The sequence below is a fragment of the Micromonospora humida genome (assembly GCF_016901255.1).
Lineage (GTDB): Bacteria > Actinomycetota > Actinomycetes > Mycobacteriales > Micromonosporaceae > Micromonospora > Micromonospora wenchangensis.
In genome coordinates, this window is the sequence record NZ_JAFEUC010000007.1 from 170106 (window position 1) to 227155 (window position 57050).

Sequence of the window (57050 nt, forward strand, 5' to 3'; positions counted from 1 at the left end):
CGTCACCGCGCCGCCCTGCCGGTTGGCCCCCACCATCAGCCCCGCCCCGCCGAGGGTCAGCTCCGGCGGCTCGACCCCGGGCGTGGCCACCCCGGGCACCGCCAACGGCAACGTGGCGGCCAGGCCGGGCAACTGCGCTCCGTCGAGTCGACGCAGCTCACCACCGGCGTCGGCGACGAGCCGGGACAACCCCTCGGCGGCGTGTTCCAGTGCGACCGGCGTGGTGGCGGCCAGCCGTACCGTCAGGCACGTCGCCGGTGCGGTGTCGCCGACGCGCGGGCCGGCCCCGAGCGCGACGGTGGTGGCGGTCGCCGGCAGGGCCAGCAGTCGGGACACCAACCGGCGACCCGGATCGACCCGGGCGTCCGGCCAGCGGACCAACCGGAAGGTGGCCTGGTGCTGGTCGCCGGTGCACAGCCTCGACCAGTTCTCGCGCACCGGCCGGTCGGGGTCGTGGTGGGCGAGTTCGGCCAGCACCCGCAGCGCGGCGTGCCCGCCCAGCGGACGGGCCGGCAGCGGCCCCACCCGGCGGACGATCCGACGCACCGTGCCTGCCAGCGCCCGGCGCAGGTCCGCGTCGGACCAGCCGGGTGCCCGCAGCACCCGGACGGCGAGCAGGGCCCGCTCCTGACCCGGCACCCGCCCCTCGGTCAACTGCCGGTACGACGTGCCGGCCGCGCCACCGGCCGCCGCCGGGGCCGGCACGGCGTGCAGCAGCACCTGCACCCGCACCGGCGGCTGCTCCGGCCCGGCCGGCGGCAGCAGCGTGCCGGGTGCCGGCAGCGGGTGGGACCGGTCGCCGAGCAGATCGCCCGGGTCGCCCAGGTCGAGCAGGACGGCCAGCCCGGTGGCGTCGTCGACCACCCCCGCCGGCCCGTCGGCCAACTCCACGCCGGCCAGCGCGGCGTCGGGAAGCAGCAGGCCCAGGAGTGCTTCCGGGGCGGTGCCGGCGGGCAGGGCGTGCCGGCGGGTGAGGAACCCGGCGGCGGTGCCCCACCAGTCGAACAGCCACCGCCCGCGCCAGCGCCCCCAGCCGAGACCGGCCAGGACCACCGCACCGACCGCGGCGAGCACCGCCGGCACCGGCCCGCGACCGTACGCGGCCACCGGTAACGCGAGCGCGACCTGCGTGGCGACGACCTGACCGGGGTGTACGGCGGTGCCGGTGCGGGGCCGGGGCGGGCCCTCGGTGGCCCGCCGGAGCGGTCGGTCGGTCGTGCTCGCCGTCACCGCGTCTCCTCCGTGTGCCCACCTACCACCGGCCGTCGGGGTGTCCCGCCGGGAATCTGCGGCCGAGGCCGGAACGCGACGGGATTGTGACCCATCGTAGTGGCCCGCCCGGCCCGGTGGGGGTCCTGCCGTCCGGCGTCGGAGCGGGTTGTCCACAGGGGAGCTGGGCGGGGTAGCACAACGGCGACGGTGCGACTACCGTCAGCGACTGATTTGCCGACCAGGTCCGTCCGGTCCCATGCCGACGGACGGCGCGTCCGTGGTGGACGGCCGGCGGTCGGCCCGACCGGGGAGACGAGGTGACGTCCGGGTGTCCCAGACCCAGGCAGAAGCGGCGGTGATGCACCACACCGCCACCAGGTTCGAGCAGGTGGACCAGTCGTTGCAGGCCATGTTGACCGGCCTGATGGCCGAGCTGGAGGTGTTGCAGCAGGCCTGGCGGGGCGCCGGTGGGCGCTCGTTCGAGCAGGTCAAACAGCAGTGGGGGCGGGACCAGGCCGCGCTGCAACGGGCGCTGCGGGAGACCGCGGCGGCCATCCGCACGGCCGGCCGCCAGTACGACGCCTCGGACACCGAGGCCGCCGGCCGGGTCGCCGGCACCAGTCGCGGCGGCATCCAACTGCCGCTCTAACCAGATCCCCGGGGAGGAACGATCCGATGGACCACGGTGTGCTGGTCGTCAACTTCGCCGCGCTGCACCAGGCGGGCGCGGACATCCAGAAGGCACTGAACACCCTCGACGCGCAGCTCGGCCAGCTCGAACGGGACGCCGCCCCGCTGGTCGCCGGCTGGGACGGCGAAGCCCGCCGGGCGTACGAGCAGCGGCAGGCGCGGTGGCGCTCCGCGTCGCAGGATCTCCAGGCGATGCTGCGGGACATCAAACTCGCCGTGGACGACTCCGCCGCCGACTACCTCGACACGGAGAAGCGCAACACCGGCCTGTTCCAGTGAGCGGGCCGCCCGGCGGATCTCCGGCGGCCCTGGCGGCTCCGCGAGGGTGACGCTGCCGGTGGTTCCCCGGTGGTGACGCCCGGCCGGCCGACGGTCGGGCGTCACCGTCAGGCCGGGCCGGCCGGGCGCCAGCGGCGGCGGACGCCCCGGGGAAGCACCACGGCCAGCAGCACCGCCACCAGCACCGTTCCGCCGATGGCCGCGGCGACCAGCAACGCCCGCTGCCGGGCCGTCGCGCGCCGGTGCCCCTGCGCCAGCGACGCCGGGTCGGCGTGCGGCACCGGCAGGACCGTCGTCGGGCGGGTGACCGGCCGGGGGGCACCACCGGTCTCCACCACCGCCCGGTACGGGTTGAGTACGCCGGCACCGTAACCGCCCTCCCGGCCACCCGGTGCCGGATCGGCGGTGCCGACGATCCGGCGGGTCACCTCGGCGGCGCTCAGGTCCGGCCGGTACTGCCGCAGCAGGGCGGCGGTGCCCGCCACGAACGGGGCGGCGTAACTGGTGCCCTCGGCCCGCCGGTGACCCTGCCCCGGCGCGGCCATCAGCACGTCGCCGCCCGGCGCGACCAGGTCGACGTACGGGCCGATCTGGGAGAACGAGGCGCGTACACCGTCCGGGGTGACCGCGCCGACGCCGAGCACCCCGTCGTACGCCGCCGGGTAGGGCAGCGGGTCCCCGCCGTCGTGCAGGTTTCCGGCGGCGGCCACCACCACCACGTCCCGCCGCAGCGCGTAGTCGATCGCCTCGCGCACGGCCGGATTATCGGCGTACAGGACGACGGAGAGGTTGAGCACGTCGGCGTCGTGGTCCACCGCCCACCGCACCGCCTGGGCGAAACCGGCGGCGCTGACCGTACGCCCCGACTCCCGCCCCGCGACGACCTGCTGTTCGCTCACCCGTACCGGCAGGATGCGGGCGTCGGGTGCGAGCCCCCGGAAAGCCACCCCGGAGCCATCCCGGGCGGCGATGATGCTGGCCACCCCGGTGCCGTGACCGGCGCAGTCCCGGGTGCCGTCGCCGCCCGGGTCGAGGAAGTCCGCGCCGTCGAGGACCCGCCCCCGCAGTTGGGGGTGCCGCCTGTCGACGCCCGAGTCGACCACCGCCACGGTGACGCCGGCACCGGTGGCCAGCGGGGTGAGCCGCTGTGGGGCGTACCGTCGCTGGGGCCACGGGGCGGCGGCGACCGGACGGGCCGGCGCGGGCGACGTGGCGCAGGCGGGGGCGGCGCGGGCCGGGGTGACCGACGCCACGACGGCCGCCGGTGGCACGGCGAGCAGGGCCGCTGCCAGGGTGACGAACGGTCGTCGGCTGCCGGATCGGGACATCGACCGCCTCCGTATCGTGTCGACTCCGCAACGGGATGTTAGCGCCCGGTCTGCTACCAGGTCGCCCGGCCGGTGACCGACTTATCGTGATCTTGTTTTCACCTTGTAGGTTGTACGCGACGCCTGTGGCCTGATCCGGGAGGAGAGGTGGCCGTGACCGACTGGGAGCCGGCTACCGAGGCCGAGACGGCGATGCGGGACGCGCTGCACGCCGGTGACCAGGAGTTCTACTTCCGGATTCTGGCCGGTTCGGAGCTTTTCCTCCCGGTCTCCGGTCAGGCCCTCGCCGGTGCGACGCCGATGGGCTGGGGCACCTGGACCACCGGCGGCCGCACCCACGTGCTGGCCTTCACCTCGGCCGCCGCGATGCACGCCTGCCTCGGGTCCCCCGCCGGCCCCTACCGGCGCAGCCGCTACGCCGATCTGGCCGCCGAGTGGCCCAACCACGAGTGGTGGCTGGCGGTGAACCCCGGGCTGCCGATCGAGGGCTACCTGCCCGCCTGGTTCGTCTCGCAGCTCTCCCGGGGTGACGTCCGGCTGCCCGGCCGCGCGCCGGGCGCGCGCCCCCGGGGGGAGGCCGACCAGACACCGGTGCGGACCACGCCCGGCAGGCCGGCCGACGTCGAGCCGACCGCCGACCTCTCCGCCGGCTGGGCCCAGTCCCGGCCGGCGTCGTCCGCCGCCGCGCCACCCGCCGGGGGTGGTATCCGCCCGGCGACGGGCGCGTCGCTGACCGACGAGCGGGGGCGTCCGGTCACCCCGCCCGGTGGTGGCCCGCCCGGTGGTGGCCCGCGCACCACCACCGCCGGTCCGCCCGAGCAGGGCCGACCCGCCTTCCCCGATCCCCCCGCCGTGCCGGGGACGACCAATGCCGGCTGGCCGGCGGTTCCCCGCCGCCGGTTGCTGGGCGAGGAGTCCGCCGGCCCGGCCAACGGGCGCACCTCGTTCTTCGAGCCGTCCAGCGCCCGTGGTGCCACCCGGTCGCCCCGGGACAATCCGCTGCGCTCGGGTGAGCGGGCGGCCCCACCGACCCGGCCCGGGATGGGCGGTCAACCCTTCCCCCGACGTCGGCCCGCACCCACCCAACCGGGCGAGGACGAAGCCGCCCGCGCGTTCCGGGTGACCGATCCGCCGGCCCGGCCCGGTCCCGGCAACGGGATGCCCCCGGCCGGCCGCTCCCCGGACCCGCTGGCCGAAGAGCCGACCCGGGCCTTCCGGGTGGACCCGTCCGGTGGCGAGCCCACCCGGGCCTTCCACATCGGCCCGGCGGCGGAGGAGGCGACCCGCGTCTTCCGTACGCCACCACCGGCGGCGGAGGCCACCCAGACGTTGCCCCGCCGGCAGCCCACCCCGGACGGGTCCTCCTCCGGGGTGCGCCAGCCCCACCCACCGGTCGACCCGTTCGCCGCCCCACCTACCGGCCCTCCTGCTCCCACCGGGCCGTCTGCTCCGGCCGGGCCGTCTGCTTCGACCGGGCCGTCTGCTTCGACCGGGCCGGCCGCTCCGGCCGGGCCCGCCCGGGGCGAGGCGGAGGAGCTGCCGCCCTCCGTCGCCGAGCCGGTCTCCGCGCCGCCGGTGTCCCGCCGGGGGTTCATGCCCATCGTGATAGAGGGTGTGATCCTGGAGTCCCGCGACCTCCCGGTCGCCCCCGCGCCGGCCCCGTCCGCCGCCCAGGGCCCCCCCGTGCCGCCGGGGGCTTCCGTGCCGCCGGTCGTCCCCCGGCCGGCCGCCGCGCCGTTCGTGCCCCCCGCTGCTCCCGCGCCGCCGCAGGTACCGACGTCGGCACCCGCGCCCGCAGCGCCCCCGGCCGGGGGCCCGGGGGCCGAGGACAACACGGTCAACCTGAACGGGACGGGCGGGCCGTCGAGCGCTCCCGGCCGCCCGGCCGCACCCGGGCCGGTTTCCCCGCCGTCGTCCGCTGCTCCGCCGTCGTCCGCTGCTCTGCCGTCGCCCGCCGGCCCGCCGCCGGGCGCCCGGTCCCGCCCTGCTCCGGGTGACCTGTGGACCCCGTCCGCCGAGCGGGCCGCCGCGAAGGCCCGAGCGGAGGTGGCGGCGGCTCCACCCGACGTGGCAGCCCCGCCGGTGGCGGCGACCCCGCCGGTCAGCGCTCCAACCGTCCTTCCGCCCGCACCGGCACCGTCCGCACCGGCGGCACCGGTCACCGGGCCGGCTGCGGGGCAGGCGTGGACCGCTCCGACAGCCGACGCCGTACCGGCGGGCAGCGCTTCCGCCGGGAGCCCGGCGGCCGGGCCCGTCGCCCCCACCCCGACGGGGGACGCCGCAGGTGCCGTCACCAACGGTGCGCCGGACCGGCCTGCCGCCGGAGCCGCCCCGACGGTCGCCGCGCCGGAAGCGGACGGTGTCGACCCGCGTTCCACCCCGGTCGACCTGTGGACCCCCGCCGCCGAACGGGCCGCGCAGACCTCCCCGGCGGCACCGACCACCGCCGCGCCGACTTCCCCGGCCGTGCCACCCTCCCCGGTCGCGTCGACCGCCCCGGCGGCACCGGCACCGGGTCCGGCCGCTGAGCCGGCCCCGACCGGCAGCACGCCGCCCGGTACCCCGTCGACGTCCGCCGGTGCGGACACCCCGACGACCGCCGACGAGCCGTTCCTGCCGGCCAACGAGGTCGAGGAGAACCTGTTGGACGCGGTCGGCGCGGGCAGCACCGACGGTTTCCTCTCCACCCTGCTGCTGGCTCGGGTGCTGCTTCCGGTCAACCCCGATTCGGCGGTCGGCAGCCGCCCCGGCGAGCCCGGTTTCCAGTGGCGTACCGGGACGACCGACGGTGAGACGTACGTGGTGGTCTACACCTCGCCGGAGCGGCTGGCCGAGCACGACGTGCCGCCGGTCGAGACGATCGAGGTGCGCTTCGTGCAGCTGATCCGGCGGTGGCCGGACCCGAGCTGGGCGTTCGCCGTCAATCCGGGCACCCCGGTCGGGGCCAAGCTCCCCGGTGAGCAGATCGTGGCCCTGGCGAGCTGGGCGGCCGAGGTCGGGCTCGGTGACGAGGCGGACGTGGAGCCGGTGGCCGCCGCCGAGGCACCCGCCGAACGCACCCGGTACGCCCCGCCGGTCACCGACCCGTCCCGTCCGGTGGTGATGCAGAAGGCGGTCGCCCCGAGCCAACTCGCCTACTACCTGGAACGCGGCTACGACCGGGTCTCCGGGTTCGTGCACCGGGCGGGCGAGCTGGCCCACCTGACCACCCCGGCGGAACTGCACGACGCCCTGGGGCTGGGCTACCCCGATTCGCCCTTCGCCCGCGACGCCGAGGCCACGTACGTGCTGCGCTGGCCCGCGTACCGGCCGAGTCTCTACCGCATCCCGTACGGCGGGCAGAACGAGGCGGCGATGCGGGCGATGGAAGGCTGGGTGATCGAGCGTGCGCCGTTCCGGGGCAACGGGTTCGCGCCCGGGGAGAGCAGCGACGTGGTGGCCGAGTTCAAGGTGGACAGCGCCCGGTTGCCGCACGGCGCACAGCTCTGGCGGATCGGCACGGAGGGCACCGAACGGGTGATCGCCATCCTGGACACCGACGCGTTGGTCTGGCGACGGGTGGGCGAGCCGTGACGCGGGACGGTTACGTGGCCCGCTGGCAGGGGCGGGAGTACCAGGTCAGCCCGGACGGCGAGCACGTGCGGATCTACCAGCCGGAACCCGCCGACGGCTTCGAGGAGGTACGCCCCGGCCGGTACGTGCGGGTCGTGCCGGCCGGCGAGGTCGAGGGCCTGGCGTACGTGCGGACCACCTGCACCTGGCAGGGGCAGCCGTTCATCGTGCTCGGCGAGCACGACGGGTGGCTGCGGGTCGAGTACACGGGTGGTCGCTGGCCGGTGGCGCAGGCGATGGGGCTGGAGGTCTTCGACTTCGGCGTCTACCAGGGCTGGGCACCGGCCACCGAGGTCGCCGATCTGCGCGAACAGCGCGTCTGACCGCCGGCCCCCGACCCGGCACCGGGCTCCGGAGGCCCGGCCCCGGCACGTTCGGGACCGTCGGCAGGGGACCGTCGACCGGGCCGGTCGGGTCAGGACTTGGTCCAGCGCAGGATCTCGCCGAGCACCACGTCGTCGGCCTCCACGTGGGGAAAGTGGCCCACCCCGTCGAGCAGCCGCCACTCGTAGGGGGCGCTGACGTACCGGCCGGAGCCCTGCGCGGTGCGCGGCAGGGACGCGACGTCGGCCGCCCCGTGCAGCTGGAGGGTGGGGGTGACCAGGGGTTTCTGCATCAGCCGGACGAACCGGTAGCCGTGCAGCCGCAGCACCGAGCGGAAGGCCCACCGGTAGCCCTCCAGCGCGCAGAAGGCGGCCTGCGGGATGAGCATCGCCTCCCGGCAGCGCTGCGCGTACCCGGCGAAGTCGGGGCCGGCCACCCAGCGGGGGCCGCCCCAACGGCTCAGCATCTGCTGCACCTCGGCGGCGTCGTTGCGGGTGAGCACGTGCTCGTACCGGGGGAGCTGGAACTTCAGCGCCGGGGTGGAGGCGGCGAACTGGCCGCGCGGGTCGGCGAAGATGGCCGCGCGCAACCGCAGCGGATGGGGCGCGCCGAGCACCACCAGCCGGCGGACCAGGGTGGGGTGGAACGAGGCGGCTGTCCAGCCGATCAGCCCGCCCGAGCCGGCGCCGACCACGGTGGCCGACCGCTCCCCGAGGGCGCGGATCAGGCCGGCGACGTCGGCGGCGAGGGTGTAACCGTCGTACCCCCGGGGTGGTTTGTCGCTGGCGCCGTAACCGCGCAGATCCACCGCGACGGCCCGGAAGCCGGCGTCGGCGATGGCGGGGAGCATCGTGTGCCAGGCCCACCAGTGTTCGGGGAAGCCGTGCAGGAAGAGCACCATCGGCCCGGTGCCCGCCTCGACGACGTGGAACCGGCTGCCGTTCGCGCCGACGAACCGGTGCGTCCACGGCCCCTCGGTGAGGACGCAGGACTCGTCGGTGGGCCCGCCACGCTGCTCGGTCATGGGCACAGCCTAGGACCTCGGCGCCTGTCGATCGCCCCGCCGACCCGGCCGGGTGCTCGTACCCGGGGTGGACCGGAGTCCGGCGGGCTGAGCGGACTCAGCGGACGACGCTGATCCGGACGACGCCGACCGGGGTGCCGGGGCCGCAGGCGGCCGGTGGTGCGGCCGGGTCGACGGTGACCACGACGGTGCTGCCGGCGGCGACGGTGCCCAGGCCGGGGCCGTGCAGCGCGTACTCGTGGCCGTCGTCGGTGACCAGGCCGTAGCACGGGCCGTCGCCGCCCCGGGTGATCCGCCCGGCGAGCCGGTCCGGCCGGCGTCGGTCGGTGGGGTGCCGTGGGGGTGCGGCGGGCCGGCGCGGGGCGGGCGGCAGGGCGGCGGAGAGCGGTGCCGGTCGGCCGGCGGGCGGGTTCAACGGGCCGCCGGGCGGGGCCGATGCGCCGCCGGGCGGGGCCGGCGGTCGGATGCCGGCCGGCGGGTCGGTGGTCGGGGTCCGGTGGTCGGCGGGGGTCCGGTCGTGGGTCACGGTCGCCTCCGTTCCCGGCGCACCCGCCACGGGTACGCACAGAGCCAGCCTGCCACGGCAACGCTGCAGCGGCATCCGGCCGGGGCCCCGGACGGGCCGATGCCCGGGCAGGAGTCCTGCCCGGGCATCGGGTACAGCGGGTGGTGCGCTGATCAGCGGATCAGGAGAAGCGGACCTTCAGTGAGGTGCCGTTCTGCTCCACAACCTTGATCTTGGTGCCGGTGGCCGGGAGCTTGACGCCGTGGTTCGGCAGCTCCGGGTACCAGTACTGCTTGGTGTCGTCGAACAGCGGCTGCGCGGCCTGGCCACGGACGTACTGCGGCACGCTGTTGATGTGCAGCGTGAACGAGTCCGCCTTCTTCAGGCTGAACGGCGCGTCGTACACCTGGACGCGGGCCCGCCACGGGGCGCCGGTCAGGTTGTACAGCGGCTCCGGGTGCGCGTCGATGATCATGTTCCGACCCTCGCCCGGGTGGTCGAAGGTGTCGTTGTCGGCCCACCGGAGGTTCCAGTAGGAGATCAGCAGACCCTCCTGGTACGCGTAGTGGTCCACGTAGTCCGGGCGGCTGTTCGCGTAACCGAAGTAGTACGGGCCGGTCTTGAGGTACTGGTCGTACGACACGTACGACCGGTTGCCGGCGATGTAGTAGTTGTCGAACTTGCGGATGTAGGTCTCGGCGACCACGCTGAACCCGTTCAGGGTCCAACCGGCGGCACCGGCCTCCGCACCGTCGGTGAGCACGGTCTGCCCGTCGGCGGTGATGGTGATCGCGTCACCGTAGAAGCCGCCCTCGGAGACGCCACCGTCGGTCTGGTAGCGCAGCCGGAACTGCACCACCTTGCCGGCGGCCGCGTTCATCGGGATGTTGACGTCGACCCACTGGCCGTTGCTGGAGCCGTCCAGGGCGAAGCGCCCGGGGGAGATCTCCTTGAGGGCCTTGCCGTTGGCGGTACCCGGCAGGGTGGCCCAGGTCTGGCCGCCGTCGGTGCTGGCCTCGAAGAAGAGGTAGTCGTAGTCCGCCTCGATCGAGTAACGACCCTTCATGGTGAGCGCGGCGCTGGTCTTCCCGGTGAGGTCGATCGTCCGCGTCATCGTGGTGTTCAGGTCGTCGTCGTTGCCGGAGAAGAACTGCTTCGTCCCCTCGAACGGCTTGCCGTTCTGGAAGCTGTACTCCCGCTGCGGCAGCACGACCACGGCACCCTGCGCCTTGTCGGAGTTGTACTCCTGCGGGCCCAGGTTGAGGGTCTTCTGCTGGCCGGCCACCACGACCTCGTAGTCGAGCCAGCCGAGCTGGAGCTTGTTCCACGCGCCGAGGTCGCCGCCCCGGTCGCCGATGCCCTGGTCGTTCTTGGCACCGAGCCGGCTCTGGGCCATCAGGGTCCAGTGCTCGTTGTTGTTGTCACCGCTGTTGATGACGTTGTAGTCGTCCGGCAGACCGAGGTCGTGACCGTACTCGTGGTAGAAGACGCTCCGGCCACCGTTTTCCGGCTGGATCGTGTAGTCGCCGATCCAGACGCCGGTGTTGCCGATCTGGGTGCCGCCGGCCGGGAAGTTCGCCGGGCCGGTGTTGCCCTGGTCGCTGGCGAAGGCGTACCACCGGTGGCTCCAGATGGCGTCCTCACCCTGGATCGGGTCGCCGTCGGCCTGGTCGCCGCCGGAGTGGACGATCTGGAAGTGGTCGATGTAGCCGTCCGGCTCGTTGAAGTTGCCGTCGCCGTCGAAGTCGTACCGGTCCCACTCGTCCATCGACTTGACGTCGGCGGCGATCTGGGCGTCGGTGCGGCCGGCGGCCTTCTGGTCGGCAACCCACTGGTTGGCGGCGTCCCGGACCAGGGCCCAGGTGTTGTTGCAGACGTTCGAGGCGCAGGGGTAGCCGTTGGAACGGCCGTACCGGGCCTCGTTGTACTTCACCTTGACCCAGTCGGTGACCTCGCCCTCGACGCTGTAGCGACCCGAGGACTGGGCCTCGTAGTACTGCTTCAGCGACTCGTCACCCTGCCCGGTGCCGAAGTACAGCTTCCGGAAGTGGTCGGCGTTGTAGTCGGCCTGCCAGACGGTGGAGTTGTCCACCGCCCGGTTGGGGGCCGGGATCTCGTTGTGCAGCGGCCCGTCGAACCGGGTCGGGCCGGGGACGGCCGGGGCCGTGTCCTGGTCCGGGTAGCTCGGGTGCCGCTCGTTGCCGAACTCCGCGAGGATGACGAAGATCTTGTCGGTCCGCTCGCGGCCGAGCTCGACGTACTGGTCCTGCGTCTGGGCGACGCCCGAGGCCGTCGTCCGGGCGTTCTTGCCCGCAGCCTGGGTCTTGCCGACCTTGACGACCGTGCTGCCGTTGATCTTCTGCGCCTTGGCCTTGCCGGAGAGGACCTCGCTGAGGCCCTCCTGACGCAGCGCCCGCCGCTTGGTTTCGAGCGGGTTGGGCAGATCGTGGTCCGCGTTAGCGGGCTCCGCGACCGACGGGGCCGCCGACGGGAGCTTCGGCGTCGGCGCGGCGCTGGCGGACGTACCCGTCACCAGACCTGTCGCCGTCAGCGAGAGCCCGAGCAGACCCACTGCGACTTTGCGCACGTGGTACCTCCGGTGTGAGGGAACCGGCCCAACGGGGGTACGGGCCGGCATGGACGTCCCACTAGTGGGACCCATGGTGAACATAGACACTGCCGGGACGGGTGGGAAGATGTCCGCGTCGATTTGTTGCAAGATTTTGATGGGAACGCTTTTCACCGTCACACACCGGATGTTCACCAACGGTCATGAGCAGCGCGGACGGCCCGGCGGAGAATCGTAGTGATGTATTTCGATTCCGTTGCCGGGATGCGGGAAACAGTGGGCCGCCGGCTTGTCCGCCGACGGCCCACCGTTCACCGATCAGTCAGTTACTGACCCTTACCACCGCATCGCCGGGCGTACCCGGCGCGTGACTTCAGTACTTCGCCGGAGTGATCCGGACGACCGCGTACGAGTTGTCCGGCGCGGCCGACTCGATCTTGATGGAGACCCCGTTGCGGACCTTCGAGTCCGACGGGTTGCCGGTGCCGAGCACGATCGCCCCACCGCCCAGCGTCACGCCGTAGAACTCGGTGGCCGGCGTGCCGTCCGGGTTCACCACCCGGGTGGTGTACGGCTTGTTGCCCCGCGACGGGACGACCACCGAGGCGTCGTTGTCCCGGGCGTACGGCGAGCCGTCGCGGATCTCGATGCCCGGGTACCAGCCCTTGGCGTCGTTGAAGCCCGACACCGGGTGCTGCCGCGGGAACTTGGTGCAGTACGCGCTGTACGGCTCGTCCGCCGCCTCCAGGCACTCGGTGAACGGGTACGTCGGGTTCAGCGAGAACGCCGCGTTCGCCGACTGCGGCCGGCTCGGCAGGTTGTCCAGCACCGACGGGTCCTTCGCCGCCGCCTCACCGGTACGCCGCAGCGGATCGTAGTGCGAGTCCACGATCAGCAACCCGCCCTTGGCCCCGTAGCTGGGCAGCGCGGTCATCTGCCCGGTGACGTGGTTGACGTCGCCCAGCATCGTGTCCCGGTACCAGACCAGCATGCCCGGCGCGTTGTACGAGATCCGGTCCACCTTCCACGCCTCGTGCGAGTAGATGGTGTCGTAGGCGTACTTCAGGCCCATGTCGAAGCCGTCGAAGTTGCGCCACTCCGCCAGGTAGTACTGCGCCTTGACCTGGGTGCCCGGGTCGATGTGCCAGCCCGCGCCGGTGGTGTCGGTGAAGGTGCCACCGGTCAGCGTCCAGCCGTTCGTGCCGCTCTCCACGTTGTCGCTGAACGTGGTGGCCCCGCCGCCGGTGACCGAGAGGTCGTCGACGAACCAGCCCCGCTCCTGGAACGCCTCGTCGGTGGCGTACCGCAGCCGCACCTGCACGGTCGTCCCGGCGTACGCCGACAGGTCGACCCAGTCGTGCCGCCAACCGGCGGTGCTGCCGGTCAGGCCGTACTTCTTGTTGCCGAAGTCGACCATGCGGCCGTTCGGGTCGGCGTAACCGTCGTTGGTGGAGACCAGTGCGCCGGCCTCGTCGTAGACCTTCTGCTCGGTCCAGGTGGCCCCGCCGTCGGTGGAGACCTCCACGAAGCCGTAGTCCCAGTCGTCCTCGATGACGTAGTTGTTCCACATCCAGAACTTCGCGTCGGCGGCGGCCGGGACGGCCACCTGCCGGCTGAGCTTGACGTCCGCCCACGCCTGGTCGGCGCCGCTGTACCACATGCCGGTGCCGCTGTGCGGCTGGGCGAGGGTGACCACCTTGTCCGGCAGGTCGATCTTGATGCCGTCCTGGGTGCCCACCGGGGTCCGCGAGGTCTGCCCGAGCGTCGCCGTCCGGTTCCGGGTGCCAGGGGCGATGGTCAACGGATCGGCCCAGCCCAGCACCCACTTGTCCCAGATGCCCATGTGGGTGGGCAGGGCCTGGAAGATCTCACCGGTGTGCGAGCCGGACGCCATCAGGTCCCAGAAGTCGACGTCCGAGTCGGCGTTGCCCGAGGTGTCGTAGAGGTCCGGCAGGCCCAGGTCGTGACCGAACTCGTGGGCGAAGACGCCGACCCCGGCGTCCTCCGGCTGCACGATGTAGTTGGACACCTTCAGGTTGGTGCCGGGGATGGTGTAACCGCCGGCGACCGTGGAGGAGTGCGCCCAGACCGCGTACACACCCTGGTCGCCGCCGCCGCGGGACTTGCCCTGACCGGCGTGCACCAGGACCAGGTGGTCGATCACGCCGTCGGGCTCGTTGACGTTGCCGTCACCGTCGCGGTCGCCCTGGTCCTCGATGTCGTAGTCGGCCCACGGGAAGTTGGGGTCGCTCGCGGCCAGCGCGTCGATCGCGTCGGTGGCGAGCCGCCCCGCACCCTGCGGGTTGTCCGGGTGGCCGTTCATCGCCTGCTGCCGGCCGGCGACCCAGGCGCCGGTCTCGTCCTGGAAGCAGCGCGAGGCCGCGTACCAGCCCTCCGAGTGCGGCACGGTGATCCACGGGCTGGCCTGCCCGTCCACCGTGTACGCACCCTTGGACATCTCCAGGTACATGTTGTGCATGGTGCGGCCGGACAGGTCGATACCCTTCTTGCCGTCCGGTCCCTTGAGGTCCTTACGCACCCGCTCGGTGATGCCCTGCTTGGTGTAGAGCATCTTGTCGAAGTGGGCGGGGGAGAAGTCCGGCACCCACATCGAGTTGTTGTCCTCGTGCGGCAGGGTCGCCGGGTTGGGGATGTTGTTGTGCTTCGGTCCGTTCTGGACGGTGCCGGGCACGCAGGTACGGTCCTCGAAGACCGTCTTGGGGACCATCACCCCGGTGAAGTCGTCGTTGGCCTGGTCGTTGAACTCGACCAGCAGGGTGAGCAGCTTGGCCGTCTGGGTGCTCTTGGCCTTCTTGAACGCGCGCGGGCTCTGCCCGGTCCGGATCGCCCGCGCCTCGTTGCGGGCCAGCTCCCGGGCGGCCACCGGGTTGCCGCCGGCGAACTTACGGTCGTACGCGCGGGCCTCGTCCGCCGCCGGGGTGCGGATCCCGTCGGCGCCCCGGACCTCCTTACCCGCGGTGTCCGGCTGCACCTCCGGCTCGGCGTAGTTGAGGTAATGCTCGTCGGCCCCGATCCGGGTCGGTGTGGCCGGCCCGGCAGGTTGGGCCGCCGCACTGCCGGTCACGGTCAGTGACGAGGCGACGAGAGCGAGGGCGGGCAACGCGACGAGGAGCCGTCGACGTGCCCTGGTGGACGGGAGAATGTTCATGCCACTCCGTTTCTCGGGCATGGGAAAGGGATCGCCGGTGAGACCTCTGTCGAACCCAGTCGATATCGCTGAACCTAAATGAGAAGGGTTCTCACCCGGAAGGGGGCGACGGTGCCTCTGCCCGTTCAGCCCGAGTCGGCTCGGCCTACCGACCGATTCGTACCCCTAAAAAGACGGTGGGTGCCGGCCCTCACGGACCGGCACCCACCGTCGGGTACGGCTGTCGTCAGTCCTCGTCGGACTTCCCACCGCTGAGCCCGGAGGAGATCAACTCCATCACCGAGGAGTCCTGGAGCGTCGTCACGTCACCCAGCGACCGGTTCTCCGCCACGTCCCGCAGCAACCGGCGCATGATCTTGCCGGAGCGGGTCTTCGGCAGCTCCGGCACCAGCATGATCTGCCGGGGCTTGGCGATCGGGCCGAGCGTCTTCGCGACGTGGTTGCGCAGCTCGGCGATGAGCTGCTCACCAGCCTCGCCCGCGGTGTCGGCGGTGCCACGCGGGATGGCGAACGCGACGATCGCCTGCCCGGTGGTCGGGTCGGTCGCGCCGACCACCGCCGCCTCGGCCACCGCCGGATGCGACACCAGCGCCGACTCCACCTCGGTGGTGGAGATGTTGTGCCCGGACACCAGCATCACGTCGTCGACCCGGCCGAGCAGCCAGATGTGCCCGTCGTCGTCCTTCTTCGCGCCGTCCCCGGCGAAGTACATCCCCTCGAACCGGGACCAGTACGTCTCGATGAACCGGTTGTCGTCGCCCCAGATGGTGCGCAGCATCGACGGCCACGGCTCGCGCAGCACCAGGTAGCCGCCCCCGCCGTTGGGCACCGACTGGCCCTGGTCGTCCACCACGTCGGCGACGATGCCGGGCAGCGGGGTCATCGCCGAACCCGGCTTGGCCGCGGTCACCCCCGGCAGCGGGGAGATCATGATCGCGCCGGTCTCGGTCTGCCACCAGGTGTCCACGATCGGCAGCTCATCCCGGCCGACGTGCTGGCGGTACCACATCCACGCCTCCGGGTTGATCGGCTCGCCGACGCTGCCCAGCAGGCGCAGCGACGACAGGTCGAAGCCCGCCGGGATGTCCTCGCCCCACTTCATCATGGTGCGGATCAGCGTCGGCGCGGTGTAGAGGATGCTGACCTTGTACCTGTCGACGATCTCCCAGAACCGGCCCTTGTGCGGGGTGTCCGGGGTGCCCTCGTACATCACCTGGGTGGCGCCGTTGGCCAGCGGCCCGTACACGATGTAGGAGTGCCCGGTGACCCAGCCGATGTCGGCGGTGCACCAGTAGACGTCGCTGTCGGGCTTCAGGTCGAACACCGCGTGCGTCGTCCACGCGGCCTGGGTGAGGTAGCCGCCGGTGGTGTGCAGGATGCCCTTCGGGCGGGCGGTGGTGCCGCTGGTGTAGAGGATGAACAGCGGGTGCTCGGCGTCGAACGGCTGCGCGACGTGTTCGGCCGACGCCGTCTCGACGGTCTCGTGCCACCAGTGGTCCTTCGCCGACCAGTCGACCTCCTCGCCGGTGCGCCGGACCACCAGCACGTGCTCGATCGACGGGCAGTTCGCCACCGCCTCGTCCACCGTCGGCTTCAACGCCGACGGCTTGCCCCGCCGGTAGCCGCCGTCGGCGGTGATCACCACCTTGGCGCTGGCATCCTGGATCCGGTTGCTCAACGCGTCGGCGGAGAAGCCGCCGAAGACCACGCTGTGGGTCGCGCCGATCCGGGCGCAGGCCAGCATCGCCACCGCCGCCTCGGGGACCATCGGCAGGTAGATCGCCACCCGGTCACCGGCGACCACCCCCAGGTCGGTCAGCGCGTTCGCCGCCTGACAGGTCAGCCGGTGCAGGTCGGCGTAGGTGAGGGTGCGGGTGTCGCCCGGCTCACCCTCCCAGTGGATCGCCACCTTGTCGCCCCGGCCCGCCTCCACGTGCCGGTCCAGGCAGTTGTACGCCACGTTGAGCTGGCCACCGACGAACCACTTCGCGAACGGCGGGTTCGACCAGTCGAGCACCTCGTCCCACGGCCTGGCCCAGGCCAACCGGCCGGCCTGCCGCTCCCAGAAGGCGAGCCGGTCCGCGCCGGCCTCGTCGTACGCGCCGGCGGTGACGTTGGCCTGGGCGGCGAGTGCGGCCGGCGGCGGGAACTGGCGCGTCTCGTTCAGCAGGTTGGCCAAGGCCTCGCTCATGCGGTGACTCCTTCGTCGGTGACCTGCGTCTCTACCCGGCCGAGGTTAGTCCGGGCCGCGCGGGACCGCGACACCCCCGATGCCGTCCGGCGCGCTCAGCGGCCGTCCCGGCGCGCTCGGCGGCCCACCCCTGCCGCCCTGATCAGGATCGGACCCGACGCCCCGGTGGTGGGTGAGTCCGCCCCGCAGTCACCCGGTCGTTAGCGTGGCGGGGTGACCACCGATCCGCTCGCCCCGCTGCTCGCGCTCGCCGACATCGCCCCCGCCGTCGAGCGGGCCCGCGAGCGGGTCGACCAGGCGATGCGGCACCGCGCGCTGCGCCGCCACGGCGGCCAGGTCGCGGCCGAGGTCGGCCTGCGCAGCGCGGTGGCCAGTGCCGCCCTGGAGGGGTACGACCACGAGCGCGAGGCGGTCCGCGCCGGCACCGTCACCGAACCGGTGCTCCAGGGGGCGCTGCGGGTGGCCGGGGCGCTGCCCGGGTTGACCGAGCTGTGGCCGAAGGCCCCCCGGCAGGCGCTGGCCCGGCTGCACGTGCTCGCCGCCCGGGACGTGGTCGCCGAGGCCGAGCTGGGGCGTCCGGTCGCCGACCCGGTGGTGGCCGCCCGGCTCGACGGGCTGGCCGGGCTGGTCGCCGGCGGGACGACGGTCTCCCCGCTGGTCCTCGCCGCCGTAGTGCACGGCGAACTGCTCAACCTACGGCCCTTCGCCGGCCCGTCCGGGGTGGTGGCCCGCGCCGCCGCCCGGCTGGTGCTGATGTCCCGGGGGTTCGACCCGCGCGGCCTGGTCGCCGTCGACGTGGGCCACCGGGAACGGCAACCCGAGTACGTCGGCGCGGCCGGGGCCTTCGCCACCGGCACCCCCGACGGCCTGCGCTCCTGGCTGCGGCACTACCTGACCGCCGTCGAGGTCGGCGCGGACCAGCTCACCGTCGTCGGCGACGAGATCATCGCCGCCGCCTGACCGGTGCCGTCCGCGTACCCGACCCCGACCGGTGCCGGGTACGCGGTCAGTCCCGGCGGGCGGCCCGGTTCACCCGCGAGCGCAGCGCCCGCCGGGCGACCGGCCCGAGGTCGTCGACGATCTCGATGAGCACGGCGAGCTGGTCGAGCGCCGACATCGCCTGCCGTACGCCCGCCCGGTCCACCCCGTCGTAGAGTTCCAGCCCGACGAACGCGGCGCAGACGGCCCGGGACAGGCCGGGCACGTCCGCGATCTCGGCGAAGGGTGACCCGGCGAGCAGCCGGCGCAGCACCGACTCGATCTCGTCCACCCAGAGCTTCAGCGCGGCGGCGGTGGGCCCGGCCAGCCGCTCGTCGGTCTGCGCCCCGGCCAGCATCTGGGCCAGGAAGGAGACGTTGCCCAGCTCGCGTTCCTGCTCGTGCAGCTCCTGCCCGACGGCGAGCAGTTCCCGCAGCGAGCCCACCCCGGCCAGCCGGTCCGACCAGTGCGCGAGCCGGTCGGCCGTGCTGGCCCGGCAGGCCGCCGTCAGCAGGTCGTCGACCGTACCGAAGTGGTAGAAGACCAGCGCCTGGTTCACCCCGGCGGCCGCGGCGATGGTGCGGGCGGACACACCGGCGATACCGTGCGTACGGATGGCGGTGACGGCGCCGTCCAGGAGGCGCTGCTTGGTGCCGGACATCGTCCTCCTCGTGGGCCCGCCGGATGCGGCGGTGTGATCATCGCATCGGTCACCAGCTGCGCCAGCCAACCGACCCCGGGCAGCCGCAGGATCCAGCCGACCACCGCCCACCCGAGGTGCAGGTGCCCGAGGGCGCGGGCGACGGCGGCCACCCCCCGTTCCGACCGGCCGCCGTCGATGTACGCCGCCCGCCACAGCACCCCGTCGGCTTCGGCGGCGGGACGTACCAGCAGACCCACCGGGCGGCGACGGGCGACGAACCGCCAGGTCGCGGCGCACGGACCGCAGGCGTCGTCGAGGAACAGGACCGCCGCCGGGCCCACGTGGTACGGCCGCCCACGCGGCCACCAGTTCCGGACCTGTCGCCGGTACGCGCGCCACGCGTCGCCGTGCCGGTCGGCCAGGTCGTGTTCCTCGTGCGGGCGGGCCACCGCCACGCTGAAGGCGACCGCCACCACCGCCGCCAGCACCAGCGCGGAACTGCGGGTGAGCGCGGCGGTGAGCAGCACCAGGGCCACCGCGCAGGTCTGCATCGGGTTGGCCAGGTAGGCGTACGGCCCGGTGGTGACCAGCCGCACGGGCGGGTCCCACGGGTACGGCGTGCCGCCGCCGTGGGTGACGAACTCGCGGACCGCGGCCAGCGCCGGGGCGGCCAGCACCAACGCCACCTGGGCGAGGAGCAGCAGGACGGGCCGGGGCAGTTCGGTCACCGTCGCCCAGGACCCGTCGCCGACCTCGAAGGCCAGACTGGGGACGAACCACAGCAGCAGGGCGGTGAAGACCCCGACCTGGAGCAGCGTGCGGGCCGCCAGGTGCCGCCGGTCGGCACACCAGCGACCGAGCAGTTGCGCCGGCAGGGCCACCACGAGCAGCCCGACCAGTTCGCCGACCAGCCAGTCCGGGCCGAGCCGGACCAGCGGGTGCAGCGCGGGCATGGCCACCGCGTCGACCCAGAGCAGCAGGCCCAGCGCCACCGGCAACGGGAGGCTCCGGCGCAGCAGCACGGGCAGCGGACCCCAGAGCACGGCCCAGCCGATCCACAGGTCGACCGGCAGGCCCCGGTAGCTTCCTTGGACCGGGGTGAACGTGTACCAGCCGGTGCGCCGGGCCACCTCGTCGAGGGCGGCGATGCCGATGCCGGTGGCGAGGAAGGCCAGCAGCGCCCCCGCCCGCCCGGCGCGGCTCCGGTCGACCCCGGCGCGGCTCCGGTCGACCCGGGCGGCGGCCAGCAGGGCCAGCAACGGCACCGCCAGGCTGAGGTAGCGGGCGACGATCATCGCAGCGCCATCATGTCCAGCAGGTGTCCCGTTCCCGCGCCGAGCAGGACCTGCTGGATCGGCCCGAAGTACCAGGAGGGGTCGAGCCCCCGGGTGTAGTCCACCCGGATGCGCACCTCGGTGTGCCGCCCGTCGACGGCCCGCCAGCTCAGCGTGGCGTGCCGCCACCGGAACCAGCGCGCGGTGATCGAACTGTCCTCGACGAACCGGAACCCGACCCGCTGCACCCCCACCGTCTCCACCTCGGCGAGGAGGTGACCACCGGGGCCGTGCGCGCTGCCGTGGTAGCCGAACATCCACCTGTCGCCCGGGTCGAGCCCGTCCCCGCTGACCTGGCCGGGCGTGGGCACACCGAGCAGCCGCAGCGGGACCGAGCGCACCGGTACGGGGCGGGGGCCGGCGGCGAGCCGGGTGGCCACCTGGTCGGCCGGCAGGGCCACCACCCGGACCACCTCGACGGACTGGTCGGGTGCGATCCGGGGTGCCGGTCCGCTGCCCTCCAGCCCAGGCAGGAGCAGCAACGGCACCGCGATGACGGCGTACGGGCGGGAGGCGTCGCGCAGCGCGCGGATCAGGGCGGTGGTCCCGTGGGACACCGCGTAGACAAGTGGGGCGGCGAGGATGACGCAGATCGCCCCCTCGTGCAGCGCGACCGCCGCCAGCAGCAGGGCGATCGTGGTGATCACGAAGACCCGGCCGTGCGCGGTGCGACCGGGCAGCAGGGCGAGGGTGGCGGCGAGGGCCGTCGGGAGCAGCACGAAGAGCAGGGCGCTGTCGGCCCGCCCGTCGAGCACGGTGGCGACGAACACCACCATGCCGAAGGCCGAGATCAGGCCGGCGAGCACCCAGTTCGCGGCGGTCCGTCGGGGCGGTCGATCCTGCTCGTTCATCGCTACCTCCCAATTTTGAGCACATGCTCAAAAGCGAGCATAGGCGATTTGAGCGATCGCTCAATCGGGGGGTACGCAGGAGGTGTGCCGGGTGGCCCCGGGTTGGTCGCGGTGGGTCAGGAGGCCGAGGGGCCGGAGCCGGTCGCGGTGAGCGGGAGGCGAACCGGAGGGTCGGAGTCGGTCGCGGTGGGTCAGGAGGCCCGAAGGGGCGGGGGCGTCAGGCGGCCTGGACGGCGCGGGTGCGGCGGTGCCGGCCGTACCAGGCGATGCCGATCGCCACCCCGACGCCGACGCCGAGCGCCGCCGCGGCCACCGGGACGGCCGGGCGCTCCCGCAGCCGCCGGCCCAGCGGGATCGGGTGCCGGAACTCCAGCACCGGCCAGGCGTTCTCCACCGCGAGCCGGCGTAGTGCCCGGTCCGGGTTGACCACGCTCGGGTGCCCCACGCACTCCAGCAACGGCCGGTCACTGTACGAGTCGGAGTAGGCGTACGAGTCGGCCAGGTCGTAACCCCGGACGGCGGCCAGCTCGTTGACCGCCTCGACCTTGCTCGGCCCGGCCGCGTAGAACTCCACCTCGCCGCTGTAGCGACCGTCCTGCACGCTCATCCGGGTGGCGATCACGTCGGTCACCCCGAGCAGCGCGCCGATCGGCCGGACCATCTCCTCGCCGGAGGCGGAGACCAGCACGACGTCCCGGCCGGCCGCCTGGTGCTCCTCGATCAGCGCGGCGGCCTCGGCGTACACGTAGGGGTTGATCAGCTCGTGGAGCGTCTCCGCGACGATCTGACGGACCTGTTCCACCCGCCAACCCTTGCAGAGTGCGGCGAGGTAATCCCTGGTCCTGGCCATGGTCTGCTCGTCGGTGCCGCCCAGCCGGAACATCAGCTGCGCGTACGCCGACTTCACGACGTCCCGTCGCGTGATCAGCCCGTCCCGGTAGAACGGCCGACCGAATGCCAAGGCGCTCGACTTGGCGATGACGGTCTTGTCCAGATCGAAAAAAGCGGCACTTCGGCCCACGGCGCGCAAGTCTAGTCCGATGCTCCGGGGTCGGCGGGTGCCCTGGGGTGAATACCCCCTCGACCTGCGGGAGCACTCCGGCGGCGAATGCTCAACGTGATCGCAGTCACACGCTCCGATCATAATTTCGCAATGAGTGGGGTCGACAGCACTCGACGTGAACAGTCCGCTCGGGCAGACTTGTCCCCACGACAACGATTCATGTACCGGAAAGCTGAGAGACCCTCGGCGGTCGCACCCCCCGTGACCGCCGGGCCGGTTCGGCTCAACCCCCCCGGAGCCGAACCATTCGACGACCCCCGTCTCCCCCCGACGGGGGTCGTCCCTTTCCGCGAGGACTCCGGGTGGCTGGTCGACGGCGAATATCCGTGCGGTGGCCGGTCGACCGGATGAAAACAGCCCCGTCCCTGTCGCGGGAACGGGGCACGGGGCTGCTTCGCTAGCGAATTGCCGGTCCGGTGGTGGTGGCGAATCCGGCGACGATGGATACGCGGTCGGGCTCCGGCGCGTACGCCGGGTCCACGCGGCCGTGGCCCTCGTCGTCCCCGCTGTTCGGCCCTTCAAAGTCCCGGCCCCGACGGGTTACAGTCAAGCCGACTCCTTCCGTTGCACGCGGTCGAGTCGAATGCGGCGTCCGGTTGCAGCCGGGCGCCGCTGTGCTGTGGCGGCGCTGTGCCGATCGACCGGTCAAGCATCCCGCGTGCGGCGGCATAGCACAAGGCCCGCGATTTGTCTGTCGGGTGGCTGACACCCGGTCAACTGAAGAGTCCCTGCTCGGCGGCTGTCCATAAGGGGATGTGGGAGCAGGCCTGGCTACCGCACGACCGCCCGCATCGTGGTCCGGGCGGGCAGGAAACAGGCCAGGGCCCGGCCGTGCCGGTCGGTGACCACCCACGGGTGCCCCACGTACGTCTGCTGGCGGTAGGACCGGCCCGCGTCGAGCACCTTGTACTGACGGCGCTGCCCCTGGTGGTCGAGCCAGTAGACGACGACCCGCGAACTACGGGCGTTGACGAACTCGACGTACGTCGAGGGGCCGTTCGAAGTGGACCGCAGCGAGTGTTCCTGCCATCCCGGCAGCGGGGTCAACTCGGCCGGTGCGGGCGGGTTCGTCGGCGGCTTCGGCGTGGGGCGGGGCGCGGCGGTCGTCGGGGTCGGCCGGGGTGGCGTGGTGGTCGCGGCGGGACGGGACGTCGTACCCGTGGCGGGTTGGTGTGGCTGACGGGGCGGTGCCGGCGGCGGTGCGGCCGGGGTCGCGGCGCGGGTGGCCATCGAGGCCGGGGCGGGCGAGTAGTCGGCGACCGGGGTGGGGCTCTCCACGGCCGCGAGATCCGGGCGGTCGGCGACCCACGAGGGTGTCATCGGGAGGGCCGCGTCGTCCCGCTTCGGCCCGGACCACAACGGCGACAGCGCCAGGACGAGGCTGGTGACCAGGCCGAACGCCACTCCGGCCAACAGCAGGGTCCGTCCGATGCCGGCGGGCTCGACGGCGTGCACGGGGGACGGCAACGGGTTGCCCGGTGACCCGGACGCCGGGACGTCGATCAGATGCCGGCCGGCCGGGGGGACGAGGTAGGGCGGCAGCGTCTGGCGGTACCGGGGTGCCGGCAGCCAGCCACCGATGCGCAGGGTGGGGGGTGTGTCGTCGGATGAGTCGGCCATGGCCCCGTTTCCGAGAGCGGCGGATGCCACCTTCGCGGTGGCGGTCACGATTATCGGCGTACGAGGCGGTATGCCGTCAATCACTCCGGCGGGGTGAACAGGACATTTTTTCGCGTTCTTTACCCGGACGGTCCCGCTGCCGCCGGCGTCGTTCGGTCGTCCCGGCGCTCCGGGCGGTGCGCTGGACATGCCTCCGGTGCAGGTCACCCCCCTCCTGCCGGGTCGACGGAGACGTCGAACGGCTGACCGGGACACCCCGACGACCAGCATGACCCGCCATCCCGCCACCGGGGCCGCATAACAGATCACCGACGGTGGCGGGGGTTGTCCACAGGCCGCCCCGTCGTCCACAGGTGAGGCGGCATCGGCGGCGCGGACCGGCGACGACGGCGCAGGGTCTGTCCCAGCAACCCCGAGCGCTGGAGGCCGTGATGCCACCCCGTACCTCCCTTCCGCCGTACCGACGACTGCCGCTGCTGGTCACCTCCGACGGTGACCTCCTCGACGAGTTGCTGCGGCTCGCCGCGGCGGGCGGCACCGAGGTGGAGGTGGCTGCCGATCCGGCCGCCGCCCGGTCCCGTTGGCTCCCCGCGCCCCTGGTCCTCATCGGCAGTGACCAGGCCCAGGCCTGCCTGCGGGCCCGGTTGCCCCGACGGCCCCGGACGGTGCTGGTCGGACGGTCGGGGGAACTCGACCCGGGCTGGGAGATCGCCGAGTTGATCGGTGCCGAGCACGTCGCCACCCTGCCCGCCGCCGAACCATGGCTGGTCGACCGGTTCACCGAGTGCGCGCCCGGCGGCGAACCGGCGGCCCCGGCCCGGACGGTCGCCGTGCTCGGCGGCCGGGGAGGGGCCGGAGCGAGCGTCCTCGCGGGTGGCCTGGCCGTCACCGCCGCCCGCGCCCAGCTGCGGACCCTGCTGGTCGACGCGGACCCGCTCGGCGGCGGGCTCGACCTGGTGCTCGGCTGGGAGGACCTGGACGGACTGCGCTGGCCGTCGCTCACCGACGCCGACGGTCGGGTCGACCCGCCCGCCCTGGTCCGTGCCCTGCCGCACCGGGGTGACCTGGTCGTCCTCTCCTGGGACCGGGGCGAGCCGCTGGCCCTGCCCGCCCCGGCGATGGCCGCCACCCTCGACGCCGCCCGCCGGGGTCGGGACTTCGTCGTCGTCGACCTGCCGCGCCAGCTCGACGACGCGGCCGTGCTCGCCCTCCAGGCCGCCGACCAGACGTACGTGGTGGTGCCCGCCGAACTGCGGGCGACCGCCGCGGCAGCCCGGGTGGTCGCGGCGACGGCCCCGCACTGCGCCGCCCTGGGGGTGATCGTCCGGGGTCCCGCCCCCGGCCGGCTGCGGGCGGCCGAGGTGGCCCGTGCCCTCGGGCTGCCGCTGGCCGGCACGCTGCGCCCCGAACCGGCCCTGTGCCGGGGGCTGGAACGCGGCGAGGCACCGGCCGCCGCCGGTCGGGGACCGCTCGCCGCGCTCTGCCGTCAACTGGTCACCGACCTGACCGGGCTGCCCGTGCCGGGTGCGGCGTGACCGGGCGACCCGAGGAGTTCGCCGCCCGGGTCCGGCAGCGGATGGCCGACACGACCACACCTGTCACCCCGGCGGCGATCGTCTCCGCCGTACGCGCCGAACCGTCCGCCGCCGTCCTCGGTGACACCGCCGTGCTGCGGATCGCCGACCGCGTGCACGACGACCTGGTGGGTGCCGGGCCACTCGCCCCGCTGCTCGCCGATCCAGACGTCACCGACGTGCTCGTGAACGGGCTCCGGGTCTGGGTCGACCGGGGTGCCGGGCTGCACCAGGTGGCGGTGCCGCTCGGCACCGTCGACGACGTACGCCGGCTGGCCCAACGGCTCACCGCCGCGGCCGGGCGTCGGCTCGACGACGGCTCGCCCTGCGCGGACGCCCGACTGCCCGACGGCACCCGACTGCACGCCGTGCTGCCGCCGGTGGCGACCGACGGGCCCTACCTGTCGCTGCGCACCTTCCGGTACCGGCCGTTCACCCTCGACGAACTGGTCCGGCAGGGCACCGTGCCGCAGCAGGTCGCCCCGGTCCTCGCCGCGGTGGTGGCCGCCCGACTGGCCTACCTGGTCACCGGCGGCACCGGATCGGGCAAGACCACCCTGCTCAACACGATGCTCGGCCTGGTGCCGACGACGGAACGCATCGTGCTGGTCGAGGACGCCGCCGAACTGCACCCGGTGCACCCGCACGTGGTCGGTCTCCAGGCCCGGACGGCCAACGTGGAGGGCGCGGGCGTGATCGGGTTGAGCGAGCTGGTCCGGCAGGCACTGCGGATGCGTCCCGACCGGCTGGTCGTCGGCGAGTGCCGGGGTGCCGAGGTGGTCGACCTGTTGGCCGCGCTCAACACCGGCCACGACGGAGGGGCGGGCACCCTGCACGCCAACACCCCGGCCGACGTGCCGGCCCGGCTGGAGGCGCTCGGGTTGCTCGGTGGACTGCCCCGGGCGGCACTGCACGCACAGGTCACTGCCGCGCTCCAGGTGCTGGTCCAGGTACGTCGGGGCGCTGACGGCCGGCTGCTGGAGTCGATCTGCCTGCTGCTGGCCGACGGCCCCGACCGGCTGGTGACGGTGGTGCCCGCCTGGGTACGCGGGCAGGGCGTCGGTCCGGCCGGGCCCGGTCTGGCGATCCTGCTCCGCGACCGGGGAGTGCCGGTGCCACCCCTGCTGCGGGCACCCCGACCCGATACGACGGGGCGGGCATGACGTCGCCGTTGTGGCTGGTCGCGGCACTACTGACCGGCGCGGCCCTGGTGGTCGCCTGGCCGGTACGCAGCAGCCGACGCCGCCGCCGCAGCGTGCTCCCCGCACCGCGACACCCAGTGGCGGAGCCTGTCGGCCCCCACCGGCCCGCAACCGGTCGACGGCTGCTGACCCGGCTGGTGTCCGGCCCGCCGAGGAGGGCCCTGCTGTTGGCCGGTCTCGTCGGTGCCGGTACGGGTGGCCTCGCCGCCGGGCCGGTCGCCGCGCTCCTCCTGGCCGGCTACGGGATGCTCGGGGCACGTGCCGTGCACCGGCGGCGGCTCGCCGGGCAGGTCGGCCGGGAACGTCGCCGCCACCTGGACCGGCTCGGGGCGCTCGCCGCCGACCTGCGGGCCGGCCTGCCCGTTCCCCGTGAAGCCGCGCCGAGCCCGGAACCCGGGGCGGCGGGTCCGGACGACGACCCGGCCGGGACGGACCGGCTCGCCCGGCTGACCCGGTCGGCGGTCCGGCTCGCCGACCGGACCGGAGCGCCCCTGGCCGAACTCCTCGAACGCGTCGAGGCCGACGCGCGGGCGTTCGACCGGGGCCTGGCCGGTGCCGCCGCCCAGGCGGCAGGGGCCAACGCCACCGCGCTGCTGCTGGCCGCGCTTCCGCTCGGCGGCATCGCCCTCGGCTACGGCATCGGCGTCGATCCGCTGGCGGTGCTGCTGCACACCCCGGTCGGGGCCGGCTGTGCCCTCGTCGCGATGGGTCTGCAGGCCGGCGGGTTGCTCTGGGCCGAGCGGCTGGGCACCGTCCCCGGCGGAGGCGGGTGATGTCTCCGAATCACCTGTCGGCCGGTTGCCTGGTCCTGGCCGCGTTACTGGTCGCGGTGCGCGGCAACCGGGCCGGCCGGCGGTGGAACGGTTTGACCGGGCGGCGTGCCGACCGGAGCCGGCCGGGCTGGTGGCCGGACCGGATACGGCTCGGGGCCGCCCTGGCGGGTGTGGCGGTCCTGCTGCTGGTGGGCGGTTGGCCCGGTGTGCTGGGCGGCACGGTGACCGCCCCGGTGGCGGACCGGTTACTGCGACGGATCACCCCGCCCGCAGTGCGGAAGCGCCGGTTTCGGGAGGCCGCTGACCTGCCGCTCGCCGCTGACCTGCTGGCGGCGGCGATGCGGGCCGGCGCCCCGGTGGACCGGTCGGTGCTCGCGGTGGCCGATGCGTTGGACGGCCCACTGGCCGCCCGCCTCGCTCGGATCGGGCGGACGCTGCTGCTCGGCGGCGAGCCGTCGGAGGCGTGGGCCCACCTGGCACCGGTGCCCGGGGCGGACCGGATGGTGGCCGCCGCACTGCGCTCGTCCCGCAGCGGGGCGGCGTTGGCCGGTGCCCTCGGTCGCGTCGCCGACGATCTCCGGGCCGACCGCTCCACGGCCGCGGAAGCGTCCGCCCGGCGGGCCGGCGTGCTGATCGTGTTGCCGCTGGGCCTGTGCTTCCTGCCGGCCTTCATTCTCGCCGGCCTGGTGCCGGTGATCGTCGCCGTCCTCGGCGACGTGCTGTGACCCAACATCGAGAAAGGAACGAACGATGCGCAAACTCCTCAGCCGGCTGCGCGGGGACGCGGGGATGAACACCGCCGAGTACGCCGTGGGCACCCTCGCCGCCGTCGCCTTCGCGGGCATCCTGCTCAAGGTGCTCACCTCGGGCAACGTGCAGGCGGCACTGACGGCGGTCATCGACCGGGCGTTGAAGTGAGACCGCGCCGGCCGGCCGGTCGGGACCGGGGCTCGTTCACCGCCGAACTGGCGACCGGTCTGCCGGCGCTGCTCCTGCTCCTGTTCGCCGGAATCACCGCCGTCGACGCGGTCACCACGAAGGCGGCCTGCCTGGATGCGGCCCGGGAGGCGGCGCTCGCTGCCTCCCGGGGCGAGGACGGGACCGGCGCGGGCACCCGGATCGCACCGGAGGCGGCGGACGTGTCGATCGTGGTGCGCGAGGGGCGGGTCACCGCGACGGTCCGCGCCCCGGTCCGCGCGCTCGGTGCCCGGCTGCCCCGACTCACCGTCGAGGCAGGCACGGTCGCCGCCGTCGAACCCGGTGCACCACAGCCCGGTGCACCGCAACCCGGTGCACCACCGCCGGGCATGTGGGAACTGCCCACGCCGGAGCCGGGCCCACCGCAACCGGAGGTACCCCAGCAAGGCCCGCCGAGACCTGGCGCACCCCAGCCCGGAATGCCGCAACCTGGCGTAGGGGAACCGGCTGTGCCAGTCCTGGACGCGCGAACCCCGGATGTGCCCGTCCCGGATGAGGGTGGACCTGGGGCGGGCGAGTGGGGAACCGGCCCGTGAGCCGCGCCTGCCGGCTCCAGCGTGCTGCTCGCCGAGTCGGGGTGCCGGGTCCCGGAGGGGAGAGGCCCGGTGGCGTCGCCGACCGGGGTGGGGCCACCGTGCTGGTGCTCGCCATCGGCCTGGTCTTCGTGCTGGTCGGGCTGTTCGGGGCGGCGATCGGCGCGGCCCGGCTGGCGCGGCACCAGGCCCGGGTCGCTGCCGACTTCGGCGCCCTCGCGGGGGCCGGCGTTGCGCCGCAGGGTGCCGGAGTGGCCTGTGCGACCGCCGACGAGTTCGTCCGCGCCAATGCCGCCCGGCTGGTCACCTGCCGGGCGGACGGGCTCGACGTGGTGGTGACGGTCGAGGTGGCGGTCACCCCGCTGCCAGGGCTGCGGCGGTACGCCACCACCACCGCCCGCGCCGGCCCGGTCCGGGGCTGACCGGTCCGTGGTTGATTGGTCTGAGCGCGGTCCGGTGCTGAGGCCGGTCGGATCGTGCCGGCCTGCCCCGCAACAAGGCGTGCCGGCCCGCCCCGAAACAAGGGCGGGCCGCCCGGCCCCGGAGCAGGGCGGGCGGCCAACCCCGGAACAAGGCTGACCGTCCCCGCCCCGAAGCAGGGCGGGGCCGGCCAACCTGGGAGCAGGTCGGGCCGGCCAACCTGGGAGCAGATCGGGCCGGCCAACCTGGAAGCAGGATGGACCGGCCCGACCCGCAACCGGGCGGCGGGTGGCTCAGCGGCCCTGGAGCGCGTCCAGACCGATGGCCATGGCGATCACCAGTCGCCTGTCGATCTGCGGGTGCGGCACCTCGACGACGTAACGGTCCCGCAGCCCCCACTTCTTGATCACCGAGAACACCGGCTGACCACCGGCGGTGAAGTCGAAGTGGTACGGCAGCCAGGACAGTGAGTCGACGAACCGGCGGAGCAGGGCCACCGGCATGCTGCGCTCCTGGCCGGTCATCGGCGGCAGGCCGGCCTGCTCGACGTGCCAGGTCGAGCGGAGCAGCGACTGGGCGAAGTCCTTGCGAAACAGCCCGATCGGTGTGCCGGCGTGATCGGTCACGTCGTACGTGGCACCGAGGTCGAGCCGCTGACGGGCCTTGAAACCGAGCAGCGGGTGCTGCTTGGAGTCGTCGGAGTAGATCGTGACCTGCTCCTTGAAGGCGAGCCGCTTCTGCTGCGCGAACGCCAGCAACTCGCCCTCGGTGCCGTCCGCCGCCACCGCCCGGACCTCGTACTGGTTGACCATCATCCGGATCCGCTGCCGGACGTGGAACTGGTGCTGTGCCTGCAAACTGTCCAACTGCATGAGAACTCCTCCGAAGGGTGCGCCGGAGTCTCGCACAACCCCACGACCAGCGCCCGGCGTCGCCGGTCGGCCACCCCCGTCAGCGCCCGGCGTCGCCGGGCGGCCGCCCCCGTCAGCGCCCGGCGTCGCCGGGCGGCCGCCCCACGAGCAGAGCGCCCGCCGTCAGCGTCCGTCGGCGGTCGCCTTGAGCGCCCAGGTGTTGAGCACCTGGTGGATTCCCCGCAGCCGCTCGTTGATCTGGTCCAGGCGTTCCGCCTGGGCCAGGCCGGCCAGGGCGGCACCCAGCGCGATCAACTGGTCGGGGGTGAGATTGTCCTGGTCGATCGTGTAGAGCAGGTCGACGGTCTCGGCGATGGTGTCGGCCACGGCTTCTCCTCCGGGTCGGCATGAACGGCAGGGTCGGCGGTGAGGGGCACTTCCGATTATCGATGGAAGCGCTCCCATGCATCAATGCCCAGATGTCGTTCCGCTCAAGCACGATCCCGGGAGTCAATGGCGGCCCGCCCCACGCAGTGAGACCGCCGGCCGGGTCTCCGCTACCGGTCGGCCGGGCCGGGCTGGGCGGGCGCGGTGGTGGTGGACAGGTTGGCCAGGACCACGTCGAGGACCCGGACCGCGCCCGACTTGGACAGCGGGTTGTTGCCGTTGCCGCACTTCGGGGACTGGACGCAGGACGGGCAGCCCGACTCGCAGCCGCACTCGACGACGGCGTCCCGGGTGGCACCCAGCCAGGCCGCCGCCGTCCGGTAGGCCCGCTCGGCGAAGCCGGCCCCGCCGGGATGGCCATCGTAGACGAACACGGTGGGTGCCTCGGTGTCCGGATGCAGGGCGGTGGACAGCCCGCCGATGTCCCACCGGTCGCAGGTGGCCATCAGCGGCAGCAGCCCGATCGCGGCGTGCTCGGCGGCGTGCAACGCCCCCGGCACGTCCGCCGGCTCGACCCCGGCCGCTGCCAACGACTGCGGGGAGAGCGTGAACCAGACCGCGACGGTCCGCAGCTCCCGGGCCGGCAGGTCCAGCGGGCGGGTGTCGATCACCTCGCCGGAGGCGATCCGGCGACGCTGGTAGGAGACCACCTGACTGGTGACGTCCACCTCGCCGAGGAAGAGCCCGACCGGGCCGGCGTCCCGGTACGAGCGGACCGACACCACCGAGAGCGAGGTGACGTCCCGGGCGTGGGTGGACCAGTCCGGCTCCTCGGCGTGCACCAGCGCGCACCCGTCGTCGAGGTCCAACGCGTCGACCACGTACGAGACGCCCTGGTGCAGGTAGACCGCCCCCGGGTGGACGAGGAAGTGCGCCGAGCCGCCGTCGACGGTGCCGAGCAGCCGCCCCGTGGACGCCTCCACCACGCAGACCGGCGCCCCGCCCTGGCCGCGTAGGTCGATCTCGGGACGTTCCCGGTGCCGCCAGTACCAGCCGGTGGGCCGCTGGCGCAGGTCACCGGCCTGCACCAGCTCGTCGACGGCCTCCTTCGCCCCGTCGCCGAACAGTTCCAGGTCGGCCGGGGTGAGCGGGGACTCGGCGGCGGCGCAGGCGAGCTGCGGGGTGAGCACGTACGGGTTGGCCGGGTCGAGCACCGTCGCCTCGACCGGGCGGCCGAACAGCGCCTCCGGATGGTGCACCAGGTAGGTGTCGAGCGGGTCGTCCCGGGCCACCAGCACGGCGAGTGCCTCGTCCCCGGAGCGCCCGGCCCGGCCGGCCTGCTGCCACAGCGACGCCCGGGTGCCCGGCCAGCCGCAGATCAGCACCGCGTCCAGCCCGACCAGGTCGACGCCGAGTTCCAGCGCGTTGGTGGAGGCCAGCCCGAGCAGGTCGCCGTGGAGCAGGGCCCGCTCCAGTTTCCGGCGTTCCTCCTTCAGGTACCCGGCCCGGTAGGCGGCGACCCGCTCGCCGAGGCCGGGCACCGCCTCGTCCAGTGCCCGGCGGGCGTTCGCGGCGACCACCTCCGCGCCGCGCCGGGACCGGACGAAGGCGAGCGTGCGTACCCCCTCGGCGACGGTGTCGGCGAGCAGGTCGGCGGTCTCCCGCAGCGCCGACCGACGGACCTGGGTCAGGTCGTCGGCGGGGGCCCCGACGCCGGCGATGGCCCCCACGTCGGCGGGCGGCGGCAGCGGCGGCGGTTCCCAGAGCGCGAAGGTGACCCCGCCGCGCGGCGAGGTGTCCTCGGTGACGGCGGTGACGGGCACGCCGGTGAGCCGTCCGGCGGTCGCTGCCGGGTCACCCGACGTCGCCGACGCGAGCAGGAACACGGGGGTACGGCCGAACTGCGCGCACCGGCGGCGCAGCCGCCGCAGCACGTGCGCCACGTGCGAGCCGAACACGCCCCGGTAGGTGTGGCACTCGTCGACGACCACGTACGTCAGCCGGCGCAGGAACCCCGACCAGTGGGTGTGCCCGGGTAGCAGGCCGTGGTGCAGCATGTCCGGGTTGGTCAGCACGAACCGGGAGTGCCGGCGGATCCACTCCCGTTCGGTACGCGGGGTGTCCCCGTCGTAGGTGGCGGGGCGTACCCCGTCGAGGTCGAGGCCGGCGACGGCGCGGAGCTGGTCGGCGGCGAGGGCCTTGGTGGGGGCCAGGTAGAGCACCGTGGCCCGGGGGTCGGCCAGCAGCGTGGCCAGCGTCGGGAGCTGGTACGCCAGGGACTTGCCGGACGCGGTGCCGGTGGCCACCACGACGTGCTGCCCGGCGTACGCCAGCTCGGCGGCCTCGGCCTGGTGCCGCCAGGGGGCGGTGACGCCGCGTCGGGCGAACGCCGCCCGTAGCTCCTCGGGGGCCCACTGCGGCCACGGCGCCTGCTGCCCGGCGCGGGCCGGCACCCGCTCGACGTGGGTGACCGGGTCGACCGGGTGGCGGGTGCGCAGCCGGTGCAGCAGCTCGGCCGGGCCTCGCCCGGTGCCGGGGCCTGCGGTGGCGGTGGCTGCGGGGTTCACGTCCTGCACTCTCGCACTGGTGTTCGGTGCTGAACAACCGGGCCGGTGGGTATGGAGGAGTCGCCGCCGGTGACCTCGTCAGGCCGTCCGGCGGGGATGGTTAGATGCCCAGGAGAGTTTACGGCTCTCGGAGGAGGACTGATGGAGCTGTCGCTGGCGACCCGCACCGTGGGGGAACACACGGTGCTCGAGGTCGGCGGTGAGGTGGACGTCTACACCGCACCCCGACTGCGCGAACGGCTCCTGGAGTTGATCGACGGCGGTGCCCGGCGGGTGGTCGTCGACCTGGGGCGGGTGGACTTCCTCGACTCCACGGGCCTGGGTGTGCTGGTCGGTGCCCTGAAGCGGCTGCGGTCGGCCGGGGGGTCGTTCGCCCTGGTCTGCGACAAGGAGCCGCTGCTGAAGATCTTCCGGATCACCGCCCTGGACCAGGTCTTCCCCCTGCACCCGACGGTGGACGCGGCGATCGCCGCCGACCCCACCGTCCCCGGCGCGTGATGGCGACGGTCCGGCTCTCCTTCTCGCCGGCGCCGGTGCACGTGCGCACCGCCCGCCTGGTCGGTGTGGCGGTGGCCCGTCGGGCCGGGGTCCGGGAGGATCTGCTCGACGAGGTACGTCTGGCGATCGGTGAGGCGTGCACCCGGGCGGTCGCCCTGCACCACCAGTACGGGTTGGCCGACCCGGTGCTCGTGGAGATGTCCGACTCCGGAGCGTATTCGGTGCGGGTGGTGGACCGGGCGCCGATCGAGGCGGGGCTGGGTCTGGCCGCGTTGAACGCCGACGAGTTGGCCAACGAGGCGTTGACCGACGAGGCGCTGACCACCGGGGTGGGCTTCGCGCTGCTCGCCGGTTTCGTGGAGGACCTCCAGGTGCGGCCGGTGGCCGAGGGCATCGGGACCGAGGTCCGGATGGTGTGGCCGGTCGGTCGCTGATTGTCACTGTACGTATGCGAGGTCGTGACCCTTGGTGGGTCACGACCTCGCAGCGTTGATGGCCTCCTATATCAGATTTTTCCTCATAACACAGTTACAGAGATCATCCGAACACGGCGTCCCCCAGGTGTGACCTCCAACACTGGGCAGGGCTACAGTCTGTGAGTTGTCAGTACGTGATCGTTCCCGCAGCCAGCGGATATGGATGTTGATCATCTTCCGTGGCGGCGGGTTCGGAGCACGTGCGCCACCGCATCCAGGCGTCGGCCATACGTCCACTGGCCGGCGCGACAGTGTTCGGTACAGGAGGACATAGATGTCCGGGACCTTGGCCGCCGAAGGCGGCGCGCTGTCCCTCACCGGAGAGAACGTGACGTACGTCGTCATCGCCGCGGTCATCGCGCTGGTGGCACTCGTCTTCGCCGCCGCCTTGACCAAGGCCGTGCTGGCAGCCGGTAAGGGCACCACCAACATGCAGGAGATCTCCGGCGCGGTGCAGGAGGGCGCCTCCGCCTATCTGCTCCGGCAGTTCAGGACGTTGGCGATCTTCGTGGTTGTCGCCGTCGTGCTGCTCTTCCTGCTGCCGGTGCACGACACCGACGGCAGCGAACTGGCGGTGAAGATCGGCCGGTCCGCGTTCTTCGTGGTCGGCGCCCTGTTCAGCGCGTTCATCGGCGGTGCCGGGATGTGGCTGGCCACCCGCGCCAACCTGCGGGTCGCCGCCGCGGCCCGGGAGGCGGCCGGCGGCCGGGAGGCCGCCATGAAGATCGCCTTCCGGACCGGCGGCGTGGTCGGCTTCCTCACCGTCGGCCTCGGCCTGTTCGGCGCGGCGCTCGTGGTCATGCTGTTCAAGGGCGACGCGCCGACCGTGCTGGAGGGCTTCGGCTTCGGTGCCGCCCTGCTCGCCATGTTCATGCGGGTCGGCGGCGGCATCTTCACCAAGGCCGCCGACGTCGGCGCCGACCTGGTCGGCAAGGTCGAGCAGGGCATCCCCGAGGACGACCCGCGCAACGCCGCCACCATCGCCGACAACGTGGGCGACAACGTCGGCGACTGCGCCGGTATGGCCGCCGACCTCTTCGAGTCGTACGCGGTGACGCTGGTCGCGGCGCTGATCCTCGGCCGCGCCGCGTTCGGTGAGGACGGCCTGGTCCTGCCGCTGATCATCTCCACGATCGGGGTCCTGGTGGCGATCGTCGGGGTGTTCATCACCCGGCTGCGCGCCTCCGACCGCAACGGCCTCACCGCCATCAACCGGGCCTTCTATCTCTCCGCCCTGTTCTCCGCGGTGCTGGTCGCGATCGCCTCCTACTTCTACCTCCAGCCGACCTGGGCCGACCTGCTCGGCCCCGAGTGGCGGGCCAGCCTCGGCGTGGACGGCGGCGACCCGCCGCTCGGCCCGCGCGGGGTGACCATCGCCGCGGTCGTCATCGGCATCGGGCTGGCCGCCGCCATCCAGGCGCTGACCGGCTACTTCACCGAGACCAACAGGCGTCCGGTGCAGGACATCGGCAAGAGCTCGCAGACCGGCCCGGCCACCGTCATCCTCGCCGGCATCAGCGTCGGCCTGGAGTCGGCGGTCTACTCGGCGCTGCTGATCGGCGCCGGGGTCTTCGGCGCGTTCCTGCTCGGCGGCAGCTCCATCACCCTGTCGCTGTTCGCGGTCGCGCTGGCCGGCACCGGCCTGCTCACCACCGTCGGCGTGATCGTCGCGATGGACACCTTCGGCCCGATCTCCGACAACGCGCAGGGCGTGGCCGAGATGTCCGGTGACATCGACGAGAACGGCGCGCGGATCCTCACCGAACTGGACGCGGTCGGCAACACCACCAAGGCGATCACCAAGGGCATCGCGATCGCCACCGCCGTGCTCGCGGCCACCGCGCTGTTCGGCTCGTACACCGACACGCTGCGCACCGCCTACTCCGACGCGGGCGTCGGGGACGTCGGCAGCGAGATCCTCAACGCGCTCAACGTCGCCAACCCGCGCAACCTGGTCGGTCTGATCATCGGCGCGGCGGTGGTCTTCCTCTTCTCCGGGCTGGCCATCAACGCGGTGTCCCGCTCGGCCGGCGCGGTGGTGATGGAGGTCCGCCGGCAGTTCCGTGAGCTGCCCGGCATCATGGACCGCACCCAGCGCCCCGAGTACGGCAAGGTCGTCGACATCTGCACCCGCGACGCGCAGCGCGAGCTGATGACTCCCGGCCTGCTGGCCATCCTCGCCCCGATCGCGGTCGGCTTCGGCCTCGGTCCCGGCGCGCTGGCCTCCTACCTGGCCGGGGCGATCGGGGCGGGCACCCTGATGGCGGTCTTCCTGTCCAACTCCGGTGGCGCGTGGGACAACGCCAAGAAGCTCGTCGAGGACGGTTCCTACGGCGGCAAGGGCTCCGAGTCGCACTCGGCGACGGTCATCGGCGACACCGTCGGCGACCCGTTCAAGGACACCGCCGGCCCGGCGATCAACCCGCTGCTCAAGGTGATGAACCTGGTCTCGCTGCTGATCGCGCCGGCCGTGGTGGCCTGGAGCGTCGGCGACGACCGGAACACCCCGCTGCGCCTGACGGTCGCGGTGGTCGCCACCCTGATCGTGGTCGCGGCGGTGGTGTTCAGCAAGCGCAAGGGCGTCGCCATGGACTCCACCCCGGACGGTGGCGGCACCGGCACGGGCAACGACCCGAAGCGGGTCGAAGCCGCCAACGCCTGAGTCACGACGCGGCGGGTCCCCGGTCCCACGGGGGCCCGCCGCGTCGGGCGGTGCACCCGAAACCTGACCGCTGGCGCAATCGCCCGGAGGCCGTACGCTGCAACGCATGCGTACGTGTCGGGCGGGTGACGCCGGGAAGCTCACGGCGGTCCTCGTCACGGTCGTACTCGTCGTGGCCGGGTGCGGTGGCGGGCCCAGCCCCCGGGTCTGGGCGGCGTCGGTCTGCGAGGCGCTCACCCCGTGGCGGGCCGAGATCAGCAAGCTCACCAGCAGCACCCACCAGCAGATGACCGCGCAGACCACCCCGGCGCAGGCGAAGGAGAACCTGGTGCGGCTCTTCGGCGGCGCCGAACAGGCGAGCGAGACGGCCCGCCGCCGGATCGCCGACGCGGGCATCCCGGAGACGGACCACGGCGACGAGGTGTCGAAGGGGTTCCGCACCTCCCTGGCGAAGATCAGGGACGCCTACGGCCGCGCCGGGGACACCATCGACGCCCTGGACACCACGCGGGCCGCCGCCTTCTACGACGGCGTCCAGGCCGCGGTGGACACGCTCAACCAGGAGTACGACGCGAGCGCGCTGGACACCGGGCGGCTCAACTCGACAGAACTCAAGCAGGCCTTCGACGAGGTTCCGGAGTGTCGCTGAGGCGTGCCGACCCGCCCGGGGAACCGGGGCGTCAGCTGTCGCTGTTCGGCACCGAGGCGGCCGATCCGTCCGTCGCCGACCTGGCCGGGCTGCTCGCCGGCCCGGGGGAGGTGCACCGGATGGGTCGTACCGCCCGGTTGTCCGTCGGGGTGGACGCGGCCTGGCGGGTGCACGTGCTCGTCGACGAGTTGGCCCGGCGGGGGCTCGCGGCGGGCTGGGAGTCGACCGGGGAGCAGCGTTACGTCGTGCGGACCCCGTACCTGACCACGCTGGCGCCGTTGGCGACGGCCTGGCTGGCCGGTGGGGTGAAGCGGCCGCCGCCCCGGTTCCACCTGCACGGTCGGCGGCTGCGGCTGTGGCTGGCCGCCGCCGGGGCGGCCGACGACGCCGGGTTGCTGCTGCGCCTCGACCGGCGGGACGAGCCGTGGTGGCCGGTGGTGCGGGCGGCGCTCGCGGTGGTGGGCCTGCCGGCGGCGCTGCTGGAGGTGGAGGCGGGCGGCCCGGCGTACCGGATCGGTGGGCGGCGGCTGGCCCGGCTGGCCGAACTGGTCGGCGACCGCCCGCCGGCCGCCCCCGCCGACCTCTGGCCGTGACCGCCCCGCCCGGGCCCGCCGCCGCCCGGGGGCCGGGTGGTGATCGGCTCTACGGGGGCTGTGTTGCGGTATCGGAGCGACCGGATGCCGCCACTTCGGCCCACTGGAGTCGATCAGCCGAGACCGGCCGGGCGTCCGATCATGGACGGTATCGCGGAGAGTATGCTAGTCGTCTCACTCTGTGAACACCTGGGTTCGCCCAGGTCGGAGGGCCGGCGTCGTCACCGTGGCCCACTTCGGGGCCTACCCACGGTGTACGGTGGCGCCGTCCGGTCACTGAGGCCGCGCGGCGCCGGCGGTGCCGCCGCGCGGACGCTGTTTGCCGCCCCCGGGACCCGGAGCCGGGGCGGCGCGTTACGTTGGACATCCGGACCGACGGTGGTCCGGCGGGCGCAACACGGCCCGAAACGGGCCTGGAGCAGGAGCGAGGTCGGGGAGAGACGTGCCGAGCAGAGCTGGAACCACCCGTCTGGTCATCGTCGAGTCACCGGCGAAGGCCAAGACGATCTCGGGCTACCTCGGCCCGGGGTACGTCGTGGAGGCCAGCTTCGGCCACGTCCGGGACCTGCCCCGCAACGCCGCCGACGTGCCGGCCAAGTACAAGGGTGAGTCGTGGGCCCGGCTGGGGGTGGACGTCGACAACGGCTTCCACGCCCTCTACGTGGTCTCGGCCGACCGTAAGCAGCAGATCAGCAAGCTGGTGAAGCTGGCCAAGGAGGTCGACGAGATCTTCCTGGCCACGGACGAGGACCGCGAGGGCGAGGCGATCGCCTGGCACCTGGTGGAGACCCTCAAGCCCAAGGTGCCGGTCAAGCGGATGGTCTTCCACGAGATCACCAAGCCGGCCATCCAGGCGGCGGTGGCGAACCCCCGCGAGATCGACCGCGACCTGGTCGACGCCCAGGAGGCCCGGCGCATCCTCGACCGGCTCTACGGCTACGAGGTCTCCCCGGTGCTGTGGAAGAAGGTCATGCCGAGGCTCTCGGCGGGCCGGGTGCAGTCCGTGGCGACCCGGATCGTGGTCGAGCGGGAGCGCCAGCGGATGGCCTTCCGCACCGCGGAGTACTGGGACATCCTCGCCACCCTCGCGGTGGCCAACCCGGGCGAGGGCCCGCGTACCTTCAACGCCACCCTGGTCGCGCTCAACGGTGACCGGATCGCCACCGGCAAGGACTTCGAGCCGACCACCGGGCGGGTGCGGCCCGGCGCGGGCGTGGTGCACCTCGACGAGAGCGGGGCGCGGGGCCTGGCGGCCCGCCTCGACGGGCGGCCGTTCACCGTCACCCGGGTCGAGGAGAAGCCCTACCGCCGTCGCCCGTACGCGCCGTTCATCACCTCGACCCTCCAGCAGGAGGCGGCCCGCAAGATGCGGTTCTCGTCGCAGCAGACGATGCGCACCGCGCAGCGGCTCTACGAGAACGGCTACATCACCTACATGCGTACCGACTCGGTGAACCTCTCCGAGACGGCCATCGCGGCGGCCCGCCGGCAGATCGTCGAGCTGTACGGCGAGCGCAGCGTGCCGCCGGAGCCGCGCCGCTACACCGGCAAGGTGAAGAACGCCCAGGAGGCGCACGAGGCGATCCGCCCGGCGGGTGACAACTTCCGCACCCCCGGCGACGTGGCCAAGGAGCTGTCCGGCGAGGAGTTCAAGCTCTACGAGCTGATCTGGCGGCGGACCATCGCCTCGCAGATGACCGACGCGGTCGGCTCCAGCGTCTCGGTGCGCATTCGGGCGGTCTCCGCCGCGCAGGAGGAGGCGGACTTCGGCGCCACCGGCAAGACGATCACCGACCCGGGCTTCCTGCGGGCGTACGTCGAGTCCAGCGACGACGAGAACGCCGAGGCCGAGGACGCCGAGCGTCGGCTGCCGACCCTGGTCAAGGACCAGCCGTTGACCGCCGACGAGCTGGCCGCGCAGGGCCACCACACCCAGCCGCCGTCGCGCTACACCGAGGCGTCGCTGGTCAAGGCACTGGAGGAGCTGGGCATCGGCCGCCCGTCGACGTACGCGTCGATCATGCAGACGATCCAGGACCGGGGCTACGTCACCAAGCGCGGCCAGGCGATGATCCCGACGTTCCTGGCGTTCGCGGTGATCGGTCTGATGGAACGGCACTACCCGCGCCTGATCGACTACGACTTCACCGCCAGCATGGAGAACGAGCTGGACGAGATCGCCGGGGGCGACCACGCCGCCGTCGACTTCCTCACCGCGTTCTACTTCGGCAGCAGCAACGGCACCGGGGACCAGGCCATCGCCCACGCGGGCGGGTTGAAGAAGCTGGTCACCGAGAACCTCAGCGAGATCGACGCGCGTAGCGTCAACTCGATCCCGCTGCACACCGACGACGAGGGGCGCGAGGTCGTCGTCCGGGTCGGTCGGTTCGGGCCGTACCTCCAGCGGGCCCTGCCCGGCGAGCAGCCGGCACCGAAGGCCGACGGCGAGGAGGGCGGCAGCCAGGGCGACCGGGCGCCGATCCCGGAGGGGTTGGCCCCCGACGAGTTGACCCCGGAGAAGGTGCACGAGCTGTTCCTCGGTGGGGGCGGCGAACGCAAGCTCGGCGACGACCCGGCCACCGGGGAGCCGATCGTGCTCAAGTCCGGCCGGTTCGGCCCGTACGTCGCCAGCGGCGAGCGCAAGTCGTCGCTGCTGCGCACGCAGACCCCGGACTCGCTCACTCTCGACGAGGCGTTGAAGCTGCTCAGCCTGCCCCGGGTGATCGGGGTCGCCCCGGACGGCGCGGAGGTCGTCGCCAACAACGGCCGCTACGGCCCGTACGTCAAGCGCGGTGACGAGTTCCGCTCGCTGGACTCGGAAGACAAGATGTTCACCGTCACCCTCGACGAGGCGCTGGCCCTGCTGGCCGCCCCGAAGACCCGCCAGCGTCGGGCCGCCGCGCCCCCGCTGCGCGAGATGGGCGTCGACCCGCTGACCGAGAAGCCACTGGTGATCAAGGACGGCCGGTTCGGGCCGTACGTCACCGACGGGGAGTTCAACGCGTCGCTGCGGCGCGGGCAGACCCCGGAGGAGCTGACCATCGAGCAGGCGTCGGAGATGCTGGCCGAGAAGCGGGCGAAGGGCCCGGCCCCGAAGAAGGCGGCGGCGAAGAAGGCCCCCGCCAAGAAGGCGGCGGCCAAGAAGGCCACGGCGACCAAGGCGACGACGGCGAAGAAGACCGCCGCCGCCGCGAAGTCCACGGCCGCCAAGAAGACGACCACCGCCACCACCACGGCGGCGAAGAAGACCCCGGCCAGGAAGGCCGCCCCCCGCAAGGCCACCACCGCCGCCGAGTAACCCACCCGTCCCCCAGCCACCCCGGTCGCTCGCCGACGCGGTGGATCTTGGAGGCAAACGGCCCCTCCGGGGGTCGATTCCCTCCAAGATCCACCCGTTGTCCACAGGGGCTGCGCGTGACGGGTGCTGGTGGGCAGTGTGCGGGGGTGACGGTTCGAAGGGGTACGGGGTCCGGTCGACGGGTACGGGCGGGTGCGGGGCTCCGGCGGGCGCTTCCCGCCGACGACGCGGACGAGTTGACCTGGCTGCGCTTCCGACAGGAGGACGTGATCAGCCTGGCCCAGGCATCCCGGTACCTGTCCCGCAAGGCGATCCGGCACCGGGTGGAGGCGGGACGGTGGCGGCAGGTCCACCGGGCGGTGTTCGTGACGCACAACGGTCCCGTAGACGCCGGACAGTTCCGTTGGATCGCCGTGCTGGCTGCCGGGCCGCACGCCGTGCTGGGTGGCCTCAGCGCGGCCCAGGCCGGCGGTCTGCGCGGCTTCCGGGCCCGCCCGGTCGACCTGTTGCTCCCCGCATCGTCCCGCCGCGACGTGCTGCCGCCGGGGGTACGCGTGCACCGGACCACCCTTCTACCCCCGCAGGACGTGCTCACCGTCGGGCAGCCTCCCCGTACCAGGCCCGGCGCGGTCGGTCGTCGACGCGGCCCAGTGGGCGGCAGGTGACGACGAGGCGCGCGCCATCGTCGCGGCGGCCTTCCAGCAGCGCCTGGTGACGGGCGGGGAGGTACACGAGGTGCTGGCCCGGCTGCCGCGCCTGCGCCGCCGGGCACTGGTGACCGCGATCGTCACCGATGCCGCAGGCGGCTCCCACTCACTCGGTGAGCTGGACTTCCTCGACCTGACCCGCCGGGCCGGCCTGCCGGCTCCGACCCGGCAACAGGTCCGGTACGACCCGGCCGGCCGACGCCGCTACCTCGACGCGTACTTCGCCCAGTGGCGGGTGCACGTGGAGATAGACGGAGGACAGCATCTCGACCCGGCCCACGCCTGGGCGGACATGCGACGGCAGAACTCTCTCTGGATCGAGGGAGACCGGGTGCTCCGCTTTCCGGCCTGGGCGTTGCGGGCCCGCCCCGACGAGGTCGTCGCCCAACTCCGTGCCGCCCTGCGCGCGGCCGGCTGGCCCGGCTGACCGACCCCGCCCCGTGCGTCCACCAGATCTTGGAGGGAAAGTGCCCCCGCAGGGGCCATTTCTCTCCAAGATCGTCGTGGGGGCGGGTCAGGGGCCGAGGATGTGGTCGAGGTGGGGGTTGGTGAGGACCCGGCCGGGGTCGAGGCGGGCCCGCAGATCCTGGAAGTCGGCGAACTTCGGGTACACGGTCGCCAGGGAGGCCGCGTCCCGGTAGTGCAGCTTGCCCCAGTGGGGTCGGCCGCCCAGCCCCGCTGCGACCTCCTCGAAAGCCCGGAAGTACGGCTCGTAGGGCATGCCGACGTACTGGTGGACGGCGAGGTAGGCGGAGTCGCGGCCGTAGCCGTGGGACAGCCAGATGTCGTCGGCGGCGGTGAACCGCACCTCGACGGGGAAGAGCACCTTGAAGGGCAGCCGGTCGACGAGGCGGCGCAGTTCCGCAAGCGCCTGCGGCAGGGCGGCGCGCGGGATGCCGTACTCCATCTCCACGAAGCGGACCCGGCGCGGGGTGCAGAAGACCGTGTCGGAGCGGCCGGTGTAGGTGCGTTCGGTGAGCGCGCGGGCGGAGACCGCGCTGATCGTGGGCACCAGCGTCGGGACGGCCCGACCCAGCCGGCAGGCCCCGGCGAAGACGGTGTTGGCGAGGAAGTCGTCGTCCAGCCAGCCCCGCCAGCGGGGCAGCGGCCGGTCGTCGGCGGGCACCCGGTCGTTGGTCTTGAGCTGCACCCGGTCGGTGTACGGGAACCAGTAGAACTCGACGTGGTCGTGCCGGCCGATGAGACCGGACAGGTCGCCGAGCACCTCGTCGAGCGGGGCGGGGCGTTCGTGTGCGCGTAGGGTGAACGCGTCGACGCAGCGCAGGGTGACCTCGACGAGCACGCCGAGCGCCCCCAGGCCGACCCGGGCGGCGGCGAAGATGTCCGGGTGTTCCTCGGCCGAGCAGTGCAGCACCTCGCCGGTGCCGGTGACCAGGGTGAGCGCCTCGACGAAGGTGGACAGGCAGCCGTACGCGGCGCCGGTGCCGTGGGTGCCGGTGGAGATCGCCCCGGCGATGGTCTGCGCGTCGATGTCGCCGAGGTTGGGCATGGCCAGGCCGTGCCCGGCGAGCAGCGCGTTGAGCGCCCGCAGGGTCGTCCCGGCGGGCACGGTGACCAGCCGGGCGTCCCGGTCGACCCGGACGCCGGTGACGAGGGCGGACAATTCCATCCGCCGGCCGTCGGTCAGGGCGATGGGGGTGAACGAGTGACCGCTGCCGACCACCCTGATCCGCTCGCCCGCGCCCGCCGCGTCCAGGACCGCCTCGGCTGTGTCCTCGACGGTGGTAGGGCGCAGGATGGCGGTGGCGACGCTGCGTTGGTTGCCCGCCCAGTTGGACCAAGCGGTGGTGGTACCGGCCATCGGCGCTCCTCGACATGAACGTGAACTGCCTTCATATCAGGAACGTTGTGCCTGGTAAATACCGCAATCGAGGTCCGCTCGTTGTACCGGTAGTCACGGCCTCGTGACATGTGGATATGTTCTTCCGTCGAAGGGGGGTGGCGTCGAGTGTCCACACCAGCCGCCACGACCGGGCCGCTGCGCCGCGTTCCGGTGCAGGGTCGAAGTGTCGCGCGCGTCCAACGGATGTTGGACGCCTGTGCCGAGCTCGTCGACGAGGTGGGGTACGAGGGGTTGACCACCACGTTGCTCGCCGAGCGGGCCGAGGTGGCGATCGGGTCGGTCTACCAGTTCTTCCCGGACAAGCGGGCGATAGTCCAGGCGTTGACGCTGCGCACGATGGAGTCCTACCTCCAGCGGCTCGACGAGCGCTTCGCCTCCGACGACCTGACCCACTGGTGGGACGGCGTCGACGCGGGCATCGACGAGTACATCTCGATGCACCGGACGGTCCCGGGCTTCCGGACCCTGCACTTCGGTGACGTCGTCGACCTGCACCTGCTCGACGAGCAGCGGGACAACAACGGGGTGATCGCCGACCAGTTGGCCCGGGTGCTCACCGAGCGGTTCGGCATGGTCGACGAGCCGCGGCTGCGGTTCTGCCTGGAGATCGCCGTCGAGGCCGCCGACGCCCTGATCAAGCTGGCGTTCCGCCGCAAGCAGGAGGGCGACGAACGGGTCCTCGCCGAGGCCAAGGCGCTCATCCGGGAGTACCTGCACCGGCACGTCGAGGCCCCGACCGAACCCGCCGCCCAGCCCTGACCGACCGCCCCGGCCGGCCCGCGAAGCCGCCCCGGGGCCGGCCGCAGCCGGTTCCGTGCCGTCGACGGCCGGCCCGGGACCGGCACCGCGAGGGGCGGATCAGAGGAAGGCGTGGCCCTCACCCCGGTAGGTGGGCACCGTGGCGACCACGCTGTCCCCGTCGACCAGGTGCAGGTCGTTGACCCGTTCGCAGAGTTCGCCGGCCTTGGCGTGCCGGAACCACACCCGGTCGCCGATCCGCAGGGCGGCTGCGGCGGCGCCGGTGAGCGGGGTCTGCACCTCGCCCGCGCCCTCGGTGCCGACCAGTTCCAGCCCGGCCGGCAGCCACGGCCGCGGCAGCCGGCTCGTCGCCGCCGGTCCGGAGGCGATCCAACCGCCGCCGAGCACGGTGGCGATCTCCGGCGTCGGGCGGCGGACCACCGAGCAGGCGAAGAACGCCGCCGGGGTCGGCCGCCAGGCGCGGTAGGCGTCGAACAGCGTCGGGCCGTACAGCCCCGAGCCGGCGGTGACCTCGGTGACCGAGGGGTCGGCGCTGGTGGCGGCCACGCTGCCGGTGCCACCGCCGTTGACGAATTCCAGGTCGGCGTGTTCGCGGACGGCGGCGACCGCCGCACCCCGTCGGGCCAGCAGCTCCCGGTACGACCCGCGCTGGGCGATCCGGATCGCGGCGCTGAGCGCGGCCTGTCCGGGCGGGGCGTCCCCGAGCCCGGCGATCTGTGCCTCGTACGACATCAGGCCGACCAGCCGGAAGCCGGCCCGACGGGCGACGGCGGCGGCGAGCGCGCCGGCCGCCCGGGCGCTGTGCACCGGCGAGCGGCGGACCCCGACGTGCACCCGGCCGCGCAGGGGTCGCCAGGAGGCGTCGAGGTCGAGGCAGACCCGGATCTCGGGTCGGCGGCCCGGGGCGCACACCGTGTCGATCAGGTCGAGCTGCTCGGTGCTGTCGATCATGAGGGTGACCGCCGCGGCGAGCTGCGGATCACCGGCCAGGGCGGCGAGCGCCCCCCGGTCGGCGGTGGGGTACGCCACGAGCGCGTCGCCGGTCGCGCCGGAGCGGACCAGCCAGTTCGCCTCGGCCAGGGTGAACGCCATCACGCCGGCCCAGCCGGCCCGGCCGAGCGCCCGGTCGAGCAGGTCGCGGGACCGGATCGACTTGCTGGCGGCGCGGACCGGCTTACCGGCGCTGCGGGCGGCCAGTGCGGCGGCGTTGGCGTCGAAGGCGGTGAGGTCCACCACGGCGTAGGGCGGGTCGAGGTGGGCGGTCGCCTTGTCGAGGCGTTCGCGCAGGGTGTCGCTGTCGATGGCCACGAATGCACGCTAACTGTCCGGACGGCAATGCGAAATACCCTCACGTCCTACCGGGCTGCGGACGGTGGCGTCAGCGGCCTAGGCTCGGCGAGCAGGAGAATGTCGCCGGTGGGGAGGCCCCCACCGGGTCTAGAGTGTTGCACCGGGACTGCCCAGTGTTGGGCCGGCGCGTGGAGGTACGGCCATCGAAAGCCAGCAGAACGGCGAGTCGTCCGGCGCGTCGTCGTCCGGGCCCGCCGGAGCCGCCGCCCAGACCGACCGGTCCGGAGCGGCGGCGATCCGGTCCGTGCTGCGCATCCGGCCGTTCCGGCGGCTCTGGATCGTCCTCGGCGCAGCCTCCTTCGGTGACTGGCTCGGCCTGCTCGCCACCTCCGTCTTCGCCGCCGCGCAGGTCTCCGGCAGCACCGCCCAGGGGGCGGTGTTCGGTGGCGTGATCGCCATCCGGCTGCTCCCGGCGCTGGTGCTGGGGCCGGTGGCCGGTGTGCTCGCCGACCGGTTCGACAGGCGCTGGACGATGGTCATCTGCGACCTGCTGCGCTTCCTGCTGTTCGCCTCGATCCCGCTGGTCGCGCTGCTCGGCGTCCGGGGCGGCGTGGTGGTCACCTGGGCGGCGATCGCCACCTTCCTGATCGAGTCGATCACCCTGCTCTGGATCCCGGCCAAGGAGGCCGCGGTCCCCAACCTCATCCCGCGCGCCCGGCTGGAGACCGCCAACCAGCTCACCCTGATCACCACGTACGGCCTGACCCCGGTCGCCGCCGCGATCGCCCTGGCGGTGCTGGACCGCAGCGTGCGCGGGGTCACCGGCGGCGAGATGCCGAGCTGGGCCGAGCCCGCCCAGCTCGCCCTCTGGTTCAACGCCTTCTCCCGGCTCGCCACGGCGCTGGTGGTGGCCTTCGGCATCAAGGAGATCAGCCAGGCCCAGGCCCGGGAACGGGGTGAGCGCGCCGAGCAGGGCATGTTCAGCCAGTTCACCGAGGGCTGGAAGTTCATCGGCCAGACCCCGCTGGTCCGGGGCCTGGTGCTCGGCATCTTCGGCGCGTTCGCCGGTGGCGGCATCGTGATCGGCACCGCCAAGTTCTTCGCCGCCTCGCTCGGTGCCGGCGACGCCGCGTTCTACATGCTGTTCGGCGCGATCTTCATCGGCCTGGCGGTCGGCATCGGGCTCGGCCCGATGATCGTGCGGGACATGTCCCGCCGCCGCTGGTTCGGTATGAGCATCGTGCTGGCCAGCGCGTCCGTGCTGGTGCTGGCCTTCGCCATCCACCTGTCGATGGCCATCCTCGGTGCGATCATGGTCGGCGCGGGCGCCGGCATGGCCTTCCTCGCCGGCACCACGCTGCTCGGCGGCGAGGTCGCCGACGAGGTACGCGGCCGGGTCTTCGCCGTGGTGCAGATCGGCACCCGGCTGGTGCTGATCCTGGCGATCGCACTGAGCAGCCTGCTGGTCGGGGTCGGCGGCTCGCGTCAGCTCACCATCGCCGACCTCGGCATCTCGGTCTCCTCCACCCGGCTGCTGCTGCTCGCCGCCGGCCTGGCCGGCATCTTCGCCGGGATCAGCGCGTTCGGGCAGATGGACGACAAGAAGGGCGTGCCGGTCCTGGCCGACCTGTGGGGCTCGATGCGCGGTCGGCCGCTGATGCCGGCCGAGCCGTTCGTCTCCAACGGCCTCTTCGTGGTCTTCGAGGGCGGTGAGGGGGCCGGCAAGTCCACCCAGTTGGAGCAGCTCGCCGCCCGCCTGCGCGAGCAGGGCCGGGACGTCGTGGTGACCCGGGAGCCGGGTGCCACGGCCGTGGGTGAGCGGATCCGGGCCCTGGTGCTTGAGGATTCCGGCGCGGACGCCCCCTCCCCGCGCGCCGAGGCGCTGCTGTACGCCGCCGACCGGGCCCACCACGTCGCCACCGTGGTCCGCCCCGCCCTGATCCGGGGCGCGGTGGTGATCAGCGACAGGTACGTCGACTCGTCCCTGGCCTACCAGGGCGCGGGTCGTACGCTGCCGGTCGACGAGGTCTCCTGGCTCTCCTCCTGGGCCACCGGCGGGCTCAAGCCCGACCTGGTGGTGCTGCTCGACGTCGATCCGCGCACCGGCCTGTCCCGGGCCGCCGCCCGCAACCAGGGGGCCGACCGGCTGGAGGCCGAGTCCGTGGCCTTCCACGAGCGGGTCCGCTACGCCTTCCTCGACCTCGCCGCCAACGACCCGAAGCGTTACCTGGTGCTCGACGCGGCCCGCCCGGTCGACGAGATCGCCGGCCAGGTCGGCCGCCGGGTGCAGGAGTTCCTGGTGGACCCGGCCGGCATCGTGCACCCGCGCCCCGCGCACGGGCCGGACACCTCGGTCCAGCCCGAGTTATCCGACACGGAGCTGGTGGGGATGGAGCACCGGACCTGATGCCGGACGTCTTCGCCGAGCTGGTCGGCCAGGACGACGCGGTCGACACCCTGCGCCGGGCCGCCGCGTCGGCCGCCGCCGTGCTGCGCGCCGCCCACCTCCCGGTACCCTCCGCCACCGCCGACGACCCGGACGACGACCTGGCCGCCCTGGCCGAGGCCGACGAGGATGCCGCCGCCGGGTCGGCCGCCACGGCCGTCGACCCGGGGGCCGGGATGACCCACGCCTGGATCTTCACCGGCCCGCCCGGTTCCGGCCGTTCGGTGGCCGCCCGCGCCTTCGCCGCCGCCCTCCAGTGCGTGCACGGCACCGGCTGCGGCACCTGCCCCGGCTGCCACACCACGCTCACCGGCACGCACGCCGATGTCCGGCTGGTGGCCCCCGAGGGGCTCTCCATCGGCGTCGGCGAGATGCGCGCCCTGGTGCTGCGGGCGGCGAGCACCCCGTCCGGCGGACGCTGGCAGGTGGTGATCATCGAGGACGCCGACCGGCTCACCGAGGCGGCCGGCAACGCGCTGCTCAAGGCGGTCGAGGAGCCGCCACCGCGGACGGTCTTCCTGCTCTGCGCCCCGTCCACCCACCCGGAGGACGTGTCGGTGACGATCCGGTCGCGGTGTCGGGTCGTACCGCTGCGGCAGCCCTCGGCGGCGGCGGTCGCCGAGGTGCTGGTCCGGCGGGACGGCATCGCGCCCGACGTGGCGCAGTGGGTGGCCGCCGCCGCGCAGGGGCACGTGGGGCGGGCCCGGCGGCTGGCCCGCGACCCCGAGGCGCGTCAGCGCCGGGACGCGGTGCTGGCGGTGCCGCGCCGGCTGACCGGGGTGGGCACCGCGCTGGACGCGGCGTCGGCGCTGATCGAGGCGGCCGAGGCCGAGGCGGCGGCCTCGGTGGCGGAGTCCGACGCGACCGAGCGGGCCGCGTTGCAGACCGCGCTGGGCGCGGGCGGCACCGGCCGGGGCGCGGCGGGCGCGACGCGCGGCTCCGCCGGCCAGCTCAAGGACCTGGAGAAACGGCAGAAGTCGCGGGCCACCCGGGCCCAGCGGGACGCCCTGGACCGGGCCCTGGTGGACCTGGCCGGCTTCTACCGGGACGCGCTCACCTCGGCGCTGCGCGCGCCGGTCGCCCCGGTGCACACCGACACCGCCGCGCTGGCCGAGGCGGGCGGGCAGAAGTGGGCCCCGGAGGGTGCGCTGCGCCGGCTGGAGGCGGTCCTGGAGTGCCGGGCCGCGATCGAGGCGAACGTCAAACCCCGCATCGCCGTGGAGGCGATGATGCTCTCGCTCTGGCGCGGCTGACCCCCGGTTCCCGCCCATCGACACGTGTTGACGGGGTGCGGTACGGTCCCGGTGGGCCGCGGTGATCGTGGTGGCACGCAGGGTGAGGTCGACCTGGGGGGAGATCGGATGCCGCGCGGCGAGATCGACGAGGCGTGGATCGAGGAGGCGGTGCGGCGGTACCGCCGGATCGAGTCCCTCCAGGCCGAGTTCGACCGGGCGGTGGAGACCGTCGAGGTGACCGTCCGCTCGCCCGACGGGCTGGTCGAGGTGGTGGTGACCGCCGGTGGGCGGATCACCGACGTGCGCTTCCTCGGGCCGCTGCACAACCGCCACCCCCGGGACGTGGCCGGCTCGGTGCAGGCCGCCGTCACGGCCGCCGCCGACGCCGCCCAGTGGGCCCGGGAGAAGCTGCACAACGAGACGTTCACCGCCTACCGTCCGCTCGCGGGGGCGTGAGATGGACGCCCTGCGTACCCTCGCCGACCGCCTCGACGAGGCGAGCGCCACCCTCGCCGCGCTGTCCCGGACGGTCACCGCCACCGACCCGCCACACCCGGCGTTCGGCGCGCACGCTGCCGGCCGTCCCGGCGAGGTCGGCCGGGCCCTGCACCGGCAGTGGACGACCGCCACCGACGGCCGGGCCCGCGAGGCGGGTGCCGCCGCCGCCCGGCTGGCCGCCGCCGCGTCGGCCGTCCGCAGCGCCGCCGACCGCTACACGTCCAGCGACGAGGCCGCCCGCCGCCGGCTGGCCGGGGAGGCGTGATGGACCCGCTGGACCGGCTCGCCGAGCCCGGCCTGGACCTGCTCGCCCGGGTCGACACGCTGCTCGCCGCCGGCGCGCCCGAGGCGCACCCGGTCTGGCCGCTGCTGCGCCGGATGCAGCTGCTGCCGGGGGAGGCCCTGCGCGCGTTCCTCGACCTGCATCCCGCGCCGCTGGCGACCGCCGGCCACGCCGTGCGCCGTCTCGTGCGGGGGTACGACGACGCGTGCGCCGCCCTCACCGATCCGGGCATCTGGTCGGGCCCGGCCGGGGCGTCCTACGACGAGGCCCGTACCGCCCTGCTGCGCCATCTGGACGAGGGCCCGGAGAGCCTGGTGGGCCGGCTGGAGTCCACCGCCGGTTACGCCGACGCGCTCGCCGACTGGGTGGAGGGCAGCCGGTTGGCGGTGGCCCGGGTGCTGGCCGAGGTGCTCGGCTCCACCGAGGCGGTCCGGGTCCGGGTGGCCGCCGGGGCGGGTGCCGGGCCCGCCGGGGCGGCTGCGGCGGCCGAGATCGCCACCCGGGTGCTCGCGGTGCTCGGGGTGGCCTACGACGGGGCGGAGACGTTGTTGCGCCAGTGGTCGCCCAGCCTCGCCGAGTCGACCTGGCGGCCGACCGGGGGGCCGTCGTACCACGGCGGCCCGGTGCGGATCGGCTGATGGGCCGACCGACCCGGCGGGGGGCCCGCCCGTCGCACCCGGACCGGTTCCGTCGATCCGTCGTAGGCTGAACGCATGGGCATGCTCTGCGCGGTCAGCTTCAACCGGTACGGGCGGCTCTACTACCTCGACCCGGGGGAGTTCAGCCCGCAGGTCGGTGACCGGGTGCTCGTCCCCACCGACGACGGTCCCGAGGTGGCGGAGTGCGTCTGGGCGGCGCAGTGGGTCTCCGAGGAGACCGACGGCTTCCCGAAGCTTGCCGGGTTGGCCGGCGACGACGACCTGCGCCGCGACGAGCTGCTGCGGCGGCGTAAGGCCGAGGCGAAGGTGGCGGCGAAGCGGCTGATCCGGGAGCACGGCCTGCCGATGAAGGTGGTCGCGGTGGATCACGTCCTCGCCGCCGCCGAGGGGGCCGGGGACCGGACGACCGTCTACTTCACCGCCCCGCACCGGGTGGACTTCCGCTCGCTGGTCCGGGACCTGGGTGCGACCCTGCACTGCCGGGTGGAGCTGCGGCAGCTCTCCGCCCGTGATTCGGCCCGGGTGCAGGGTGGCATCGGTTCCTGCGGCCGGGACCTGTGCTGCGCCACCTTCCTCAACGACTTCGAGCCGGTCACCATCCGGATGGCCAAGGACCAGGACCTCCCGCTGAACCCGCTGCGGATCTCGGGCGCCTGCGGCCGGCTGATGTGCTGCCTGAAGTACGAGCACCCGCTGTACACCACGTTTACCGAGTCCGCCCCGGCGATCGGCAGCCGGGTCAGCACGCCCGAGGGGGACGGCCGGGTGGTCGGCCACAGCGTCCCGAGGGATGCGGTGACCGTCCGCCTGGACGCTGACGGCTCGCGCTCCATGTGCTCCCGCGCGGACGTCTGTGGCTCCCGGAGCGCCTACGAGAGCCGTGACCCGGCCGGCCCCGGAGGGGCCGCGCGCTGATCGACGGTTCACGGGTGTCGGGCACGGCCCGTCAGGCGCGGTCGTGCAGGGTGACCTGGTAGCCGTCGGGGTCGGCGAAGGTGAACGTCCGGCCGAAGGGCCCGTCGACCGGTGCGGAGACGATGGTGTGCCCGTCGGTGACGAGCGCGTCGTGGATGGCCTGTACGTCCGTGGAGTGGAGCCAGATCGCGGCACCGATGCCGGGCCGGGCGGCGGAGGCGAGATCGGTGCCGGGGACGACGTCGCGCAGGGCGAACGCGATCGGTGTGGTGGCGAAGACGACGGCGTGCGGCGGCCCGGCCGGCGAGCGGACGAGGCCGAGGTAGCGCTCGTAGAACGCCTGCGAGGCGGCGAGGTCGCGCGCCTGGAACGAGATGAAGTCGGGGCCGGTGACGGGCATGCGATGCTCCTTAAGTCGTGTCAGGTTCCTGACATGCACAAGCTATGTCAGAATGCTGACATGAGTCAAGCTGATGCCGGCATCGACCTGGAGACGTCCCTGGGCTACCTGCTGAAGGAGGCGTCGAGCGCCCTGCGGGCGGCCATGGAGGAGGTGCTGCGACCACTCGGGATGGGCGTGACGCACTACGCCTGCCTCGAACTGCTGGCGCAGCGGCCGGGCATGTCGAACTCCGAACTCGCGCGGGGCGCGTTCGTGACCCGGCAGACGATGAACGTACTGCTCCAGAATCTGGAACGGGAGGGCTACGTGGTGAGGCCGGCGGCGGCACCCGTCGGCAAGGCGCTGCCCACGCGACTCACGCCGAGCGGTCGACGCAGCCTGGAGCGGGCGAGCGCGGCGGTCCGTTCCGTCGAGGTCAGAATGCTCTCCGGCATGACCGGCCCCGAGCGCTCAGCCGCCTTCCACGCCCTCAAATCGATGATCCACTCCCTGACCTCCCCGCCCGCGCCGCCGCCCCCCGCCGATGACCGGGGTTGATTAAGAGGTTTGCGTCAGTGTGGGCACGGTGGGTGACGCAAACTTCTTGGTCAACTTCGACGGGCAACGGGCAACGGGCGGCGGGTGGTGGCGCGGGCGGCGCGGCGGGGCCCGTGCCGGGGGTGGACGGGAAGTCAGGTGAGGGTTACCGGGGGTTCGGCGAGGCGGGGGGTCAGCGGGGTGCGGGGGGCCAGCCAGGAGGCCGTGGGGGACTGGTCGGGGTTGAGCTGCCAGTCGTGGCAGACCCGGTCGACGGCGATCGGATAGACGGTAAGCGTGCCGTCCGGGTCGATGCGCATCCGCAGGAACGACTTCGAATCCTCGATGCCCTGCCCGGCGAACAGTTCGTTGACGTTGACCCCGAAGGCACCCGCCACCAGCAGATATGCGGCCACCAGTTGGGTGGCGACCAGGCCGATCACCGGGCCGTAGACCACTGCGGCGGCGACCGCCGGCAGCGGCCACGGCCAGTGGTAGAACGGCAGGTGCAGCCACACCCAGGTGCCGGCGACCGCGAGTGCCACGTGCGCCAGGCCGTGACCGATACCGAGCAGCCAGTGCCGGACGTGCCGTTTCCCGCCGGCGCTGGGCGGCTGGGCGAAGAACGCCGCGCCGAGCAGCGTCACCCCCAACATGATCACCAGCGGGACGCTGAACAGTCGCTGCTCGGTGCCGGTCCGGTTGGCCGCGACCCCGGCCATGGCGAGCATCAGCAGCGTGTGCAGGGTGCCGAGCAGGGTCCCGAAACCCGGGTTGCGCCGGGGCAGCCGGTGGAAGATCCCCCAGCCGTAACGGCGGGAGCGGGCCGCGTCCGGGAACCGGGCCACCAGGTCGTACGCCCGGGTGCGGCTGGCGCGGCGGGACAGGGTGTCCTTCGGTGGCACCTCGATCCGCTCGGGCAGGGTGTGCGTCGGATACAGGTACGCGCCACCCCCGCCACAGGTGATCAACTGCCGTTCCGGGCCGGCGTACCGGGCGTAGTGGTGCAGGTCGCCGGAGACCAGCAGCCGCACGTGCGCGCCCGTGGGCGCGATGATCGTCCGGACGAAGTAGTCGATCGAGTCGTACGCGGTGGGATGGTCGACGGACTTCACCCAGGTCGGCGCCGGCACCGCCAGGATCACCCGGGATTCCGGGCCGAGCCGGCGGGCCACCTCGTCGAAGTACGACAACTGCGGATCGTCCAGGTAGGACCCCGACTGGTCGTCCAGGCCGAGCAGCCACCATCCGGCCGGCAGTTCGACCGCGAAGTACGACCGGGACTGGCCCGTGCCCCAGCCGCCGAAGTTGCGGTCCCGGGAGCGGACGAACAGCCGCAGGAACGCGGTCAGTCCGTCGTACCAGTCGTGGTTGCCGGGCACGGCGAACAGCATCGGCCGCTGCGGCGGGGCCACCGGCAGCGCCGCCTGGTACGGCCCCTTGCACCGGTCCTCGTACGCCTCGTAGGCCGCCGAGGGGTAGACCTGGTCGCCGCCCATCACCAGGGTCTGTGCCCGGGGCAGCCGGTGCCCGTCCACGGTCAGCTCCGGCTGGGCCAGCAGGTACGCCACCGAGTACGTGGCGTCGAAGCCGTCGCCCAGGTCGGCCACGTAGTCGAGCCAGAGGCCCCCGTCCGGGCCGACCTGCGTGCCGATCCTGGCGTCGAGCGCGTTCTGCAGCTCCCGCTTGTCCAGGTACGCCCCGAACAGCATCGCCAGCAGGGTGCGGATGCCGGTGCTGATCAGCAGGAACGGCGCCAGCCAGGGGACCGGTTTGCGGGGCGTGAAACCCAGTTCCACCGGATCGGTGCCGCGTGGCCTGCGGACGGCCCGCTCGCCGGGGGCGTGCTCGGCGTCCGGGTCCGATCCGGGGCCGACCGGGTCGGCGGGACGTCCGGAGGTGGCGGGGCGCTCGGGGGTGGCGGGGTCGTCGCTCACCCGGGCAGCCTAGCCGTCCCGCCCGACACGGATGTCCCTTGATGTCCGGGTCCTCCGGCGGGGAACCCCCTCGGTCACGCCGGGGGTCGTACCGTACACTTGGCGGTCGTTGCCGCCTTAGCTCAGTCGGCTAGAGCGACGCACTCGTAATGCGTAGGTCGACGGTTCGATTCCGTCAGGCGGCTCGGGTAACCGAAAGGCCCCGTGACCAGGCTAAATGCCAAGGTCGCGGGGCCTTTTCGCGTTGCCGCTGAGATCAGCTTGCCCGGCGCTCCGTCCCGTTGCGGCAGGCCGCGAGGTTGCCGTCCATGAGCGCAGACCGGCCACGGTTGTGGCTGCCCTCCACGCAGGTCTCAGGAGCGCTTCTTCTTCGTCCAGATGACGTAGACGGCGCAGAGGATCAGCATGAGGACGGCGATGGTGATCCATGCCCAGCGGGCGAAGGGCTCGTCGGCCATCATGGCGCGGATGCCCGCCAGGACGGCGAACGCCAGCGGGCCCAAGCCGAACCACTCGGAGTGCTCGGAGTAGGTCAGATCCTTCAGCGCCTGCCTCATGCGGCCAGTCTAGGTAGCGGCGGTGCGCGGGTGTCGGGTCCACCGTCGCACAGCGGAACCATCCCCGAACTCTGAGCGCCTGCAACGATCCTGCCCGTCACGCCGGGTAGCCAGGTTCGCGGGTGCTGCGGCGTCCGCGTAGCGCGTGGTAGGCGACTGTGAGGGCGATGCCGAGGACGACGATGACGACCTCGTGCGCCGGGTGGAGGTTCTTCGACAGGCTGGGGGCGCGGTCCGGGCCGATCGCCCAGAGCGCCGGTCCCGTCCCGTAGGCCGCGCCGAGCGCGCCGGCCCACCACCGCAGCGGGCGCAGGGCATCGTGGCGGAACACGGTGACCAGCGTGATCGCCACCGGGATGACGGCCACCATGGAGAACTGGACGGCGACGAGAGCGGCGGTCGCCCAGGCGCTGATGACGAGGGGGCGTGAGCGGGTCAGCATGCCCGGGGGGCTGACCGTCGTCGGTGCGGGGGGCATGGCGGGTTCCTTCCGGTACGAGGGGCGGGCGGCGGGTGGTCCCACCGGGGTTCAGGGTCGGACGGCCCGGTCGGCGCGTTCGGCGGCGGCCCTGAGGTCGGCCAGCCAGGCATCCAACCCGTAGCCGAGGTAGGTGGTGGAGGTCGCCACGTCGGCCTCGACTTGGGCTCCGGTCCAGGTCTCCTCGGTGCGGACCAGCACCCCGCCGGTGACCTCGGTGAAGGTCCAGACGTGGACGCCGTTGTCGATGTGCAGGCCGTCGCCGACTCCCGGGCCGGCCCAGCGGAGGCACCGGTAGGGCGTCAGGTGCGCGACGGTCGAGGTGATGGTCAGGGTCGTGGCCGGGGTCATCGGGGTCTCGGGGACGGGCGTGGTCCACCGGAACGCCGACCCCGCGCGCAGTTCGCCGTCGTCGAGGCGGGTGACGGTGGTGACCGGCGCCTGCCAGGAGGGCCAGTTCCCGACGTCGGTCTGGAGCTGCCAGACGGTGTGCAGCGACGCGTCGATCAGCGTCTCGGCGCGGTAGCGGATCCGGGCCGCCGGGTCGACACCCTGCCCGTCGCAGGCGATCACCGGCTGGTTCGTGGTCGATGCCATCTGTCTCCACCTCTCTCACTTCTGCGATGCAATATCGCTTTGGTTACAGGCTATAACCAACACAAGCTTCGGTCAATAGTCATGGTGATAGCCTGTAACTAACGTGAGAGTGATGGGAGAGGGGTGGTCCATGGGTGCCGACGTGACCGGTCCGCGCGAGCGGTACCGCGCCCAGGTGCGGGCGGAGATCAAGCAGCGGGCCTGGGAACAGCTCGCCACGACCGGGGTGTCGGCGCTGTCGCTCAAGGCGATCGCCGAGCACCTGGGCATGAGCGGCCCGGCGCTCTACCGGTACTTCGCCAGCCGGGACGAGCTGATCACCGCTCTGATCCGCGACGCGTACCGCAGCCTCGCCGACACGCTCCGGGCCGCTGCCGACGCCGGGGCGGACGTCGCCGGGCTTGCCCGTGCCGTGCGTGCCTGGGCCCTCGACGATCCGCAGCGCTACCTGCTGATCTGGGGTACGCCCGTACCCGGCTACCACGCCCCCGACGACACCACCGCGATCTCGGCCGAGATCATGGCGACCGTCGTCGACGCCTACCGCAGCCGCGACGTCCCGCCCTCGGGGCGACGGATCGAGGCCCACCTCGACGGCCATCGCGGCTGGATCGCGGACCCGACCGTACCGGCCGCGACGCTGCGGCAGGCGCTGGCCTTCTGGACGCGGGTGCACGGCGTCCTGTCGCTCGAACTCGCCGGCCACTTCGCCGGCATGGGGTTCGACCCGGCACTGCTGTTCGACGACGAGATCGACGACCTCCTCGGCCGCTGAGCACCGGGGACGGGGCAAGCCACCACCGCCGTTGGCCGCCGGGACGCGGCACCAACACCGCAACGCCACCGGTCGATGCCCGTTGTCCGGTACGGCTAAGGTCAGCAGTCGGCTACCGTACGCATACGAGGATGGGACCCCTCGATGAGATGTGCCTTCTGTGGCCGGTGGTGGCCGCTGCCCTGGGCGTGCGGCCGGTGCCGGCGTGAGCGTCGCCGGATGCGCCGCGACTACCTGCGCCGCGCCGCCCCGCAGGACGCGCTTCGTGACATGACCCG

Annotated in this window: 51 protein-coding genes, 1 tRNA gene and 1 pseudogene (2 of these 53 cut by a window edge); 31 read left to right on the forward strand and 22 right to left on the reverse strand. The window is 73.3% G+C overall.

Annotation, left to right across the window (positions count from 1 at the left end):
• Positions 1 to 1230, reverse strand: the 5' portion of a protein-coding gene (gene eccE / locus JQX11_RS16180; RefSeq protein WP_204925785.1) for a type VII secretion protein EccE. 552 nt of this gene lie to the left of the window's left edge; the window shows 1230 of its 1782 coding nt (coding positions 1–1230); it begins with the start codon at positions 1228 to 1230; the stop codon falls past the left edge of the window.
• A 310-nt stretch (positions 1231 to 1540) separates the two neighbouring features.
• On the opposite strand from eccE, the gene JQX11_RS16185 reads away from it, so the two are divergent.
• Positions 1541 to 1861, forward strand: a complete 321-nt coding sequence (locus JQX11_RS16185; RefSeq protein ID WP_204925786.1) for a WXG100 family type VII secretion target — start codon at positions 1541 to 1543, stop codon at positions 1859 to 1861.
• 26 nt (positions 1862 to 1887) lie between these two features.
• A complete protein-coding gene (locus JQX11_RS16190; RefSeq protein ID WP_088646135.1) occupies positions 1888 to 2181 on the forward strand; it encodes a WXG100 family type VII secretion target in 294 nt (97 codons plus the stop codon).
• 107 nt (positions 2182 to 2288) lie between these two features.
• Here JQX11_RS16190 and mycP read toward each other — a convergent pair whose 3' ends face one another.
• Complete coding sequence (gene mycP / locus JQX11_RS16195) at positions 2289 to 3509, reverse strand: type VII secretion-associated serine protease mycosin (RefSeq protein WP_204925787.1); 1221 nt, start codon at positions 3507 to 3509, stop codon at positions 2289 to 2291.
• Between the two features lie 153 nt (positions 3510 to 3662).
• Between mycP and JQX11_RS16200 the strand changes: the two genes are divergently transcribed.
• On the forward strand, positions 3663 to 7082 hold the full coding sequence (locus JQX11_RS16200) for an SseB family protein (protein ID WP_307826207.1): 3420 nt from the start codon (positions 3663 to 3665) through the stop codon (positions 7080 to 7082).
• Entirely contained in the window at positions 7079 to 7444 is a 366-nt protein-coding gene (locus JQX11_RS16205) for a UCP033725 family protein (RefSeq protein ID WP_204925788.1), read from the forward strand. Before JQX11_RS16200 ends, JQX11_RS16205 begins: the two co-directional genes overlap by 4 nt.
• Before the next feature lie 92 nt (positions 7445 to 7536).
• Here the strand turns inward: JQX11_RS16205 and JQX11_RS16210 are convergent, their stop codons facing one another.
• The 5 genes from JQX11_RS16210 to acs all read right to left on the reverse strand — a co-directional run bounded on the left by JQX11_RS16210 (position 7537) and on the right by acs (position 16903).
• Positions 7537 to 8469, reverse strand: a complete 933-nt coding sequence (locus JQX11_RS16210) for an alpha/beta fold hydrolase (RefSeq protein WP_204925789.1) — start codon at positions 8467 to 8469, stop codon at positions 7537 to 7539.
• A gap of 97 nt (positions 8470 to 8566) precedes the next feature.
• A complete protein-coding gene (locus tag JQX11_RS16215) occupies positions 8567 to 8995 on the reverse strand; it encodes a hypothetical protein (RefSeq protein ID WP_204925790.1) in 429 nt (142 codons plus the stop codon).
• 160 nt (positions 8996 to 9155) lie between these two features.
• Positions 9156 to 11546, reverse strand: coding sequence for an immune inhibitor A domain-containing protein (locus JQX11_RS16220; RefSeq protein WP_204925973.1), 2391 nt, complete (start codon positions 11544 to 11546; stop codon positions 9156 to 9158).
• 370 nt (positions 11547 to 11916) lie between these two features.
• Positions 11917 to 14712, reverse strand: a complete 2796-nt coding sequence (locus JQX11_RS16225; protein ID WP_232377962.1) for an immune inhibitor A domain-containing protein — start codon at positions 14710 to 14712, stop codon at positions 11917 to 11919.
• Positions 14713 to 14938: 226 nt separating this feature from the next.
• Positions 14939 to 16903, reverse strand: coding sequence for an acetate--CoA ligase (gene acs / locus JQX11_RS16230; RefSeq protein WP_204925791.1), 1965 nt, complete (start codon positions 16901 to 16903; stop codon positions 14939 to 14941).
• 213 nt (positions 16904 to 17116) lie between these two features.
• On the opposite strand from acs, the gene JQX11_RS16235 reads away from it, so the two are divergent.
• Positions 17117 to 17863, forward strand: a complete 747-nt coding sequence (locus JQX11_RS16235) for a Fic family protein (RefSeq protein ID WP_088643433.1) — start codon at positions 17117 to 17119, stop codon at positions 17861 to 17863.
• A 46-nt stretch (positions 17864 to 17909) separates the two neighbouring features.
• Here the strand turns inward: JQX11_RS16235 and JQX11_RS16240 are convergent, their stop codons facing one another.
• The 5 genes from JQX11_RS16240 to JQX11_RS32515 all read right to left on the reverse strand — a co-directional run bounded on the left by JQX11_RS16240 (position 17910) and on the right by JQX11_RS32515 (position 23392).
• Entirely contained in the window at positions 17910 to 18542 is a 633-nt protein-coding gene (locus tag JQX11_RS16240; protein ID WP_204925792.1) for a TetR/AcrR family transcriptional regulator, read from the reverse strand.
• Positions 18437 to 19819, reverse strand: coding sequence for a methyltransferase (locus JQX11_RS16245; RefSeq protein WP_204925793.1), 1383 nt, complete (start codon positions 19817 to 19819; stop codon positions 18437 to 18439). The genes JQX11_RS16240 and JQX11_RS16245 overlap by 106 nt, the downstream gene beginning before the upstream one ends.
• Positions 19816 to 20709 carry a hypothetical protein gene (locus JQX11_RS16250; protein WP_204925794.1) on the reverse strand — a complete coding sequence of 298 codons (894 nt, stop codon included), beginning with the start codon at positions 20707 to 20709 and terminating at the stop codon, positions 19816 to 19818. Before JQX11_RS16250 ends, JQX11_RS16245 begins: the two co-directional genes overlap by 4 nt.
• 217 nt (positions 20710 to 20926) lie before the next feature.
• A complete protein-coding gene (locus JQX11_RS16255; protein WP_204925795.1) occupies positions 20927 to 21739 on the reverse strand; it encodes an HAD family hydrolase in 813 nt (270 codons plus the stop codon).
• Between the two features lie 804 nt (positions 21740 to 22543).
• Positions 22544 to 23392, reverse strand: a complete 849-nt coding sequence (locus JQX11_RS32515; protein WP_232377963.1) for a VHL beta domain-containing protein — start codon at positions 23390 to 23392, stop codon at positions 22544 to 22546.
• A gap of 431 nt (positions 23393 to 23823) precedes the next feature.
• Here JQX11_RS32515 and ssd point away from each other — a divergent pair, with 431 nt between their 5' ends.
• The 7 genes and pseudogenes from ssd (at position 23824) to JQX11_RS16295 (ending at position 28874) form a co-directional block, all read left to right on the forward strand.
• Positions 23824 to 24927 (forward strand): septum site-determining protein Ssd, encoded by a 1104-nt coding sequence (gene ssd / locus JQX11_RS16265; protein WP_204925796.1) that lies wholly within the window; start codon positions 23824 to 23826, stop codon positions 24925 to 24927.
• Positions 24924 to 26129 (forward strand): TadA family conjugal transfer-associated ATPase, encoded by a 1206-nt coding sequence (locus tag JQX11_RS16270; protein WP_204925797.1) that lies wholly within the window; start codon positions 24924 to 24926, stop codon positions 26127 to 26129. Before ssd ends, JQX11_RS16270 begins: the two co-directional genes overlap by 4 nt.
• The gene (locus JQX11_RS16275) at positions 26126 to 26941 is read left to right on the forward strand and encodes a hypothetical protein (protein ID WP_232377964.1); all 816 of its coding nucleotides are present in this window, start codon (positions 26126 to 26128) and stop codon (positions 26939 to 26941) included. Before JQX11_RS16270 ends, JQX11_RS16275 begins: the two co-directional genes overlap by 4 nt.
• Positions 26941 to 27666, forward strand: coding sequence for a type II secretion system F family protein (locus JQX11_RS16280; RefSeq protein WP_204925798.1), 726 nt, complete (start codon positions 26941 to 26943; stop codon positions 27664 to 27666). The genes JQX11_RS16275 and JQX11_RS16280 overlap by 1 nt, the downstream gene beginning before the upstream one ends.
• A gap of 25 nt (positions 27667 to 27691) precedes the next feature.
• Positions 27692 to 27859 (forward strand): DUF4244 domain-containing protein, encoded by a 168-nt coding sequence (locus tag JQX11_RS16285; RefSeq protein ID WP_204925799.1) that lies wholly within the window; start codon positions 27692 to 27694, stop codon positions 27857 to 27859.
• A pseudogene (locus JQX11_RS16290) lies at positions 27856 to 28200 on the forward strand (TadE family type IV pilus minor pilin); the annotation flags it as partial. The gene JQX11_RS16285 and the pseudogene JQX11_RS16290, both read left to right, overlap by 4 nt.
• Positions 28201 to 28436: 236 nt before the next feature.
• The gene (locus JQX11_RS16295) at positions 28437 to 28874 is read left to right on the forward strand and encodes an Rv3654c family TadE-like protein (RefSeq protein WP_204925800.1); all 438 of its coding nucleotides are present in this window, start codon (positions 28437 to 28439) and stop codon (positions 28872 to 28874) included.
• A 291-nt stretch (positions 28875 to 29165) separates the two neighbouring features.
• Here JQX11_RS16295 and JQX11_RS16300 read toward each other — a convergent pair whose 3' ends face one another.
• The 3 genes from JQX11_RS16300 to sftH all read right to left on the reverse strand — a co-directional run bounded on the left by JQX11_RS16300 (position 29166) and on the right by sftH (position 32686).
• Positions 29166 to 29744 (reverse strand): LURP-one-related family protein, encoded by a 579-nt coding sequence (locus tag JQX11_RS16300; protein ID WP_088643463.1) that lies wholly within the window; start codon positions 29742 to 29744, stop codon positions 29166 to 29168.
• A gap of 162 nt (positions 29745 to 29906) precedes the next feature.
• Positions 29907 to 30110, reverse strand: coding sequence for a hypothetical protein (locus JQX11_RS16305; protein ID WP_204925801.1), 204 nt, complete (start codon positions 30108 to 30110; stop codon positions 29907 to 29909).
• A 170-nt stretch (positions 30111 to 30280) separates the two neighbouring features.
• On the reverse strand, positions 30281 to 32686 hold the full coding sequence (gene sftH / locus JQX11_RS16310; protein ID WP_307826209.1) for a DEAD/DEAH box helicase: 2406 nt from the start codon (positions 32684 to 32686) through the stop codon (positions 30281 to 30283).
• A 132-nt stretch (positions 32687 to 32818) separates the two neighbouring features.
• On the opposite strand from sftH, the gene JQX11_RS16315 reads away from it, so the two are divergent.
• From JQX11_RS16315 to JQX11_RS32525, 8 genes are all read left to right on the forward strand, one after another.
• Positions 32819 to 33175: an STAS domain-containing protein gene (locus JQX11_RS16315; RefSeq protein ID WP_204925803.1), complete on the forward strand. Its 357-nt coding sequence runs from the start codon at positions 32819 to 32821 to the stop codon at positions 33173 to 33175.
• Entirely contained in the window at positions 33175 to 33609 is a 435-nt protein-coding gene (locus JQX11_RS16320) for an ATP-binding protein (RefSeq protein WP_204925977.1), read from the forward strand. The genes JQX11_RS16315 and JQX11_RS16320 overlap by 1 nt, the downstream gene beginning before the upstream one ends.
• 316 nt (positions 33610 to 33925) lie before the next feature.
• The gene (locus JQX11_RS16325) at positions 33926 to 36313 is read left to right on the forward strand and encodes a sodium-translocating pyrophosphatase (protein ID WP_204925804.1); all 2388 of its coding nucleotides are present in this window, start codon (positions 33926 to 33928) and stop codon (positions 36311 to 36313) included.
• Between the two features lie 106 nt (positions 36314 to 36419).
• On the forward strand, positions 36420 to 36962 hold the full coding sequence (locus JQX11_RS16330) for a hypothetical protein (protein ID WP_204925805.1): 543 nt from the start codon (positions 36420 to 36422) through the stop codon (positions 36960 to 36962).
• The gene (locus tag JQX11_RS16335) at positions 36953 to 37555 is read left to right on the forward strand and encodes a hypothetical protein (RefSeq protein ID WP_372444598.1); all 603 of its coding nucleotides are present in this window, start codon (positions 36953 to 36955) and stop codon (positions 37553 to 37555) included. The genes JQX11_RS16330 and JQX11_RS16335 overlap by 10 nt, the downstream gene beginning before the upstream one ends.
• Before the next feature lie 442 nt (positions 37556 to 37997).
• Positions 37998 to 40853, forward strand: a complete 2856-nt coding sequence (gene topA / locus JQX11_RS16340) for a type I DNA topoisomerase (RefSeq protein WP_204925806.1) — start codon at positions 37998 to 38000, stop codon at positions 40851 to 40853.
• A gap of 146 nt (positions 40854 to 40999) precedes the next feature.
• Positions 41000 to 41518 carry a hypothetical protein gene (locus JQX11_RS32520; RefSeq protein WP_232377965.1) on the forward strand — a complete coding sequence of 173 codons (519 nt, stop codon included), beginning with the start codon at positions 41000 to 41002 and terminating at the stop codon, positions 41516 to 41518.
• A 46-nt stretch (positions 41519 to 41564) separates the two neighbouring features.
• The gene (locus JQX11_RS32525; protein ID WP_307826210.1) at positions 41565 to 41987 is read left to right on the forward strand and encodes a DUF559 domain-containing protein; all 423 of its coding nucleotides are present in this window, start codon (positions 41565 to 41567) and stop codon (positions 41985 to 41987) included.
• Between the two features lie 87 nt (positions 41988 to 42074).
• Here the strand turns inward: JQX11_RS32525 and JQX11_RS16350 are convergent, their stop codons facing one another.
• Positions 42075 to 43382, reverse strand: coding sequence for a D-arabinono-1,4-lactone oxidase (locus JQX11_RS16350; protein WP_204925807.1), 1308 nt, complete (start codon positions 43380 to 43382; stop codon positions 42075 to 42077).
• Positions 43383 to 43607: 225 nt separating this feature from the next.
• On the opposite strand from JQX11_RS16350, the gene JQX11_RS16355 reads away from it, so the two are divergent.
• Positions 43608 to 44183, forward strand: coding sequence for a TetR/AcrR family transcriptional regulator (locus JQX11_RS16355; protein WP_204925808.1), 576 nt, complete (start codon positions 43608 to 43610; stop codon positions 44181 to 44183).
• A gap of 99 nt (positions 44184 to 44282) precedes the next feature.
• Here JQX11_RS16355 and JQX11_RS16360 read toward each other — a convergent pair whose 3' ends face one another.
• A complete protein-coding gene (locus JQX11_RS16360) occupies positions 44283 to 45491 on the reverse strand; it encodes an amino acid deaminase/aldolase (RefSeq protein ID WP_204925809.1) in 1209 nt (402 codons plus the stop codon).
• 277 nt (positions 45492 to 45768) lie between these two features.
• On the opposite strand from JQX11_RS16360, the gene tmk reads away from it, so the two are divergent.
• The 6 genes from tmk (at position 45769) to JQX11_RS16390 (ending at position 51509) form a co-directional block, all read left to right on the forward strand.
• A complete protein-coding gene (tmk, locus tag JQX11_RS16365) occupies positions 45769 to 47880 on the forward strand; it encodes a dTMP kinase (RefSeq protein ID WP_372444600.1) in 2112 nt (703 codons plus the stop codon).
• Positions 47880 to 49172: a DNA polymerase III subunit delta' gene (locus JQX11_RS16370; protein ID WP_204925811.1), complete on the forward strand. Its 1293-nt coding sequence runs from the start codon at positions 47880 to 47882 to the stop codon at positions 49170 to 49172. Before tmk ends, JQX11_RS16370 begins: the two co-directional genes overlap by 1 nt.
• Before the next feature lie 108 nt (positions 49173 to 49280).
• Positions 49281 to 49610: a YbaB/EbfC family nucleoid-associated protein gene (locus JQX11_RS16375; protein WP_088643476.1), complete on the forward strand. Its 330-nt coding sequence runs from the start codon at positions 49281 to 49283 to the stop codon at positions 49608 to 49610.
• 1 nt (position 49611) lies between these two features.
• Positions 49612 to 49917, forward strand: a complete 306-nt coding sequence (locus tag JQX11_RS16380) for a hypothetical protein (RefSeq protein WP_204925812.1) — start codon at positions 49612 to 49614, stop codon at positions 49915 to 49917.
• Positions 49917 to 50573, forward strand: coding sequence for a hypothetical protein (locus tag JQX11_RS16385; protein WP_204925813.1), 657 nt, complete (start codon positions 49917 to 49919; stop codon positions 50571 to 50573). Before JQX11_RS16380 ends, JQX11_RS16385 begins: the two co-directional genes overlap by 1 nt.
• A 75-nt stretch (positions 50574 to 50648) precedes the next feature.
• The gene (locus tag JQX11_RS16390; protein WP_204925814.1) at positions 50649 to 51509 is read left to right on the forward strand and encodes a PSP1 domain-containing protein; all 861 of its coding nucleotides are present in this window, start codon (positions 50649 to 50651) and stop codon (positions 51507 to 51509) included.
• Between the two features lie 31 nt (positions 51510 to 51540).
• On the opposite strand, the gene JQX11_RS16395 is transcribed toward JQX11_RS16390, so the two are convergent.
• Positions 51541 to 51909, reverse strand: coding sequence for a VOC family protein (locus JQX11_RS16395; RefSeq protein ID WP_204925815.1), 369 nt, complete (start codon positions 51907 to 51909; stop codon positions 51541 to 51543).
• A gap of 60 nt (positions 51910 to 51969) precedes the next feature.
• Between JQX11_RS16395 and JQX11_RS16400 the strand changes: the two genes are divergently transcribed.
• Complete coding sequence (locus tag JQX11_RS16400; RefSeq protein ID WP_204925816.1) at positions 51970 to 52449, forward strand: MarR family winged helix-turn-helix transcriptional regulator; 480 nt, start codon at positions 51970 to 51972, stop codon at positions 52447 to 52449.
• 134 nt (positions 52450 to 52583) lie between these two features.
• Here the strand turns inward: JQX11_RS16400 and JQX11_RS16405 are convergent, their stop codons facing one another.
• Positions 52584 to 54365 carry a metallophosphoesterase family protein gene (locus JQX11_RS16405; RefSeq protein WP_307826211.1) on the reverse strand — a complete coding sequence of 594 codons (1782 nt, stop codon included), beginning with the start codon at positions 54363 to 54365 and terminating at the stop codon, positions 52584 to 52586.
• Positions 54366 to 54476: 111 nt separating this feature from the next.
• Between JQX11_RS16405 and JQX11_RS16410 the strand changes: the two genes are divergently transcribed.
• Positions 54477 to 54550, forward strand: a tRNA-Thr gene (locus JQX11_RS16410).
• A 168-nt stretch (positions 54551 to 54718) separates the two neighbouring features.
• Here the strand turns inward: JQX11_RS16410 and JQX11_RS16415 are convergent.
• The 3 genes from JQX11_RS16415 to JQX11_RS16425 form a co-directional block, all read right to left on the reverse strand.
• Positions 54719 to 54922, reverse strand: coding sequence for a hypothetical protein (locus JQX11_RS16415; RefSeq protein ID WP_204925817.1), 204 nt, complete (start codon positions 54920 to 54922; stop codon positions 54719 to 54721).
• Positions 54923 to 55019: 97 nt separating this feature from the next.
• Complete coding sequence (locus tag JQX11_RS16420) at positions 55020 to 55400, reverse strand: hypothetical protein (RefSeq protein ID WP_204925818.1); 381 nt, start codon at positions 55398 to 55400, stop codon at positions 55020 to 55022.
• Positions 55401 to 55451: 51 nt separating this feature from the next.
• Entirely contained in the window at positions 55452 to 55997 is a 546-nt protein-coding gene (locus JQX11_RS16425; RefSeq protein ID WP_204925819.1) for an SRPBCC family protein, read from the reverse strand.
• Positions 55998 to 56109: 112 nt separating this feature from the next.
• On the opposite strand from JQX11_RS16425, the gene JQX11_RS16430 reads away from it, so the two are divergent.
• Entirely contained in the window at positions 56110 to 56772 is a 663-nt protein-coding gene (locus JQX11_RS16430) for a TetR/AcrR family transcriptional regulator (protein ID WP_232377966.1), read from the forward strand.
• 144 nt (positions 56773 to 56916) lie between these two features.
• On the forward strand, positions 56917 to 57050 hold the 5' portion of the coding sequence (locus tag JQX11_RS16435; RefSeq protein ID WP_204925820.1) for a hypothetical protein. It continues 19 nt past the right edge of the window; only the first 134 of its 153 coding nucleotides appear in the window; it begins with the start codon at positions 56917 to 56919; the stop codon falls past the right edge of the window.

Coding starts and splice junctions, on each gene's coding strand:
- JQX11_RS16190 (WP_088646135.1), top strand. CDS start 1,888: ATGGACCACGGTGTGCTGGTCGTCAACTTCGCCGCGCTGCACCAGGCG.
- mycP (WP_204925787.1), bottom strand. CDS start 3,509: ATGTCCCGATCCGGCAGCCGACGACCGTTCGTCACCCTGGCAGCGGCC.
- JQX11_RS16210 (WP_204925789.1), bottom strand. CDS start 8,469: ATGACCGAGCAGCGTGGCGGGCCCACCGACGAGTCCTGCGTCCTCACC.
- JQX11_RS16225 (WP_232377962.1), bottom strand. CDS start 14,712: ATGAACATTCTCCCGTCCACCAGGGCACGTCGACGGCTCCTCGTCGCG.
- acs (WP_204925791.1), bottom strand. CDS start 16,903: ATGAGCGAGGCCTTGGCCAACCTGCTGAACGAGACGCGCCAGTTCCCG.
- JQX11_RS16240 (WP_204925792.1), bottom strand. CDS start 18,542: ATGTCCGGCACCAAGCAGCGCCTCCTGGACGGCGCCGTCACCGCCATC.
- JQX11_RS16245 (WP_204925793.1), bottom strand. CDS start 19,819: ATGATCGTCGCCCGCTACCTCAGCCTGGCGGTGCCGTTGCTGGCCCTG.
- JQX11_RS16250 (WP_204925794.1), bottom strand. CDS start 20,709: ATGAACGAGCAGGATCGACCGCCCCGACGGACCGCCGCGAACTGGGTG.
- JQX11_RS32515 (WP_232377963.1), bottom strand. CDS start 23,392: ATGGCCGACTCATCCGACGACACACCCCCCACCCTGCGCATCGGTGGC.
- ssd (WP_204925796.1), top strand. CDS start 23,824: ATGCCACCCCGTACCTCCCTTCCGCCGTACCGACGACTGCCGCTGCTG.
- JQX11_RS16275 (WP_232377964.1), top strand. CDS start 26,126: ATGACGTCGCCGTTGTGGCTGGTCGCGGCACTACTGACCGGCGCGGCC.
- JQX11_RS16280 (WP_204925798.1), top strand. CDS start 26,941: ATGTCTCCGAATCACCTGTCGGCCGGTTGCCTGGTCCTGGCCGCGTTA.
- JQX11_RS16285 (WP_204925799.1), top strand. CDS start 27,692: ATGCGCAAACTCCTCAGCCGGCTGCGCGGGGACGCGGGGATGAACACC.
- JQX11_RS16300 (WP_088643463.1), bottom strand. CDS start 29,744: ATGCAGTTGGACAGTTTGCAGGCACAGCACCAGTTCCACGTCCGGCAG.
- JQX11_RS16315 (WP_204925803.1), top strand. CDS start 32,819: ATGGAGCTGTCGCTGGCGACCCGCACCGTGGGGGAACACACGGTGCTC.
- JQX11_RS16320 (WP_204925977.1), top strand. CDS start 33,175: ATGGCGACGGTCCGGCTCTCCTTCTCGCCGGCGCCGGTGCACGTGCGC.
- JQX11_RS16325 (WP_204925804.1), top strand. CDS start 33,926: ATGTCCGGGACCTTGGCCGCCGAAGGCGGCGCGCTGTCCCTCACCGGA.
- JQX11_RS16330 (WP_204925805.1), top strand. CDS start 36,420: ATGCGTACGTGTCGGGCGGGTGACGCCGGGAAGCTCACGGCGGTCCTC.
- JQX11_RS16350 (WP_204925807.1), bottom strand. CDS start 43,382: ATGGCCGGTACCACCACCGCTTGGTCCAACTGGGCGGGCAACCAACGC.
- JQX11_RS16355 (WP_204925808.1), top strand. CDS start 43,608: ATGTTGGACGCCTGTGCCGAGCTCGTCGACGAGGTGGGGTACGAGGGG.
- JQX11_RS16370 (WP_204925811.1), top strand. CDS start 47,880: ATGCCGGACGTCTTCGCCGAGCTGGTCGGCCAGGACGACGCGGTCGAC.
- JQX11_RS16375 (WP_088643476.1), top strand. CDS start 49,281: ATGCCGCGCGGCGAGATCGACGAGGCGTGGATCGAGGAGGCGGTGCGG.
- JQX11_RS16380 (WP_204925812.1), top strand. CDS start 49,612: ATGGACGCCCTGCGTACCCTCGCCGACCGCCTCGACGAGGCGAGCGCC.
- JQX11_RS16385 (WP_204925813.1), top strand. CDS start 49,917: ATGGACCCGCTGGACCGGCTCGCCGAGCCCGGCCTGGACCTGCTCGCC.
- JQX11_RS16390 (WP_204925814.1), top strand. CDS start 50,649: ATGGGCATGCTCTGCGCGGTCAGCTTCAACCGGTACGGGCGGCTCTAC.
- JQX11_RS16395 (WP_204925815.1), bottom strand. CDS start 51,909: ATGCCCGTCACCGGCCCCGACTTCATCTCGTTCCAGGCGCGCGACCTC.
- JQX11_RS16400 (WP_204925816.1), top strand. CDS start 51,970: ATGAGTCAAGCTGATGCCGGCATCGACCTGGAGACGTCCCTGGGCTAC.
- JQX11_RS16415 (WP_204925817.1), bottom strand. CDS start 54,922: ATGAGGCAGGCGCTGAAGGATCTGACCTACTCCGAGCACTCCGAGTGG.
- JQX11_RS16420 (WP_204925818.1), bottom strand. CDS start 55,400: ATGCCCCCCGCACCGACGACGGTCAGCCCCCCGGGCATGCTGACCCGC.
- JQX11_RS16425 (WP_204925819.1), bottom strand. CDS start 55,997: ATGGCATCGACCACGAACCAGCCGGTGATCGCCTGCGACGGGCAGGGT.
- JQX11_RS16430 (WP_232377966.1), top strand. CDS start 56,110: ATGGGAGAGGGGTGGTCCATGGGTGCCGACGTGACCGGTCCGCGCGAG.